50 protein-coding genes and 2 pseudogenes are annotated in these 53,156 nt (G+C 63.7%); 31 read left to right on the forward strand and 21 right to left on the reverse strand.

Translation table 11 applies throughout. The features are described 5' to 3' along the window. From ACNPAA_RS12255 to ACNPAA_RS12280, 6 genes are all read left to right on the forward strand, one after another. Positions 1-218, forward strand: a 218-nt coding sequence (locus tag ACNPAA_RS12255; RefSeq protein ID WP_417891795.1) for a hypothetical protein, incomplete at its 5' end; no start/stop codon positions are given. 92 nt (positions 219-310) lie between these two features. After that, positions 311-1,801: a carbohydrate porin gene (locus ACNPAA_RS12260; RefSeq protein WP_417891796.1), complete on the forward strand. Its 1,491-nt coding sequence runs from the start codon at positions 311-313 to the stop codon at positions 1,799-1,801. A gap of 111 nt (positions 1,802-1,912) precedes the next feature. Then, entirely contained in the window at positions 1,913-2,872 is a 960-nt protein-coding gene (locus ACNPAA_RS12265; protein ID WP_201871690.1) for an aminoimidazole riboside kinase, read from the forward strand. 83 nt (positions 2,873-2,955) lie between these two features. Then, entirely contained in the window at positions 2,956-4,320 is a 1,365-nt protein-coding gene (locus tag ACNPAA_RS12270; protein ID WP_041214803.1) for a sucrose-specific PTS transporter subunit IIBC, read from the forward strand. Continuing rightward, a complete protein-coding gene (locus ACNPAA_RS12275; RefSeq protein WP_109112193.1) occupies positions 4,320-5,735 on the forward strand; it encodes a glycoside hydrolase family 32 protein in 1,416 nt (471 codons plus the stop codon). The genes ACNPAA_RS12270 and ACNPAA_RS12275 overlap by 1 nt, the downstream gene beginning before the upstream one ends. 27 nt (positions 5,736-5,762) lie before the next feature. After that, the gene (locus ACNPAA_RS12280; protein ID WP_109112194.1) at positions 5,763-6,773 is read left to right on the forward strand and encodes a substrate-binding domain-containing protein; all 1,011 of its coding nucleotides are present in this window, start codon (positions 5,763-5,765) and stop codon (positions 6,771-6,773) included. Positions 6,774-6,851: 78 nt separating this feature from the next. On the opposite strand, the gene ACNPAA_RS12285 is transcribed toward ACNPAA_RS12280, so the two are convergent. From ACNPAA_RS12285 to ACNPAA_RS12300, 4 genes are all read right to left on the reverse strand, one after another. Then, entirely contained in the window at positions 6,852-7,580 is a 729-nt protein-coding gene (locus ACNPAA_RS12285; protein WP_041213246.1) for an MgtC/SapB family protein, read from the reverse strand. A gap of 182 nt (positions 7,581-7,762) precedes the next feature. Then, a complete protein-coding gene (locus ACNPAA_RS12290; protein WP_043154730.1) occupies positions 7,763-8,137 on the reverse strand; it encodes a hypothetical protein in 375 nt (124 codons plus the stop codon). 371 nt (positions 8,138-8,508) lie between these two features. After that, a complete protein-coding gene (locus tag ACNPAA_RS12295) occupies positions 8,509-9,819 on the reverse strand; it encodes an NAD(P)/FAD-dependent oxidoreductase (protein ID WP_260395633.1) in 1,311 nt (436 codons plus the stop codon). Positions 9,820-9,832: 13 nt separating this feature from the next. Next, positions 9,833-10,018: a YgaP family membrane protein gene (locus ACNPAA_RS12300; protein WP_041213243.1), complete on the reverse strand. Its 186-nt coding sequence runs from the start codon at positions 10,016-10,018 to the stop codon at positions 9,833-9,835. 87 nt (positions 10,019-10,105) lie between these two features. Here ACNPAA_RS12300 and ACNPAA_RS12305 point away from each other — a divergent pair, with 87 nt between their 5' ends. From ACNPAA_RS12305 to ACNPAA_RS12325, 5 genes are read left to right on the forward strand one after another with little or no spacing between them, the layout of a single operon-like run. After that, positions 10,106-10,420 (forward strand): ArsR/SmtB family transcription factor, encoded by a 315-nt coding sequence (locus tag ACNPAA_RS12305; RefSeq protein WP_042864166.1) that lies wholly within the window; start codon positions 10,106-10,108, stop codon positions 10,418-10,420. Next, entirely contained in the window at positions 10,417-10,830 is a 414-nt protein-coding gene (locus ACNPAA_RS12310) for a YeeE/YedE family protein (RefSeq protein ID WP_042881673.1), read from the forward strand. Before ACNPAA_RS12305 ends, ACNPAA_RS12310 begins: the two co-directional genes overlap by 4 nt. Before the next feature lie 13 nt (positions 10,831-10,843). Continuing rightward, positions 10,844-11,290 (forward strand): YeeE/YedE family protein, encoded by a 447-nt coding sequence (locus ACNPAA_RS12315; protein ID WP_161470469.1) that lies wholly within the window; start codon positions 10,844-10,846, stop codon positions 11,288-11,290. A 39-nt stretch (positions 11,291-11,329) separates the two neighbouring features. Beyond that, positions 11,330-12,349 (forward strand): efflux RND transporter periplasmic adaptor subunit, encoded by a 1,020-nt coding sequence (locus ACNPAA_RS12320; RefSeq protein ID WP_109112196.1) that lies wholly within the window; start codon positions 11,330-11,332, stop codon positions 12,347-12,349. After that, positions 12,342-15,524 (forward strand): efflux RND transporter permease subunit, encoded by a 3,183-nt coding sequence (locus ACNPAA_RS12325; RefSeq protein WP_113978204.1) that lies wholly within the window; start codon positions 12,342-12,344, stop codon positions 15,522-15,524. Before ACNPAA_RS12320 ends, ACNPAA_RS12325 begins: the two co-directional genes overlap by 8 nt. A 33-nt stretch (positions 15,525-15,557) precedes the next feature. Here the strand turns inward: ACNPAA_RS12325 and ACNPAA_RS12330 are convergent, their stop codons facing one another. Beyond that, entirely contained in the window at positions 15,558-18,002 is a 2,445-nt protein-coding gene (locus ACNPAA_RS12330) for a diguanylate cyclase domain-containing protein (RefSeq protein ID WP_417891797.1), read from the reverse strand. Positions 18,003-18,413: 411 nt separating this feature from the next. Here ACNPAA_RS12330 and ACNPAA_RS12335 point away from each other — a divergent pair, with 411 nt between their 5' ends. After that, complete coding sequence (locus ACNPAA_RS12335) at positions 18,414-19,427, forward strand: lipoate--protein ligase (RefSeq protein ID WP_417891798.1); 1,014 nt, start codon at positions 18,414-18,416, stop codon at positions 19,425-19,427. 176 nt (positions 19,428-19,603) lie between these two features. Further along, positions 19,604-21,298, forward strand: coding sequence for a pyridoxal phosphate-dependent decarboxylase family protein (locus ACNPAA_RS12340; RefSeq protein WP_052815047.1), 1,695 nt, complete (start codon positions 19,604-19,606; stop codon positions 21,296-21,298). Positions 21,299-21,375: 77 nt separating this feature from the next. Here the strand turns inward: ACNPAA_RS12340 and ACNPAA_RS12345 are convergent, their stop codons facing one another. The 7 genes and pseudogenes from ACNPAA_RS12345 to ACNPAA_RS12375 all read right to left on the reverse strand — a co-directional run bounded on the left by ACNPAA_RS12345 (position 21,376) and on the right by ACNPAA_RS12375 (position 31,223). Continuing rightward, a complete protein-coding gene (locus ACNPAA_RS12345) occupies positions 21,376-21,747 on the reverse strand; it encodes a copper-binding protein (RefSeq protein ID WP_043759198.1) in 372 nt (123 codons plus the stop codon). 31 nt (positions 21,748-21,778) lie between these two features. Beyond that, positions 21,779-24,928 carry an efflux RND transporter permease subunit gene (locus ACNPAA_RS12350; RefSeq protein WP_052815048.1) on the reverse strand — a complete coding sequence of 1,050 codons (3,150 nt, stop codon included), beginning with the start codon at positions 24,926-24,928 and terminating at the stop codon, positions 21,779-21,781. A 73-nt stretch (positions 24,929-25,001) separates the two neighbouring features. Continuing rightward, the gene (locus ACNPAA_RS12355) at positions 25,002-26,519 is read right to left on the reverse strand and encodes an efflux RND transporter periplasmic adaptor subunit (RefSeq protein ID WP_052815049.1); all 1,518 of its coding nucleotides are present in this window, start codon (positions 26,517-26,519) and stop codon (positions 25,002-25,004) included. A gap of 290 nt (positions 26,520-26,809) precedes the next feature. Then, positions 26,810-27,310, reverse strand: a complete 501-nt coding sequence (locus ACNPAA_RS12360; RefSeq protein ID WP_109422019.1) for a hypothetical protein — start codon at positions 27,308-27,310, stop codon at positions 26,810-26,812. A gap of 185 nt (positions 27,311-27,495) precedes the next feature. After that, positions 27,496-28,302, reverse strand: coding sequence for an exodeoxyribonuclease III (xthA, locus tag ACNPAA_RS12365; RefSeq protein ID WP_109422020.1), 807 nt, complete (start codon positions 28,300-28,302; stop codon positions 27,496-27,498). 252 nt (positions 28,303-28,554) lie between these two features. Beyond that, a complete protein-coding gene (locus tag ACNPAA_RS12370; RefSeq protein WP_109422021.1) occupies positions 28,555-29,517 on the reverse strand; it encodes an ion channel in 963 nt (320 codons plus the stop codon). Between the two features lie 60 nt (positions 29,518-29,577). Then, positions 29,578-31,223: pseudogene (locus ACNPAA_RS12375) on the reverse strand (tetratricopeptide repeat protein). 270 nt (positions 31,224-31,493) lie between these two features. On the opposite strand from ACNPAA_RS12375, the gene ACNPAA_RS12380 reads away from it, so the two are divergent. Further along, complete coding sequence (locus ACNPAA_RS12380) at positions 31,494-31,919, forward strand: Hsp20/alpha crystallin family protein (RefSeq protein WP_109422022.1); 426 nt, start codon at positions 31,494-31,496, stop codon at positions 31,917-31,919. 41 nt (positions 31,920-31,960) lie between these two features. Here ACNPAA_RS12380 and ACNPAA_RS12385 read toward each other — a convergent pair whose 3' ends face one another. After that, entirely contained in the window at positions 31,961-33,004 is a 1,044-nt protein-coding gene (locus ACNPAA_RS12385) for an FAD:protein FMN transferase (protein ID WP_109422023.1), read from the reverse strand. Positions 33,005-33,303: 299 nt separating this feature from the next. On the opposite strand from ACNPAA_RS12385, the gene azu reads away from it, so the two are divergent. Both azu and ACNPAA_RS12395 read left to right on the forward strand, forming a co-directional pair. Beyond that, the gene (azu, locus tag ACNPAA_RS12390; protein WP_043155526.1) at positions 33,304-33,744 is read left to right on the forward strand and encodes an azurin; all 441 of its coding nucleotides are present in this window, start codon (positions 33,304-33,306) and stop codon (positions 33,742-33,744) included. 181 nt (positions 33,745-33,925) lie between these two features. Then, on the forward strand, positions 33,926-34,129 hold the full coding sequence (locus ACNPAA_RS12395) for a hypothetical protein (protein ID WP_109422024.1): 204 nt from the start codon (positions 33,926-33,928) through the stop codon (positions 34,127-34,129). Here the strand turns inward: ACNPAA_RS12395 and ACNPAA_RS12400 are convergent. After that, complete coding sequence (locus tag ACNPAA_RS12400) at positions 34,126-34,695, reverse strand: HutD family protein (protein ID WP_029314060.1); 570 nt, start codon at positions 34,693-34,695, stop codon at positions 34,126-34,128. The genes ACNPAA_RS12395 and ACNPAA_RS12400 overlap by 4 nt on opposite strands. A gap of 129 nt (positions 34,696-34,824) precedes the next feature. Next, complete coding sequence (locus ACNPAA_RS12405) at positions 34,825-35,247, reverse strand: MarR family winged helix-turn-helix transcriptional regulator (protein ID WP_113978018.1); 423 nt, start codon at positions 35,245-35,247, stop codon at positions 34,825-34,827. Between the two features lie 81 nt (positions 35,248-35,328). On the opposite strand from ACNPAA_RS12405, the gene ACNPAA_RS12410 reads away from it, so the two are divergent. The 3 genes from ACNPAA_RS12410 to ACNPAA_RS12420 all read left to right on the forward strand — a co-directional run bounded on the left by ACNPAA_RS12410 (position 35,329) and on the right by ACNPAA_RS12420 (position 37,156). After that, complete coding sequence (locus ACNPAA_RS12410) at positions 35,329-35,628, forward strand: DUF3861 domain-containing protein (protein ID WP_042014216.1); 300 nt, start codon at positions 35,329-35,331, stop codon at positions 35,626-35,628. A gap of 131 nt (positions 35,629-35,759) precedes the next feature. Continuing rightward, positions 35,760-36,731 (forward strand): nucleoside hydrolase, encoded by a 972-nt coding sequence (locus ACNPAA_RS12415; RefSeq protein ID WP_113978020.1) that lies wholly within the window; start codon positions 35,760-35,762, stop codon positions 36,729-36,731. Positions 36,732-36,826: 95 nt separating this feature from the next. Continuing rightward, the gene (locus ACNPAA_RS12420) at positions 36,827-37,156 is read left to right on the forward strand and encodes a DUF3634 family protein (RefSeq protein ID WP_039039207.1); all 330 of its coding nucleotides are present in this window, start codon (positions 36,827-36,829) and stop codon (positions 37,154-37,156) included. 90 nt (positions 37,157-37,246) lie between these two features. Here ACNPAA_RS12420 and ACNPAA_RS12425 read toward each other — a convergent pair whose 3' ends face one another. Continuing rightward, positions 37,247-38,155, reverse strand: coding sequence for a LysR family transcriptional regulator (locus ACNPAA_RS12425; RefSeq protein WP_113978021.1), 909 nt, complete (start codon positions 38,153-38,155; stop codon positions 37,247-37,249). A gap of 119 nt (positions 38,156-38,274) precedes the next feature. Between ACNPAA_RS12425 and ACNPAA_RS12430 the strand changes: the two genes are divergently transcribed. From ACNPAA_RS12430 to ACNPAA_RS12465, 8 genes are all read left to right on the forward strand, one after another. Continuing rightward, positions 38,275-38,718, forward strand: coding sequence for a carboxymuconolactone decarboxylase family protein (locus tag ACNPAA_RS12430; protein WP_109422028.1), 444 nt, complete (start codon positions 38,275-38,277; stop codon positions 38,716-38,718). Positions 38,719-39,225: 507 nt separating this feature from the next. Further along, positions 39,226-40,314, forward strand: a complete 1,089-nt coding sequence (gene cyoA, locus ACNPAA_RS12435) for a cytochrome o ubiquinol oxidase subunit II (protein WP_080767819.1) — start codon at positions 39,226-39,228, stop codon at positions 40,312-40,314. A gap of 3 nt (positions 40,315-40,317) precedes the next feature. Further along, positions 40,318-42,294 carry a cytochrome o ubiquinol oxidase subunit I gene (gene cyoB, locus ACNPAA_RS12440; RefSeq protein WP_041211612.1) on the forward strand — a complete coding sequence of 659 codons (1,977 nt, stop codon included), beginning with the start codon at positions 40,318-40,320 and terminating at the stop codon, positions 42,292-42,294. Continuing rightward, positions 42,215-42,910, forward strand: a complete 696-nt coding sequence (locus ACNPAA_RS12445) for a cytochrome o ubiquinol oxidase subunit III (protein ID WP_080560441.1) — start codon at positions 42,215-42,217, stop codon at positions 42,908-42,910. Before cyoB ends, ACNPAA_RS12445 begins: the two co-directional genes overlap by 80 nt. Next, the gene (locus ACNPAA_RS12450) at positions 42,911-43,240 is read left to right on the forward strand and encodes a cytochrome o ubiquinol oxidase subunit IV (protein ID WP_010673684.1); all 330 of its coding nucleotides are present in this window, start codon (positions 42,911-42,913) and stop codon (positions 43,238-43,240) included. It abuts the gene before it with no gap. Positions 43,241-43,248: 8 nt separating this feature from the next. Further along, positions 43,249-44,142, forward strand: coding sequence for a heme o synthase (cyoE, locus tag ACNPAA_RS12455; RefSeq protein WP_010673685.1), 894 nt, complete (start codon positions 43,249-43,251; stop codon positions 44,140-44,142). A 164-nt stretch (positions 44,143-44,306) separates the two neighbouring features. Then, positions 44,307-45,668 carry an MFS transporter gene (locus tag ACNPAA_RS12460; RefSeq protein WP_113978023.1) on the forward strand — a complete coding sequence of 454 codons (1,362 nt, stop codon included), beginning with the start codon at positions 44,307-44,309 and terminating at the stop codon, positions 45,666-45,668. An 83-nt stretch (positions 45,669-45,751) separates the two neighbouring features. Beyond that, complete coding sequence (locus ACNPAA_RS12465) at positions 45,752-46,120, forward strand: DUF1428 domain-containing protein (RefSeq protein ID WP_010673687.1); 369 nt, start codon at positions 45,752-45,754, stop codon at positions 46,118-46,120. A gap of 192 nt (positions 46,121-46,312) precedes the next feature. Here the strand turns inward: ACNPAA_RS12465 and ACNPAA_RS12470 are convergent, their stop codons facing one another. Continuing rightward, positions 46,313-47,416 (reverse strand): YdcF family protein, encoded by a 1,104-nt coding sequence (locus ACNPAA_RS12470; RefSeq protein WP_161653033.1) that lies wholly within the window; start codon positions 47,414-47,416, stop codon positions 46,313-46,315. 149 nt (positions 47,417-47,565) lie between these two features. Continuing rightward, positions 47,566-48,459 carry a LysR family transcriptional regulator gene (locus tag ACNPAA_RS12475; protein WP_161653013.1) on the reverse strand — a complete coding sequence of 298 codons (894 nt, stop codon included), beginning with the start codon at positions 48,457-48,459 and terminating at the stop codon, positions 47,566-47,568. A gap of 100 nt (positions 48,460-48,559) precedes the next feature. Here ACNPAA_RS12475 and ACNPAA_RS12480 point away from each other — a divergent pair, with 100 nt between their 5' ends. Together ACNPAA_RS12480 and ACNPAA_RS12485 are read left to right on the forward strand one after the other, a co-directional pair. Then, positions 48,560-49,048, forward strand: coding sequence for a DMT family transporter (locus ACNPAA_RS12480; protein WP_104454450.1), 489 nt, complete (start codon positions 48,560-48,562; stop codon positions 49,046-49,048). Between the two features lie 10 nt (positions 49,049-49,058). Then, positions 49,059-49,493, forward strand: coding sequence for a DMT family transporter (locus tag ACNPAA_RS12485; protein ID WP_045524056.1), 435 nt, complete (start codon positions 49,059-49,061; stop codon positions 49,491-49,493). 272 nt (positions 49,494-49,765) lie between these two features. On the opposite strand, the gene ACNPAA_RS12490 is transcribed toward ACNPAA_RS12485, so the two are convergent. The 3 genes from ACNPAA_RS12490 to ACNPAA_RS12500 all read right to left on the reverse strand — a co-directional run bounded on the left by ACNPAA_RS12490 (position 49,766) and on the right by ACNPAA_RS12500 (position 51,697). Beyond that, the gene (locus ACNPAA_RS12490; protein WP_005302916.1) at positions 49,766-50,008 is read right to left on the reverse strand and encodes a DUF3297 family protein; all 243 of its coding nucleotides are present in this window, start codon (positions 50,006-50,008) and stop codon (positions 49,766-49,768) included. 98 nt (positions 50,009-50,106) lie between these two features. Next, positions 50,107-51,420, reverse strand: a complete 1,314-nt coding sequence (locus ACNPAA_RS12495; protein ID WP_279988182.1) for a HipA domain-containing protein — start codon at positions 51,418-51,420, stop codon at positions 50,107-50,109. Then, positions 51,404-51,697, reverse strand: a complete 294-nt coding sequence (locus ACNPAA_RS12500) for a helix-turn-helix domain-containing protein (RefSeq protein ID WP_041213413.1) — start codon at positions 51,695-51,697, stop codon at positions 51,404-51,406. The genes ACNPAA_RS12495 and ACNPAA_RS12500 overlap by 17 nt, the downstream gene beginning before the upstream one ends. Before the next feature lie 280 nt (positions 51,698-51,977). On the opposite strand from ACNPAA_RS12500, the gene ACNPAA_RS12505 reads away from it, so the two are divergent. Further along, complete coding sequence (locus ACNPAA_RS12505) at positions 51,978-52,520, forward strand: metal-dependent hydrolase (protein ID WP_274449801.1); 543 nt, start codon at positions 51,978-51,980, stop codon at positions 52,518-52,520. A gap of 68 nt (positions 52,521-52,588) precedes the next feature. Then, positions 52,589-53,156: pseudogene (locus tag ACNPAA_RS12510) on the forward strand (IS5-like element IS5B family transposase); the annotation flags it as partial.

A 53,156-nucleotide genomic window follows, 5' to 3' on the forward strand; every position in this document is an offset into this window, starting at 1 on the left:
ATGCGTTTCCTGGCGTTGGTTTCTGCCTTGGCGAGGGCCAAGAAATCGATTGGATCGGACATACTGAGTACAGTGAAACCAGAATAGAGCAATTAGATCACATCTTTAATCTGATTGGTATTATTGAGTGGATCCCGATGAGGGATCCTCCTCACAACTTCCACCAATTCCCCCTGTACAAATGTTATCCCGCTCACACTCCTGCTGAAACGGTTTAGCTGGCATATTGAGTCAGCTAAAGCGGTTTAGCTATCCTCAGCTCGTCAACAACAACAGAGCCCGGACGGGCGACAGAAGACAGGTGAGGACGATGACGATGTTCAAGAGCAAGTTGGCGCTGGCCGTGGCGCTGGGATTGGGAATGAGCAGCCCGCTGTGGGCGGCGGATGGCGGTATCGAAGCCAGGCTGGCGGCGCTGGAGGCGCGGGTGCAGGCAGCCGAGGCGCGCGCCACCGCTGCCGAAGCGCGGGCCGACGAGGCCCAGAGCAAGGCGAGCGAAGCCCGCGAGACGGCCGTGGTGGCCAAGGCTCAGAGCGAGAAGGTGGACAAGCAGACCGCCGGGGCCCAGGGCTTCGAGTTCCACGGCTATGCCCGCTCGGGCCTGCTGGTGAACGGCAACGGCAACGGTGGCCGCGGCGGCCCCTACATCACCCCGGCCGGCTCGGTGGGCGGCGCCGTGGGTCGCCTTGGCAACGAGGATGACACCTACATGGAGGCCAACCTGCTGAAGACCCAGACCTTCGACGATGGCAGCTGGGCCCGCTACAAGCTGATGCTGGCGGACGGGGTGGAGACCAGCAACGACTGGACCGCCAGCGATTCCAACCTCAATACCCGCCAGGTGTTTGCCGAAATCGGCGATCTGGCGAGCTTCAGCGGTCCTTTCCAGCACTCGGTGCTCTGGGCGGGCAAGCGCTTTGACCGGGACAACTTCGACATCCACTGGCTCGACTCGGACGTGGTCTTCCTGGCCGGTACCGGCGGCGGCGTCTACGACGTGCAGCTGGCCGACAGCTGGAAGGCGAACTTCTCCCTCTACGGGCGCGACTACGGCGACATCAGCGCGAGCGGTCTCTCCGACATCGAGAGCTACATCCTCACCATGAACAACCGCGTTGGCAACTGGCAGTGGATGCTGAACGGCCTCTCCGCCAAGGACAACGAGGCGCGCATCAATGACGGCGGCGCGGGCAGCGAAGCGGCGAACAAGGGGGCCCACACCCTGCTGGCCTACCACGCCGACAGCTTCTTTGGCATCAACCCCGGTTTCTCCAAGGCGGCGGTGCTGTATGGCCATGGTCTGGGTGCCGAGCTCAAGGGGCTGGGCTCCGACAGCGAGCTGCTGCCGGATGCCGATGCGGTGCGGGTCGCCGTGTTTGGCGCCACCGATCTTGCGCCCCGCTGGCGTATGGCCCCGGCCCTGCTGGCCGAGCACAGCCAGGATCGTTACGTGAAGGGGGACGAGTACCGCTGGGTGACCCTCAATGGCCGCCTGGCCCAGGTACTGAGCCAGAACGTCGAGCTGGTCTACGAGGCGACCTGGCAGTACATGGACCTCGATCCCAAGGGCTACAAGGGTCGCCAGGCGGTGAGCGGCGATTTCACCAAGCTCACCTTCGCGCCGACCTTCAAGGCGCAGACCGCCGGCTTCTTCGAGCGGCCCGAGCTTCGGGTGTTCGCCACCTGGATGGACTGGTCCTCCGAGCTCGACAACTACGCCAGCTCCGATGCCATGGGCCAGAGCAACTTCACCGCCGGGGGCGAGTGGAACTTTGGCGTGCAGATGGAAACCTGGTTCTAGTTCGTTATCCCGATCACAAAAATGGCAGGCGGCCCCGGGATCTGTTGGTTAGCTAAAACGGTTTAGCTGATAATGCGGACCCAGAACCCGGGGCTGACCCCGGCAAATCCTGTGCAGCAGTGGAGTAGCAACAAGGTGACGAATCGTGTGTGGGTAATGGGGGATGCGGTAGTGGACTTGATCCCGGAAGGGGAGCAGTACTACCTCAAGTGTCCGGGTGGCGCACCGGCCAACGTGGCGGTGGGCGTTGCCCGGCTCGGCGGGGAATCGGCCTTCATTGGCCGGGTCGGCGCGGATCCCTTCGGCCGCTTCATGGGGGAGACCCTGGCCAGGGAGGGGGTCGACATTCGCCACCTGATCCAGGATCCGGCCCATCGCACCAGCACGGTGCTGGTGGATCTCGATGAGGCGGGGGAGCGCAGCTTCACCTTCATGGTGCGCCCGAGCGCCGATCAGTTCCTGAGCCCCGCCGATCTGCCGGTCTTCCAGGCCGGGCAGTGGCTGCTGACCTGCTCCATTGCGCTCGCCAACGAGCCGGTGCGCAGCAGTTGTCTGCAAGCCATGGCGACCATCCGTGCCGTCGGGGGGCGGGTCTGCTTCGACCCCAACCTGAGGCCAGAGGTGTGGGGCAACCCTGCCGAGATGCTGCCCGTGGTGCGCGAGGCCATGGCCCTCGCAGACGTGGTCAAGCTCTCGGTGGAGGAGCTGCAACTGCTGAGCGGTCTGGACGATCTGGCGGCGGGGCTTGCCACTCTTTCAGGCCCGGCCCTGGTGCTGGTGACCCGGGGGGCGGCCGGTGTGGTGGCCCGTCTGGGTGGCGAGTTGCTGGAGTGGGTGGGGCCCAAAGTGACGCCACTCGATACCACGGGGGCGGGGGACGCCTTCGTTGCCGGGCTGCTGGCGGCCTTGGCCGAACGGACCTCGCTGCCGACGCTGGCCGAGCTGCCCGCCATTCTGGCCGAGGCCCACGGCTGTGGGGCGCTCGCCACCACCGCCAAGGGGGCGATGACGGCACTGCCCACCCGCACCCGGCTGGATGAATTTTTGCGATCAGGCGCAGACGGCTGTTGATCTGCGGCTAGAAGCCCGGCTCGACAGCCCCTACTCTCATGTGACAAGGGCCCGCCAGCGTGGCGGGTCATAAGAGGAAGAATATGAATATCAGTGCGATAGCCCAGGATCTGGTGCCCCTGCTCGGGGGCAAGGAGAACATCGTCAGCGCCGCCCACTGCGCCACCCGGCTGCGGCTGGTGCTGGCGGACGACAGCAAGGTGAACAAGGCCGCCATCGACAAGCTGGAGGGGGTCAAGGGGTGCTTCAGCAACGCCGGCCAGATCCAGGTCATTTTCGGCACCGGCCTGGTCAACAAGGTCTATGCGGAGTTCGTCACCCTGACCGGGACCGGCACCGCCAGCAAGGCGGAGCTGACCGACATGGCGACGGCCAAGCTCAACGTGGCCCAGCGTCTGGCGCGGACCCTCTCCAACATCTTCGTGCCCATCATTCCGGCCATCGTCGCCTCCGGTCTGCTGATGGGGCTGCTCGGCATGGTGCGCACCTACGGCTGGGTCAACGCCGACAGCGCCCTGTTCGTCATGCTCGACATGTTCAGCTCGGCAGCCTTCATCATCCTGCCGATCCTCATCGGTTTTACGGCGGCGCGCGAATTCGGCGGCAATCCGTACCTCGGGGCGACCCTTGGCGGCATCCTCACTCACCCGGCCCTGACCAACGCCTGGGGCGTGGCCGGGGGCTTCAAGACCATGGACTTCTTCGGCCTGGATGTCGCCATGATCGGCTACCAGGGCACTGTCTTCCCGGTGCTCCTGGCGGTCTGGTTCATGTCCCACCTGGAGAAGCAGCTGCGCAAGCGCATCCCTGACGCCCTGGATCTCATCCTCACCCCGTTTTTGACCGTTATCATCACCGGCTTCGTGGCGCTGCTTTTCATCGGCCCCGCCGGGCGGGTGCTGGGGGATGGCATCTCGTTCGGTCTGAGCGCCCTCTATGAGCAGGCAGGCTGGCTGGCGGGTCTGGTGTTTGGCGGCACCTATTCCCTTATCGTCATCACCGGCATCCACCACAGCTTCCACGCCATCGAGGCGGGGCTGCTGGCCAACCCTGCCATCGGCGTCAACTTCCTGCTGCCCATCTGGGCCATGGCCAACGTGGCCCAGGGCGGGGCTTGCCTCGCGGTCTACTTCAAGACCCGGGACGTGAAGATCAAGGCCATCACGGTGCCGGCGGCCATGTCCTGCCTGCTCGGCATCACCGAGGCGGCGATCTTCGGGGTCAACCTGCGCTACATCAAGCCCTTCCTGGCCGGCCTGTTCGGCGGGGCCTGCGGCGGCGCCTACGTGGTGGCGGCCAAGGTCGGCATGACGGCGGTGGGCCTGACCGGCATCCCGGGCATGGCCATCGTCCAGCCCATGAGCCTCATCCACTACGTCATCGGTCTGGTGATCGCCTTTGGCGCCGCTTTCGCCGCCTCCTACCTGCTCAAGTACAAGGTGGAGTGATGAAGGAAAGCCATCTCCTGAACCAGGTTGTCCGGTCCCTGCTGGCCGGACAGCTCAAGGCGGCGGCCGATCCCCATCGGCCCCGCTGGCATCTGGCAGCCCCGGTGGGGCTGCTCAACGATCCCAACGGCTTTATCGAGCACGACGGGCGCTACCATCTTTTCTACCAGTGGAACCCGCTCGGTTGCGAGCACCGCAACAAGGGCTGGGGGCATGTCACCTCCACCGATCTGCTGCACTGGCAGCACGAGCCGGTGGCGCTGCTGCCCACCGAGGCCTATGAGAGCCACGGCTGCTATTCGGGCTCGGCGGTGAGCGATGAGCAGGGGCGTCTGACCCTTATCTACACCGGCAACGTCAAATACCCGGACGGCAGCCGCACCGCCTACCAGTGTCTGGCCCGCGCCGACGGTGCGGGGGGCTTTGCCAAGCTGGGCCCTGTGCTGGATCTACCCGCAGGCTACAGCGGCCATGTGCGCGACCCCAAGGTGTGGCACGACGGTCGGCAGTGGCTGATGGTGCTGGGGGCCCGCACCCTGGACGATCGGGGTGAGGTGCTGCTCTATCGCGGTGACACCCTGGATGCCTGGACGCTGGTGGGCCCCATCGCTGGCAGCGGGCGCGGCGGTCTCGGGGAGTTTGGCTACATGTGGGAGTGTCCGGATCTCTTCCCCCTGGGAGATCGCCATGTGCTGATCAGCTGCCCCCAGGGGATTGCCCCGCAGGGAGAGGATTATCGCAACCTCTACCAGTGCGGCTGGCTGGCGGGTGACTTCGACGGGACGCATTTCGCCCACGGGTCCTTCCACGAGCTGGACCGGGGATTCGAGTTCTATGCCCCCCAGACTACCCAGGATAGCCAGGGGCGGCGCCTGCTGTTCGGCTGGCTGGGCTTGCCGGAGGAGAACGAGATGAGCCAGCCCACTCTCGAGCACGGCTGGATCCACCAGATGAGCTGCCCGCGGGAGCTGTTCTGGCAGGATGAGTGGCTCTGCCAGCGGCCGGTGGCAGAGCTGGGCGCCCTGAAAGGGGAGCAGACCCGCTTCGAGGGGGCGCCGGACGAGCTGCCTGCCCTGGCCATCGACTCGGCCTGGCTCGATCTGGCGCTGTGCGGTGAAGGGCGCATCGGGTTCGGGGCCGTGGTCGAGCTGGTGTGGCAGCCGGGGCGTCTTGTCCTGCGTCGCCAGAACTGGCAGAGCGGGGAGTGGGAGGAGCGAAGCGCCCCCTGGCTTGGGGGCAAGATCACCGTCTTGTGTGACCGCTCCAGCCTGGAGTGCTTCGTCGATGGCGGGCGCCAGAGCTTGTCGACCCGTTACTTCCCCGGCGAAAACCCAGTACTTTCCGCACGTTGCGGTGATGATGGCAGCAAAATTTGTCTCGATCACTGGCCGCTGGCGACCTGCCTAGTACAATAGCCCGGTCTCAGTGTGCCGGGAGGTCAGGTGGAGAAGAAGAAACGGATCACGATTGCCCAGATAGCCACGCTCGCGGGGGTCTCCAAGGCCACCGCCAGTCTGGTGCTCAACGGCAAGAGTGCGGAATACCGCATCGCCGACGATACCCGCAAGCGGATCCAGGCGGTGGCGGACGAGTGCCACTATCAGCCGAGCATCCACGCCCGCTCCCTGCGGGAGGTGCGCAGCTACACCTGGGGGCTGGTCATCCCCGACCTCACCAACTTCGGCTTCGCCAGCATCGCCCGTGCCCTGGAGGCCCGCTGTCGGGAGGCGGGGATCCAGCTGCTCATCGCCTGCTCCGAGGATGACCCCACCCTGGAGCAGCGGGTGGTGGACAACCTCATCAGCCGCCAGGTGGATGGCCTCATCGTCGCCTCCAGCGGCCACAGTGACGATATCTATGCCCGCATCCACGACCGCTTGCCGGTGGTGCAGCTCGACCGCCACATCGGTGAGTCGCGCCTGCCCATGGTGATCTCGGACGCCTGCAAGGCTACCGCCGAGCTGGTGCAGGATATGGCCGAGGATTGCGGGGAGGAGATCTACTACTTCGGCGGTCTGCTGGATCTCTCCCCCAGCCGCCACCGGCTGGCGGGTTACGAGCTCGGATTGCACCGGGCCGGGCTGGAGGCCACTTCAGACCGGGTCCGCCACCGTGACTACCAGCCGAGCTCGGGTTATCAGCTGATGTCTGAGCTGGTGGACGAACTCGGGGCACCGCCGAAGGGGCTTTTTACCGCCTCTTTCACCCTGCTGGAGGGGGTGCTGCGCTACCTCAACGAGGCGGGACTGATGGAGACCGGCATGCGCCTGTGTACCTTCGACGATCACGATCTGCTCGACTGCATCCCCATGCGCATCGATTCCGTGGCCCAGGATTGCCCGGCCCTGGCCCGGGCCGCCTCCGAGATGATGCAGCAACTCATCGCGGGCAATCCCCCAGCCCAGACCGCCCAGGTCATCAACCCCAGGGTGCGCTGGCGCAGCCGCCGCTAGGCACACGGCTTCCCTTTCCTGTGAAAAAGCCCCGCCGGATCCGGCGGGGCTTTTTGTGCTGCGCCTGGTATGAGGGCGTCAATCGGTGATGCTGGCCCGCCAGAAGATCTGCTTGATGTGAGGGTGCTCCCCGAGCGTGTTCATCAGGGCATCGAGCTTGGTGCCATCGATGGCGGTGGCGAGCAGCGCCGCCGAGATCTCGAGATCCTGATCGCCGAAGGGGGTGATGTCGAGTTCGCTCAGGGGGTAGTGGGCCTGCTCCAGCATCTGCTCGAGCCAGGGCAGCACCTCCTTCTGGTGAGCGCGGCCGATGAGAGCGGTCACGTGATAGGTCACTTCGGTGTCCATGTTGTCCACCGGGTCACGGTTTATCTGGTTGACCAGGGGGCGCAGCAGGGTGTTGGCGGCCAGCACGAAGAGGGCGCCGAGGATGGCCTCCAGGGCGAACCCGGCGCCGCAGGCGGCCCCGACAGCGGCCACGCCCCACAGGGTGGCCGCTGTGTTGATGCCCCGGATGTTGCCGGATTCCCGCATGATGACACCAGCGCCGAGAAAACCGATGCCGGAGACGATGTAGGCCACCACGTGGACGACCCCGTAACTGCCGCCATGCAGGTCATAGATGCGCTGGGCCAGGTTGACGAACAGGGCCGCCCCCACGGCGACCAGCACGTTGGTGCGAAGACCGGCGGTGCGCTGGCGGTACTGGCGCTCGAGGCCGACCAGGCTGCCCAGCACGAAGGCGAGCAGCAGGCTGGCCAGGGTGTCGAGCAGGGCGAGAAAATCGAGTTGTTGCCACATTCTCATGAAGAGTCTCCTCCTGGGGATGCCGACCAGCCTGCTCCCCCGGGTTGTGTGAGAGACGGGGGGCAAGGTCGACATCGTGGTGAATGCAAGGGCGCGACCCGCCTCCTGACGGGGCGGGATGGCGCAGAACAGGGTAAAGGCCCTTCACGGTTGCCCGGGAAGGACCTCGCCTCATTCGAGGGTCAATGCCTGGTGGCGTCGTCCCCGGCGCGGGGGCGCAGTTCCCAGCGTACCGGGTGGACAGCCCCGACCTGGTGGATGAACTGCACCAGATAGCGGCGCTGGGGCGGCGTGCAGTAGAGGCTCAGCACCAGCACGCGGCCTTCACCGCGCCCGGGCTTCATGGACTGCAGGGGACTGAGTCCGGCCGGTTGCAGGGTGTGGCTCACCGCCGCCAGCACCTGCTCCATGTCGGCTCTGTCTTCGCAGCGGATGTGCAGCCGATAGAGGTGCTGACGCCGTCTGCCACGTTGCCAGAGTGGTCGCAGGCCCCGCCCCAGTCTGCTCAGCAGGGAAGGGGATTTGTCAGCGACAGGGTTGTTTGAAATCAAGCGCATAGCAGCCTCCTTTTGGGAAGCAGAAACTATGCAGGCAAGGTGTCGGGGGATGAGTCCGCGTCACCTGACGTCAAGTGTGAAAAGCGGGGAAAAGAGGGATCCACTTCTCGCAGGGTGGCGAGTCGCGGCAGAGAAAAACCTGCGGCTAGCTCGCGACCAGGGTGCCGACGACGAGGGTCGGCGTGCGTCTGTCACTTGATGAGTTGCCCACCGATGGTCTCCGCTAGTGATAAAGAGGCGACATGGTAGCCGATACGGCGGCCTGGGTAAACCCCGAGCCCTTGATAGCAACATATTGAAACATAATAAAAAAGAGATGAAAGCGCCGGTGAAGGGAGCCCTCTTCCCTTCACCGGCGGGCCCTTGGGGGGTTACCGGGTCTTGTCGATGCCCAGGTATTTGAGCATCAGTTTTTCATAGATGGGTTCGGTGTCGCCCACCTGCATCTTGTGCAGGAAATACTTCTCGAACGCTATCTTGGCCAGGTGGACCCACTTCCCTTTCTTGAACCAGGCGACGTTGCGCGGCGGGATCTGCGGCATGGCCACGAAGGCGGCCCCTGTGTCCCCCATGTCCGCCAGACAGATGGCATTCCACACCGCCCGGGTGACCGGGGGCTGGCCGTCCAGCTCCGCCTTGATGTTGTGGCTCAGGGTGCGCACCATGGCCTCGATCATGTAGCCGGTCTTGGGCACCCCGGTCGGTACCGGCGTCTTGTGCTGGGGCGGGATGGCGATGCAGACCCCGGCGGCGTAAATCTGCGGGAAGACAGGGTTGCGCTGGTGTTCGTCGACGATGACGAACCCGCGGGGATTGACCAGCCCCTCGAGGCCCCGCAGGGGGCTGATGCCGGCGAAGGCGGGCAGCATCATGGCATGCTTGTAGGGGAGGCTGTGGGTGCGCTTGACGTTGCCATCTTCATCCAGCTCCTCCACCGTCATCACCCCATCCCTGGCCGCCACGGTGCGGGCATTGCAGATCCATTGCATGTCGCGCATGCGCAGCTCGCTCTCCAGCATGCCCTTGGAATCCCCCACGCCGTTGAGGCCGAGGTGACCGATGTAGGGTTCGCTGGTGACGAAGGTCATGGGCACGTCCTTTCTCACCTTCTTGTCGCGCAGGTGGCGATCGAGGATGAAGGCGTATTCGTAGGCCGGGCAGAAGCAGGAGGCGCCGGGCATGGCACCGACGATCACCGGACCCGGTTCGTCGAGCAGCCCGTTGACACTGTGTAGGCACTCCTCTGCGTGGGAGAGGGTGCAGACGCTGGCGGTGCCGCCCGCCGTCGGGCCTGCTCCCTGCACCTCTTCAAAGGCGAGTGCGGGGCCGGTGCAGAGCACCAGAAAGTCGTAGTGCAGGTGCTGGCCATCGGAGAGGCGGATCTGCTGTTCGAGGGGTTGCAACCCGGTCAGGGCGGCGTGGATGAAGCGGATCCCCTTCTTCTTCACATGAGGCTCTATGGGGAGGGAGATATCTTTGCGCTCTCGCCACCGGACCGCAATCCACGGGTTCGAAGGGTTGAATTCAAAGTCGGGTTTGTCGTTCACCAGGATGACGTCGTGCTGCTTGCCGAGTTCGGCCTTGAGCTCGTAGGCGGCCGACATGCCCCCCAACCCTGCCCCGATGATGATGATGGTTGCAATAATGAGCCTCCGCTCTATTACACGGCTCCTGTGAGCCAATATGTCCGCCTGCCTATTTGAGCCCCATTCGCCTGAGCACGGCGGCGGCGGGACAGACCCCGGTGAACGCGCTCTGGATCAGGTTGACCCCGACAAAGACGCTCAACCAGACAAAGCCCGGGTGGACCCAGGCCGTTAGCAGCAGCGACAGCAGCAACATGCCACCCGCGACCACTCTGACTCCGTTATCGACGGTCATTTCTCGTCTCCTTTTTTGTTTAGTGATTGCTAATTTAGGGATGTTTTATACAATAGAACAAATATCAGCAATTGCTAATTTAATCTTATGAGCCACTTCGACGAGATGAACCGACATGCGACAGCCGCCGCCGGCCTGCTCAAGGCGCTGGCTCATCCCGAACGCCTGATGGTGCTCTGCCAGCTGGTGGAAGGGGAGAAGGGGGTCGGGGAGCTGCTGGCCCACAGCCAGCTCGGGCAGTCGGCCTTCTCCCAGCAACTGTCGGTGTTGAAGCGCTACGGCCTTATCCGTTCGCGCAAAGTCTCCCAGCAGATCTACTACTCCCTGGTGAGCGAGGCGGCAGCCGATGTGCTGGCGGCGCTGCAAACCCATTTTTGTCACTCAGATGAGGAAATTCGATGATGGAAAGCCAATGGCTGCTCTCGTTGGGGGGCGGCATGCTGGCGGGGCTCTCGGCCCTGATCCTGATGTTGTTCAACGGCCGGGTGGCCGGGATCAGCGGCATTCTGGCCGGTGCAATGCAGTACAAAACCCCCTGGCGGGTGCTGTTTCTGCTGGGATTGGGACTGGGGGCCTGGCTGGCGCTGACCCTGGGTTGGGCCACCATGCCCGCCTTTGATGCCTTGCCCGGCTGGCCCGTGGTGCTGCTGGCCGGCCTGCTGGTGGGCATCGGCACCCGTCTTGGCAATGGCTGCACCAGCGGTCACGGCATCTGCGGTATGGGGAGGCTGTCGACGCGCTCCGTGGTGGCGACGCTCACCTTTATGGGGATGGGCGTGGCGACCGTGTTCTTTACTCACCACATGTTTTGACGGGTTGATTGCCATGAAATTGCTGACAAGTGTGTTTGCGGGTCTGTTGTTCGGGCTGGGAATGGCCCTCTCCGGGATGATGGATCCGGCGCGGGTCACCGGGTTTCTCGATCTGGCCGGTGCCTGGGATCCCAGCCTGGCCTTCGTGATGGGGGGGGCCCTGGCTGTCTTCATGCCGGGCTACTTCCTGCTGGTGAAACCCCGTCGTCTGAGCCTGCTGGGGGAGCCCATGGCCCGGGTTCCCGCTCCCGTGCTGGATCGCCGCCTGATTGGCGGGGCCGCACTGTTCGGGATCGGTTGGGGCCTGGTGGGCATCTGTCCTGGGCCTGCTCTGAGTCTCATTTCCAGCGGGCAGCCCATGATAATGTTGTTCATCGGGGCCATGGCGGCCGGGGTCCTGCTGGTGGACAAGGTCTGGAACAGGGTGCTGGAGAAGGCTCGCCAGCACCGTACTGCCTGAGTTTTCAAGGTGCCAATGAGCCAGGGAAGGAGAATCATGATGAACACAATCCGGTTGCTGGTGACCACCCTGCTGGTCATGACATCCACCCTGGTGGCGGCCGAGGAGGCCAAGGGGTCGCTGACGCTGACCCCGCAGCGCGTCACCGACTGGCTCACCCTGAGCGGTACCGTGAGCGCCATTCATCAGGGGACGGTCGCGGCCCAGACCAGTGGCCGCGTCTCCCGCATGCTGGTGGATGTGAATGACGAGGTACAGGCCGGGCAGCCCCTGCTCGAGATAAGCGGCAAGGAGCAGTCTGCCGCCGTGACCGGCGCCGAGGCGCGAGTGGCCAGGGCCCAGGCCCAGCAGGTGGAGGCCGAGCGCCAGCTCACCCGTTATCAGGCCCTCATCGCCAAGGGGGTGATCACCCGGGCCCAGCTCGACAACGCCCAGGCAACGGATCGGGCCGCCCGCGCCGAGGTCAATGCCGCCGAGGCCGCCCTCATCCAGGCCCGGGAAGCCTACGGCTATACCCGTATCCTCGCCCCCTACGCCGGGGTGGTGACCAGGCGGCTGGTGGAGCTGGGGGAGACGGTGGCCCCCGGTACGCCGCTGCTATCCGGTTTCTCCCTTGGCGAGCTGAGGGTGGAGCTGGAGCTGCCCCAGTCCGCACTGGCTCTCGCCGGCCAGCCGTCGGATGTGCAGGTGCTGCTGCCCGGTGGCAAGGCCGTGACTCCCGTCAAGCTGACCCGCTTCAACTACGCCGACAGCCAGAGCCACAGTTTCCGGCTGCGCCTCGATCTGCCGCCGAACACGACAGGGGTGCTGCCCGGCATGTGGCTCAAGGTGCAGCTCGAACAGGGTGAGCGTCAGGTGTTGCAAGTGCCGGAGCCCGCCCTGCTGCGGCAGGGGGAGTTCAACGGCGTCTACCTCAAAGAGGGGGAGGGCTGGGCCCTGACCCCGGTGCGGGTCGGCCACTGCGAGGCTGGGCTGTGCGAGGTCCTGGCGGGTCTCAAGGGCGGTGACACCCTGGCCCCCGATGCCTGGAGCCGTCAACAGGAGGTGCCCCATGAGTAGCGAGCTGAACGGCAACCATGGCCGCCTTGGGCCCGCGGGTCGGCTGGCGGCCCTGTTTCAGGGCTCGGCCATCACCCCGCTGCTGGCGCTGGTGGGGCTCTTGCTCGGCCTCTTTGCCGTGCTGGTGACCCCCAAGGAGGAGGAGCCCCAGATCGATGTCACCTTCGCCGACGTCTACATTCCCTTCCCGGGGGCCAGCCCGGCAGAGGTGGAATCCCTCGTCACCACCCCTGCCGAGCAGGTGGTCTCCCAGATAGAGGGGATAGATACCCTCTACTCCTTCTCCCAACCCGATGGTGCCCTGCTGGTGGTGGTGTTCAAGGTGGGGGTGAGCCGGGAGCAGGCCATCGTGGATCTCAACAACCAGCTCGACTCCAACCGCGACTGGTTGCCACAGGGGATCGGAGTCGGTCAGCCACTGGTAAAACCCCGGGGGATCGATGATGTTCCCATCGTCAGTCTGACCTTATGGAGCAAAGATTGGAGCAAAGAGGGGAGCAAGCAGCTAGGGGCCCCCGATCTGACCCGGGTCGCCCATGAGCTGGAGACCGAACTCAAGCGCATTCCCGGTACCCGCGATATCTACACGCTGGGCAGCCAGAGCGCCGTGTTGCGGGTGATGCCGGACCCGGCGGCCCTCAGCGCCCATGGCATCAGCTGGGGCGAACTGAGCCAGCGTCTCTCTGCCGCCAACCGGGTGGGCAGCGAGCAGGCCGTGGTGCAGGATAACCGGGAAATCAAGGTGCAGGTGGGGCAGTTCCTGCAAAGCGAGCAGGAGGCCCGCGAACTGGTGGTGGGCCTGCATAACGGCAAGCCGGTCTATCTCGGTGAGGTGGCCCGGGTGTCCCTTGGGGAGGAGACCCCGGTGCAGCGCAGCTGGATGGGGCAGGGGCAAGCCAGCTACCCGGCGGTGACCCTGGCCATCGGCAAGCAGCCCGGCCAGAACGCGGTCGAGGTGGCCAAGCGGGTGGAGGCACGGGTGGAGAGCCTCAGGAACCGGCTCATCCCGGCTGGCGTCGAGGTGACGGTGACCCGTGACTACGGCGTCACCGCCGAGACCAAATCCAACACCCTCATCGGCAAGCTCATCTTTGCCACCACGGCGGTGGTATTGCTGGTGCTGGTGAGCATGGGGTGGCGCGAGGCGCTGGTGGTGGGCATCGCCATCGTCATCACCCTGGCGCTGACCCTGTTCGCCTCCTGGGCATGGGGCTTTACCCTCAACCGGGTGTCCCTCTTTGCACTTATCTTCTCCATCGGCATCCTGGTGGATGACGCCATCGTCGTGGTGGAGAACATCCACCGCCATCGCGGCCTGGGCAAGGGGTCGCTCAAGGATCTCATTCCGGGGGCGGTGGACGAGGTGGGGGGGCCGACCATACTGGCGACCCTGACCGTCATCGCGGCCCTGCTGCCCATGGCCTTCGTCAGCGGCCTGATGGGCCCCTACATGAGCCCCATCCCCATCAATGCCAGTATGGGGATGCTCATCTCCCTGCTGGTGGCCTTTATCTTCTCCCCTTGGCTGGCGAGCCATTTGCTCAAGGGGGAGGCGCACGGTGCCCACGGCGAGGCCAAGGCTGGGCTCTTTCACCGACTGATGACCCCCTTCCTGATGGGGGCGGGTGCCAGGAGAGCGAGACATAAGCTTTGGCTGGCCATTCTGCTGCTGGTGGCGGGGGCGGCCGCCATGCCCGTGGTGCAGTGGGTGGTGCTCAAGATGCTCCCCTTCGACAACAAGTCGGAATTCCAGCTGGTGCTCGACATGCCGGAGGGGGCGACCCTGGAGCAGACCGAGCGCACCCTGCTGGCGGTGGGTCGGGAGCTTGCCAGGGTGCCCGAGGTGAAGGATTACCAGATCTACGCCGGCACCGCCGCCCCCATCAACTTCAACGGGCTGGTGCGCCACTACTTCATCCGCAGCGGCGCCAACGTGGGTGATATTCAGGTCAATCTGGTGGACAAGCATGAACGGGATCGCAGCAGTCACGAGATTGCCCGGTCGGTGCGTGCGCCCTTGCAGGCCATCGCCAGTGCGGCAGGGGGCAACCTCAAGGTGGTGGAGGTGCCCCCGGGACCGCCTGTCTGGTCGCCCATTGTCGCGGAAGTGTATGGCCCGACGCAGGCCGCCCGTGAAGCCGCTGCCCGCGCCGTACAGGCCCGCTTTGTGGCCACGGCGGATCTGGTGGACGTGGACATCTATCTGACCGACCCCCAGCCCAAGTGGCGGCTGGGGGTGGATCGCGCCCAGGCGGCCCTGCTCGGGGTCGATCTCGGGGATCTGGTGGCGACCCTCAACGGGGGCGTGGGCTATCAGGATGTGAGCTGGCTGCAAGGGCAAGGCGCCAAGTATCCGGTGCCGATCCGCATCGAGCTCGCCCCCGGTGACAAGCGGGATCTGACCGGCATCCTGGCTCTCAAGGTGCGCAGCCAGAGCGGCCAGCTGGTGCGGGTCTCCGAGCTGGTGAGCCGTCGTGACGAGGTCGCCCCCAGTTACCTCATGCACAAGAACATGCAGCCCATGGTGATGGTGGTGGCTGACATGGGCGGCCATGCCGACAGCCCGCTCTACGGCATGTTTGCCGCCGGTGCCGACATCTCGCTGCCACAGTATTACGTGCATCAGCCCGACAAGCTGGGGGAGGTGGCCCTCTTGTGGGACGGGGAGTGGAAGATAACCTACGAGACCTTCCGTGACATGGGGCTGGCCTACGGGGTGGGGATGATCCTCATCTACCTGCTGGTGGTGGCCCAGTTCCGCTCCTATCTGGTGCCGCTCATCATCATGGCCCCCATTCCGCTCACCCTCATCGGGGTGATGCCGGGTCACGCCCTGCTGGGGGCCCAGTTCACCGCCACCTCGATGATCGGGATGATTGCGCTGGCCGGGATCATCGTGCGCAACAGCATCCTGCTGGTGGATTTCATCGAGCAGCAGCGGGCGAGTGGCATGGCGTTCGAGCAGGCGGTGATCGAGGCGGCGCAGGTGCGAGCCAAACCCATCATGCTGACGGCGCTGGCGGCCATGATAGGGGCGCTTTTCATCCTGGATGACCCCATCTTCAATGGCCTCGCCATCAGCCTTATCTTCGGGATCCTGGTTTCCACCCTGCTCACCCTGGTGGTGATCCCGCTGCTCTACTACAGCCTGCTCGTTCGCCGAAGTCAGAGGTAAACACAGGGGGCACGTGCCCCCTGTTTTCGGGTATCACACCGCCTCGCGGGCATCGCAGGTTTTCATCAGGGGGAAATAACGGCGATCCGCCTGGCTCATGTGACCCACGACCAGCTCCTGAATGATGAAGTTGAGCAGGGCGTCGTTGCCAAGGGTGCCCGCCTGTGCGGCCGCCATCAGCTGACCGGCTTTTTTCAGCAGATGCTGGTGCTCCTGGCGATGGGCCGCCAGCTCCTCATAGCCATATTGCGCGAGGACCTGCTCTTCGAAGAGGAAGTGCTGGCGCGCCATCTCGAATATCTGCGCCATGTCTGCCAGCAAGGCATCCGGATGGATGCCTGGATCCTGCATGTGCTCGAGCAAGCGGTTGGCTAGCAGGTAGAGCTGGCGGTGGTCCGCATCGATGCGGGGGTGGCCGCATGCGTGGGCGGGCTGCCATTGCAGGGTGCCGGGGAGGGGCTCCTGCCCGGAGGAAAACAGGCAGACCCTGCCCCGGCCATGGTGCTTGGCCTGATACATGGCCTGATCGGCGTGGTGCATCAGGGTCTTGGGGTCGGTGCCGTGATCCGGATAGAGGGCGACCCCTATGCTGCCGGAGATGCGCAGCGCCTGCTGTTCAAGCTGGAAGGGGTGATGCAGGCAGTGGTGCAGCTTGTCGGCGACCGCGAGGCCTGAGGCATCCGTATCGGGCAGCATGATCACGAACTCGTCCCCCCCAAGGCGTGCCACCAGATCTTCTTCCCTGACGCACTCCCCCATGCGCTCGGCCACCAGCTTGAGCAGCAGGTCGCCAGTTTCGTGGCCGAAGGTGTCATTGATGGGCTTGAAGTGGTCGAGATCGATGAAGACCAGGGCCAGGGGCTGCTGGGGAGCCTGCTCCAGGGTCTCCTTGAGCCGCTGTTGCAGCAGGCGGCGGTTGGCCAGGCCGGTGAGGGGGTCATAGAAGGCGAGGCGGCGCATCATCTCCTCCCGGGCCGAACGTTCGGTGACATCCCGGGTCACCCCCAAAATGGCGTCCGGTCTTGTGCTGGCGCTGCCATGCAAGGTAGTGACCGTCTCGATGGCCACCAGATGACCCTGCTTGTGGCGCAGCTGGGAGTGGATGACGCACCGGGTCTGCCCATGATCCCCCCGTTGCCAGGCCTCGAGGGAGGCGGTGATGCCGTCGCGAAGCTGTTTCCAGGACTCATCGGGGAGCAGCTGGCGCAGGGAGAGGGCAAAGAGTTCGGCGGGCTCATAGCCGCTCAGGGACGCGATGGCGGGGCTGATGTAACGAAAACGCAGACTGTCGGTGTCCATGGTCCAGATCACGTCGCCGCTGTTCTCCGCCACGAAACGGTAGTGCTGCTCGCGCTGGGCCAGTTCCCGGGTGAGCCGCTGTCGGTCACTGGCCTCTTCCCGCAGACGCAGATAGAGGTGCAGGAAGACGCCGAGCAGGGCCAGCAGGGAGAAGGAGATCAGCATGGCGATGGCCACGCTCCTGTCGAGCAGTTGGCGCTGCTGGCGAAGGCTCGCCTGGGTACTGTTGTAGAGGAAGGGGGTGAGGTTGGGCACCGCCTTGATCATCCCGGCCTCCTGGTAGGTGCGGGCGATCTGCTGCCAGCGATCCTGCTGCATGTAGCCGGGCTCGATGATGTCGGGCTGCATCAGGGCCCGGGTTTCACGGGCCTCGAAGGCGAGCGCCTCGCGCCCGGCCCCGCTGGGGTAGTGCTCCAGGATCAGGTTGATCATCTCCTCGGGATGATCCATGGCATAGCGCCACCCCTTGAGGCTGGCCTGCAAGAAGCGCTGGACCCGTTCCTGCTGGTTGATGACCTCACTCTCCGAGGTGAAGAGGTTGTCTCCGTAGAAGTCGTACCCGATGTCGCGGGGACTGAACACCCGGTAGGGAATGCCCTGTTGCTGCAGGGTGAAGGGCTCGGTTGTGCTGTAGGCGCTGATGGCGTCCGCCTGGCCCCTCAGCAGTGCCTGTACCCCCCGCTCGTAGGGCAGGGTATCCCACTGCCGGCTGCGGGTGTAGCGATGCAGGTAGGTGAGCAGCTCGTTGGAGCCGGGTTCGAGCATCAGCCGCTTGTTGGCCAGATCGCCCGGGGTCTGGATATCCGGCCGCTCCAGGGTGATGAGCATCAGGGGGGAGTGCTGCAACATGGCGGCGAGCACCACCACAGGGCGGCCTGCTGCCCGGGCCAGCAGCAGATCGCTGCCGCGGATGCCAAACTGGGCACGACCCGTGGTGACTTCATTGATGACGTCGGTGCCCGGCCCCGCCTCCCGCAGGGTGACCTGCAGGCCGACCTCCTGGTAGAACCCCTTGGCGATGGCGGCGTAGTAACCGGCAAACTGGAACTGGTGCTGCCAGGGAAGTTGCAGGATGACGCGCTCATCCGCCCTGAGGGGAGCCGTGGTCAGGGTGGCAATCATCACCCAGAAGGGCAGAAGCCAGCGTACAGGCTGGCGAGATGCATCGGACTCCGTCATACCGCTGTTCTCTCGGGAGGTGCTCTTCTGGCTAGAGTCAAACAATTTCCTGTTATTCGCAAGGGGAGCAAGCCCCAATAAGATGGGGCGCGGGAGGCATTAAAAGTCATTTTTGTGTCATTCATCACGTCAATGGGCGTCACGGCTCATTTTGAAACCTTGTTGACTCGTCACCGGCCCGGTAAAAAGGGCATTAGGTGTCATTCCAGGAGGGATGGCTGCCGCCTCTCTTCTCACCTGTTAATGATAAACTGCGTGTTTTCGGCAATTCCCTCTTATCTTCTCCTGTCGTATCAGAAGTTGATGCTCTTGTCCGTATCGGGTGTCGACCTGTGGCGGTCGGGGGACGCCTTCCTTCGTTCAGGGTGGTATGGTAGTCATCCGTTTCCTGTTTCCCGAGAAGGTCCTGTCATGTCTTCCTTGCGCCTGCTACTCTCCGACTCCCACGATCCCCTGTTCAACCTCGCGGTGGAGGAGTGCATCTTTCGCCAGATGGACCCGGCCCAGCGGGTGCTGTTCCTGTGGCGCAACGACAATACGGTGGTGATAGGCCGGCCCCAGAACCCCTGGAAGGAGTGCAACACCCGCCGCATGGAAGAGGACGGGGTGACCCTGGCCCGGCGCAGCAGCGGGGGCGGCGCCGTGTTCCACGACCTTGGCAACAGCTGTTTCACTTTCATGGCGGGCAAGCCCGGCTATGACAAGAGCGTCTCCACCACCATCGTCATCGATGCCCTCGCCAGACTCGGCGTGAGCGCTTTTGCCTCCGGGCGCAACGACCTGCTGGTGGCGACCCCGGACGGGGATCGCAAGGTGTCGGGTTCGGCCTACCGGGAGAACCATGATCGCGGCTTTCACCACGGTACCCTGCTGCTGGATGCTGATCTCGGCCGCCTTGCCCACTACCTCAATCCCGACCCCAAGAAGCTGGCGGCCAAGGGCATCAGTTCGGTGAGAAGCCGGGTGGCGAACCTTGGCGAGCTGCTGCCTGGTCTGGATCATGAGCAGGTGGTACAGGCCCTGTGCGACGCCTTCTTTGCCCATTACGGTGAGGTGGTGCCGCCCGAGCATATCTCCCCCGAGCGGATGCCCGACCTGCCCGGCTTTGCCGAGACTTTTGCCCGCCAACGCAGCTGGGAGTGGAACTTCGGCCATGCTCCCGCCTTCAGCCACCTGCTGGAGGAGCGCTTCCCCTGGGGCGGGGTCGAGCTTCATTTCGACGTGGAGAAGGGGGTGATAGGACGGGCACAGATCTTCAGTGACACCCTGGACCCTGCGCCCCTGGATGACCTGGCCGCACGCCTGCCCGGGGTGGCCTATCGTCCCGACGCCATCGACGAGTTGCTGCGTCAGTGGCGGGCGACGTTTTCGGCCAACTCCGAGCTGGAAGGGTTTTCGGCATGGCTGCTGACCGCCCTGCGCTGACCTTGCCCATGACCAGGATCACAAGATGAACAGGGGAAAAGAGGGGAGAGGGGGCGCGGCGCCCATCAGGGCGCCAACATGACAAAAAGTAGGGCAGACCATTAGTTATTGTCTCTGTTAATAGAGGTGTCACTGGAGTATAAAAACCGCACCTCAGCAGTATCAATGGTATAAAAATGAATCACTTGGTCTATCTGAAAGATGAGGGCGTCAACGCCGTCTCCCCCGAATTCGCCCGCCGTTTTGCCACCGTCAAAGCCCACTTTTTCTCACGCAACCCCGACCTCTGGCCGGTGTTTCGCGAGCCCGGCTTTGCCACCCTCAACGAGTTTCGCGCCCGTGGACTGGCGCCGGATGCGCGCCTCAATGCCTGGCCAGATGGCCGCGCCCGTCTCGCGGATCTCTGCGAGACCATGCCGGTGCCCGCGCAGATGCGTACCCCGGGGGAGCCCATGACGGAGCTGCTGTTTGCCGGCGCCCTGTCAAAGGATTGGGAGAACCCCTCCAGCGTCGAGAACGTCATCACCATGTCGGCGGATCCCGCCATCTACGGCGCCCAGATGGGCATTTTGGCCAACCCCAACCTGGTCTACTCCGAATACGCCGGGGTGGCCGAGGAGCTGGAGAAGAAGGTAGTGCGCCAGATAGCACTGCTGGCGGGTTACGACCCGGCCCGCGCCACCGGCATCTTCACCCAGGGGGGGACCTTCTGTAACCTCTACGGCTACCTGCTCGGCATTCGCAAGAGCCTGCCGGAAGCCAAGCACAAGGGGCTCGGCCACTATCAGGACTACCGCATCATCAACTCCCAGGGCGGCCACTACTCCAACATCACCAACCTCTCCCTGCTCGGGGTGGACATCGAGAACAAGACCATCCGCATCCAGGTCGGGGAGAACAACGACATCGATCTCGCGGATCTCGAGCGCACCCTGACCGCCTGTTTTGCCTTGAAGCACGTGGTGCCTACCATCATGCTCACCATGGGTACCACCGACACCTTCGGGGTGGATCAGGTCAAACCCGTGGTGGACCTGCGGGATCGCCTGTGCGAGCGCTTCGAGGTGGCGGTCAAGCCCCACATCCACGTGGACGCCGCCATCGGCTGGTCGATGATCTTCTTCCTGGGTTACGACTTTGCCGCCAACCCCCTGGCCATCAACGCCGCGACCCTGGCCGGCATCGAGCGCAACGTGGCGCGCTTTGCCGAGCTCAAATACGCCGATTCGTTCACCGTCGACTTCCAGAAGTGGGGCTATGTGCCCTACACCTCCAGCCTGGTGATGATCAAGGAGCAGAACGACCTCAAGGCGATGGAGAACGATCCGGAGAACTTCTCCTACTTCGAGCGCGACATCCAGGGCCACACCCACCTGCAGTCCACCATCGAGTGCTCCCGCGGGGCGAGCGGCCTGTTCGGTGCCTACGCGGCCCTCAACTACCTGGGGGTCGAGGGGTATCGCACCGTGCTGGCCCACTGCCTGCAAAACGCCAACTACTTCCGCTTCCGTCTGAGCCAGCTCGGCAACGTCAAGCTGGTGGCCCAGGAGAACCAGGGGCCGAGCGTGGGCTTCAAGATCTACAACCCCGAGTGGGTGCAGGATCCGGAGGCCGAGTTCGCCTTCGAGCTGGCCCGCAGTCCCGACCCCGCCTACAAGGCGCGGCTGGCACGCAACACCGAATACCACCGCAGCCTCTTCACCGGGCGCGGCAAGGTGGGGCTCTACACCAACTGGGTGGAGGCGGTGGCCCGCTCCGATTACGACGCGCGCGGCCGTTACTCCTACATCGCCGGGGAAAAGGCGGTATTCATGAACCCGGCTTGCAGCCGCGAGCAGATCGACGCCTTTATCGACCACATTCGCGGCTGAGGATCGGCCCGGCGCTGACAAGCAGACAACAAAACGGCGGGTTCAACCCGCCGTTTTTTTACTGCCCTTGTGAGTGGTTACTGCTTCTGCAGCTTCGTCACCGTGAGCTTTCCAGCCGGACTTTCGGCGTGGAAGCTCACCGCATCCCCGACCTTGAACCCTTCCATCAGGGCGGGATCGGCCACCTGGAAGACCATGGTCATGGGGGGCATCTTGAGGTTCGCGATGGCCTCGTGCTTGATGCCTACCTTGCCGTTTTGCGTGTCGATACGGCTGATGACCCCCTTGGTCATCACCTTCTCCTCCATGCCATCCATGCCCTCCATCTGGCCCATCTCCCCCATCTGGCTCATGTCGTGCCCTTCGTGGTTCATCATCTCCTCGGCCTGCAGGCCGGTGTGGGTGGCGAGGCCCAATAGCAGGGTCAGCGTCAGCGTCTTGTAGTTCATGATGGTTTCCTTGTTTGTGTTGTCCGGTTGATCAGGGTGCAGTCGGGGTATCCGTCTGCGACGTCGTGTGTTCAAGGGTTTTCAGGGTGCGGCTGCGCCACAGGTAGTAGGCGGCGGGCAGCACCAGCAGGGTCAGCACCAGCGCCGTCACCATGCCGCCGATCATGGGGGCGGCGATTCGCTGCATCACCTCCGAGCCGGTGCCATGGCTCCACATGATGGGCAGAAGGCCGGCGATGATGGTGACCACCGTCATCATCTTGGGGCGCAGGCGCAGGGCGGCGCCGTGAATGACCGCCTGGTGCAGGCCGGCCTTGTCCGGTTTGCCGCTGGCCACCAGATCGTCCCAGGCGTGGTTGAGGTAGACCAGCATCAGCACCCCCGTCTCCACGGCCACCCCGGCCAGGGCGATGAAGCCGACGCCGACGCCCACCGAGAGGTTGAAGTCGAGCAGCCAGACGGCCCAGATCCCCCCGACCACCGCCAGCGGCAGGGTGGTGAGGATGAGCAGCACCTCCTGGAAGCGGTGAAACGCGAGATAGAGCAGCAGCACGATAATGGCGAGGGTCAGGGGCACCACGTAGGTGAGGCGCTCCATGGCCCGCTCCATGTATTCGTACTGACCTGACCAGGTGAGGGCGTAACCCGGTGGCAGCACCAGCTGCTTGTCCACCTCGGCCTTGGCCTCTGCCACAAAGGAGCCGATGTCGCGGCCACGGATGTCCACGTAGACCCAGCCGTTGAGGCGTGCGTTTTCGCTGCGCAGCATGGGCGCCTCGTCGCTGATGTAGACCCGGGCCACGTCCGCCAGGGCGATCCGCTCACCCTTGGGGGTGACCAGGGGCAGCAGTTCGAGGCTGGCCACCGAATCGCGATAGCTCTGGGGATAGCGCAGGTTGATGGGGTAACGTTCGCGCCCCTCAATGGTCTGCCCCACGTCCATGCCGCCCACCGCGGTGGCGAGCACCGCCTGCACGTCGGCGATGTTGAGGCCGTAGCGGGCCGCCTTGAGCCGATCGATATCCACCTTGACGTAGCGACCGCCCGCCACCCGCTCGGCGTAGACGGAGGCAGCGCCTTCCACCTTGCCGACAATTTGCTCGAGTTGCTGGCCAATCTGCTGGACCACCTTGAGGTCGGGGCCGGCGATCTTGATCCCCACCGGGGTCTTGATGCCGGTGGCCAGCATGTCGATACGGGTCTTGATGGGGGGCACCCAGGCGTTGGTGAGGCCGGGGAAGCGGATGAGGGAGTCGAGCTCTTCTTTCAGCTTCTCCGGGGTCATGCCGGGACGCCACTGATCGCGGGGCTTGAGCTGGATGCTGGTCTCCATCATCACCAGATCCGCCGGGTCGGTGGCCGAGTCGGCGCGCCCCGCCTTGCCGAACACGTTCTGTACCTCGGGCACGGTGCGGATGAGTTTGTCGGTCTGCTGCAAAATCTCCCGCGCCTTGCCCACCGAGATGTTGGTCGCCGTGGTGGGCATGTACATGATGTCCCCCTCATCGAGCGGCGGTATGAACTCGGAGCCCAGGTGCTGGAGCGGCCAGAAACCCGCGACCGTGACCACCAGGGCGGCGGCGAGGGTGGTCTTGGGGCGGGCCAGCACGGCATTGAGCAGGGGCACATAGGCCTGGCTCAAGCCACGGTTGAGGGGGTTGGCCTGCTCGGGCAATACCTTGCCGCGGATAAAATAGCCCATGATGACCGGCACCAGCGTGATGGCGAGCGCGGCGGCGGCGGCCATGGCGTAGGTCTTGGTGTAGGCCAGCGGGTGGAACATCCGTCCCTCCTGCGCCTCCAGGGCAAACACCGGCAGGAAGCTCATGGTGATGATGAGCAGGGAGAAGAAAATCGCCGGCCCCACCTCGATGCTCGCCTCCGTGATGATCCGCCAGCGGTTCTTGTCGGTGAGCGCCTCCCGCTCCATGTGCTTGTGGACGTTCTCTATCATCACGATGGCGCCGTCCACCATGGCGCCGATGGCGATGGCGATGCCCCCCAGCGACATGATGTTGGCGTTGATCCCCTGCAGGTGCATCACGATAAAGGCGGTCAAAATCGCGATAGGGAGGGTGATGACCACCACCAGCGACGAGCGCAGGTGGAACAGGAAGGCGAGACACACCAGCACCACCACGGCGAACTCCTCCACCAGCTTGGCGGAGAGGTTGTCGATGGCGCGCTGGATAAGGTCGGATCGATCGTACACGGTGACGATCTCCACCCCGTCGGGCAGGCTGGATTTGAGCTCGGCCAGCCGTGCCTTGACCCCGTCGATGGTGTGCTGGGCATTCTCGCCAAAACGCATGACGATGATGCCGCCCACCACTTCCCCTTCGCCGTTGAGCTCGGCGATACCGCGCCGGCTCTGGGGACCGGTCACCACGTCGGCCACGTCACCCAGCAGCAGGGGGGCGCCCCGCACATTGGTGCCGAGCGGGATCTGCTTCAGATCCTCGACGCTCTTGAGGTAGCCATTCGAACGAACCATGTACTCCGCTTCCGCCATCTCGATGACGGAGGCGCCGGTCTCCTGGTTGCCCTGCTTGATGGCGGTCTCGATGAGGGAGAGCGGAATGCCGTAGGCCCGCAGCTTGTCCGGATCGACCCGCACCTGGTACTGGCGCACCATGCCGCCCACAGTGGCGACTTCGGATACGCCGTTCACCGTCTGCAGCTCGTATTTCAGAAACCAGTTCTGCAGTGACGTGAGCTCGCTGAGATCGTGCTTGCCGCTCTTGTCCACCAGGGCGTACTGGTAGACCCAGCCCACCCCGGTGGCGTCCGGCCCGAGCTGGGGCTGGGCCCCGGCGGGCAGATTGGGGGCCACCTGGCTCAGATACTCCAGCACCCGGGCGCGGGCCCAGTAGAGGTCGGTGTCGTCGTCAAACAGCACATAGACGAAGGAGTCGCCGAAGAAGGAGTAGCCGCGCACCGTGGTGGCCCCCGGCACCGCCAGCATGGCGGTGGTGAGGGGGTAGGTCACCTGATCCTCCACCACCTGGGGCGCCTGGCCCGGGTAGGAGGTCTTGATGATCACCTGGACGTCGGAGAGATCCGGCAGGGCGTCCACCGGGGTCTGCTTGACCGACCAGAGGCCCCAGGCGGTGAGCATGACGGTCAGCAGCAGCACCAGGAAGCGGTTGCCGACGGACCAGCGAATGATGGCAGGGATCATGACTGGGCTCCTCTCATTCGGTGGGCTGGCAGCCGATTGGGTTTGTGCTCAATGCAGCGAAGCATGGCCGGGATCATGATTTATCCCCCATCTGGTGCTGGCTGTGATCCATGCCTTCCATGCCTGGCATCTCGCCCTTGGCCTCTTTCATCGGCTCGTCTGCTGCCGGTTTGTCTTCCACATGGATCTGGATGATGCGGTACTCGTCCCCCTCCTGCTCCACCTGCAGATGCAGGGTCTGATCCGGTTTCAGCTGGCTGATGTCCACGCCGTCGGCCACGGTGAAGTCCATCTCCATGGCGGGCCACTGCCACTCGGGAATGGGCTGGTGAGAGATGCCGAGGGTACGCCCGGCGAGATCGATGTTCTGCACCTGGCCCTGGGTCCACACCTGCATGGGACGCACCGCCGTCATGCGCTGGAAGTCCGAATCGATGGCCGATTCTGAGTCGAGTAGGAACTGGGCCGAGCTGACGATGCTGTCACCGGCTTCGACCCCCTCCTGGATGGCGACCTTGTCACCAAACTGGGGGCCCAGGGTGACGGCCACCGACTTGAAGTTGCCATCCCCCAGTGCCAGCACCAGCCGGTCCTGGCTGCCGGTGCGGATCACCGCTTCGCTCGGCACCACCAGGCGGGGTTCCCCCTTGCCGGTGCCGATGCTCACCTTGGCGAACATGTTGGGTTTCAGGAACTCGTCCGGGTTGTCGAAGCGCAGGCGGACCCGCAGGGTGCGGGTACTGGCATCGAGCGTCGGGTAGAGGTAGTCCACCCGACCCTGCCAGCGGCGGCCCGGGGCATAGTCCAGGGTCATGGTGACCGGATCGCCGACCTTGATCTGGGCGGCCTGGCGCTCGAACACCTCGGCGCTCACCCACACCTGCTTGAGGGTACTGATGTTGAAGAGGGGGGCGGCGGGCTCCACATACTGGCCTTCACGCACCTTGAGCTCGGAGACATAGCCGCTGCTCGGGGCATAGATGCGCACCGTCTCCTGCACCTTGCGGGTGCGCTTGAGGGCCGCTATCTGATCCGCCGGTACCTGCAGGGACTTGAGCTTGCCTTCGGCGGCGCGCAGCAGCAGCGGGTTGGTGGTATTGAGCGCCAGCAGGTACTCGTGCTGGGCGTTCACCAGATCCGGGGCGTAGAGATCGTAGATGAAGCTGCCCCTGGCCACCTGCTGCCCCTCGTTCTTGATGGCGAGGTTGCGGATCCAGCCCGCCATCCGGGAGTTGATGGCTTCGAGGCGCTCCTCGTCATATCCCACATAGCCCACCGTCTCGATCTGCTGGTGGACGGGCAGTTTTTCCACCTTGGCCAGCCGCACCCCCAGGTTCTGCTGGATCTCGGGGCTGATGGTAACGGTGCCCGGCGAGCCGCCCTGTTTCTCTTCATAGACGGGGATGAAGTCCATCCCCATGTTGTCCTTGGCGGGGGCATCGCGCTTGTCGCGGGGATCCATGGGATTGACCCAGTAGAGGGGGGCCTTCTCCTTGGCGGTAGTAGCGCCGCCCATCTTGGTGGCGGCCCAGTAACCGCCGCCAGCCCCGAGGACGAGCATCAGAGTCGACAGGATCAGGGTCTTGTTCATCGCAGGCCTCCGGCACGAGTCGAACGGGAGGCGCGGGCGCCGGCAACGGCGAAAATCTTGGCTGATGACATGGTTACATCTTCTCTTCTATCAGGCCGCCTGACCGGGTTCCTGCATGAGCGTCGTGTCCAGGGGCGGGGCAGAGGCGTTATTCACGCACCTGCGTCACGCAACACTCGAATCACAGCGAACGGGTTGGGCGGCAAACGGAGCACTGCCGACGAGTCGGCCGGTGCACGGCACTTGTTGCAATGGCGAACCATCGCCCGGGCTAACGGGAGAAGCGGTTTCTAATGGCGCAGCACGGACAACATCAGATGCCGTCTGGGCCAGGAAGGGGGATGGGTACCACGCAGGCGCAGGAAGGGATCCCGCAACCAGTTGTCCAGCAGGGGGCCGATACTCCACGAAGAGGGGAGCAACAGCAGGGGCAGCAACAGCAGTGACAGCAGCATGCCGAGCAGGGGGGGCGCACTGGCGGCGCCGGATAAGCCGGGCTGCATCTGACACTCATCCCCCGGCAGGGTCCCCGCATTCAGTGTGCCCGAATGGCAGGAGAGGGAGGCGGTGTCGATCTGGTCAGGGGTCATGGCGGCGTGCCGTACCGGCCCGCTCTGGTGCAGCCCATGAGACAGGGAGGGCTGTGGCGGGGTCAGGATGGGACCGGATGCGTCGCCCGGAAAGGCGGTGGCCACCCCATGCCAGCCGATGCACAGGGTGAGATTGCAGACGAGCACCAGCGCCAGCAATAGCCGGGCGATGAGCGCTGTAGGCAATCTCGATGACAACATGGTGCAGGTTCCCTGTGACGTATGGGATGAATGTAAACCTTACCTATAGGAGAAGGTCAAGGTTCGCCCTGTACCATCTGCCAAAGAGTTGATATGGATTAAGAAATGCCGGATTGGCTGACGAAGAGGCCCCCGCGTGGCGGGGGCTCAGGGTCAGGAGTGACAGGGCAGCCCGACGGCCGGGATCAGGCGAAGCAGGTCCAGATGGGGGCGTGATCGGAGGGCTTGTCGATGCCGCGCAGCTCATAGTCGATGCCGGTCTCGGTCACCTTGTCCTTGAGGGCGTCGGAGGCCATGATGAGGTCGATGCGCAGACCCCGGTTCTCGTCAAAGCCCCTGGAGCGGTAGTCGAACCAGGAGAAGCGCTCGCACTCGGTGGGGTTGGCGGCGCGGAAGGTGTCGGTCAGGCCGAACCCCTTGAGCCGTTCCATCCACTCCCGCTCGATGGGCAGGAAGGAGCACTTGCCATCCCGCAGCCAGCGCTTGCGATTCGCCTCGCCGATGCCGATGTCGAGATCCGTGGGGGAGATGTTCATATCCCCGATCAGCGCTATCTGATCGTCTGGGCTGTGGTGGGTCTCGAGGTAGTGCTGCAGGTCTTCATAGAACTTCTGCTTGGCCGGGAACTTGGTCTCGTGATCCAGGCTCTCCCCTTGCGGGAAATAGCCGTTCATCACTGTGATGATGGAGCCATCTTCCCGCTTAAAGTCGGCCATGATCATGCGGCGCTGGGCGTCTTCCTCATCGGTGGGAAAGCCTTTTTGCACCTTGAGCGGCTTCTGCTTGCTCATGATGGCCACCCCGTAGTGACCCTTCTGGCCGTGGAATTCCACGTGATAGCCCATGGCCTCCACGTCCGCCACCGGGAAGGCCTCGTCGTGGACCTTGATCTCCTGCAGGCCGATCACATCCGGCTGGTGCTTGTCGATAAGGGCTTGCAACTGATGAAGACGGGCGCGCAGGCCATTGATATTGAAAGAGATGATCTTCATGTTCGGGGTGCTCATGTCGTTTTTGTTCGTCGCTTATTGGACTAGGAATCCGCGATGGATGCAAGTTCGGGGGCTGTGACTGGCGCAGCGGCTCGGTAATCTGTTCACGATCTGTCGCGAGAGTCTGTCAGCAAGGTGACGCGCAGCAGAGGAGCCTGAGTGCATATGTATACATGGAAGCGCCTGGCGACACATAAGCGAGCAGCACATGAGCCTTGGAAGCGGCTTCCCAGCAAGATCGTGGACAGGTTTCTAGCGGGTCATCTTCTTGACAAACACCACCACGAACAGTGCAAGCGTGAAGCTGCCGGTAAAGGCTTCGAAGGCGGCGAAGATCCGCGACAACCCCACCGGGGTGAAGTCCCCATACCCCAGCGTGGTGAAGGTCACCACGCTGTAGTAGAGGCACTCCATCAGGAAGATGGCGTTCTGCTCCAGAGGAGCGTCCGGGCGATAGATGAGGTGGGTGCCCGCGAAGTTGAGGCCGCAGAAGAAGTAAAAAATGCTGCAGATGACGATGAGCAGCAGGGAGAAGAGCACCACCCGCATGGGGGCCTCGCCGTAACCGCAGAAGAGATCCACTATCCAGGAGGCGAAGCGGCGGTAGGACCAGAACGGCATCTGCAGGCGGCGCATGGTGAGCTCCTGCTGGATGTAGCGACCGGACATGGTGAAGATGCCCTGGGCCTCCGAGGCCTTGCGCAGATCTCGGTAGGCCTCCTCCGCCTCCTTGAACCAGACGCGGGCCTGCGCCGGGTCCCGCTCGCGGCGCCCCTTTCTGTCCTGCATCAGTCGCTTGCCCGTCTCCAGGTTGTCGAGGCGGGTGTTCTTCCAGCGGATGCCGAGCAGGTTGACGTCGTCGAGGGTGGCGCAGTGGAGGTTCGCTTCGCTCAGATCGGCCTTCATCAGGCTGCCGCCCTTGATGCGAATGCCGTAGAGATGGGCACCTCGCAGGTTGGCGCGATAGAGGTTGCACTGCTCCAGCAAGAATCCCTCCGGACCCTGCCTGTTCACCAGGTTGAGATCCGCCAGCTCGGCGCGGGCCAGTTGCAGGCCGTGGCACAGGCCTCCCTGGCGCACATAGCGCTCCAGCGCCTCGGCGGTATCAGGGGTGTTGTGGGCCGCAGCGGGGTCGTGCCAGCGGCAGAGATCATGATCCCCTGCCTCTTCGGTGCAGTGGCGGCCATCGGCCACCAGGTATCGGCACATTGCCATGGTGTTGCCCCTCCCTTCCCTGAGTCAGTATCAGCATAGGTGAGGGGAGGAGGGGGGATATCAGCTGTGCTGATGATATTCCTGGCGCAGCTTGCGAAAACGTTCCTGCTGGGCGGGGTTGAGGGGGATGCCCTCCAGCACCTCCAGGGTCTCCTTGCACTCGGCGCCAAACTCCGGGCTCTTGCGGTTCTTCTGCATGAGTTGCAGCAGCACCTGGATCTTGTTGAGGGCGGCGCCGGTATTGGCGGGCGCCCGCGCAGGGCCTCGCGAAAGTGGCCTAGGGCCTGCTCCAGCTCCCCGGCCTGATAGGCCTTGATGCCCAGATCGTTGAGCTGCTGATAGCGCTGGCGCCGCTCCTGCACCGTCTTGTCATCCCGGGTCACCTGGATGCAGGTGGTGAGCAGCCGATCCTCATCCTCCGCCAGCAGGGGTTGCAGGCTCTCGGCGTACTCGAACTCCCCGAGCTGATAGAGGGCGAGTATGGTCTCGCCAAGGAGAGCCGGAGGCATGGTGGCGGGCTCGTCCAGCCAGTTCTGGTTGGCGCGATAGAGCATCTTCTTGCCCTTGAGCAGCTCCCCCAGAGCGATGCGCACCCGGGCCTGGCAGATCTGCTCGAACACCGGGTAGTTGAACTCCGACATCATCAGGGAGTCGCGGATGCGCGACAGGGCGGAGTTCACCTGCTTTTGCAGGTTGGCGATGTGGTAGCCGTCGTTGCTGTTGAGGGCGTACAAGGTGAGGGTCTGGATATAGGCCCCGAGATAATGCGGCGTGCGGTGGATCGAGTTGCGCGACAAGTCGATGAGGGCGAGCAGCACGTCCTTGGCCTGGGCGTAGTCGTGCCGTTGCAGGCACACCTCCGCCAGACGGCGGGAGAGCTGCACCGACTGGGGAGAGATGTCCACCGCCCGGCGCAGCTCCTGCTGGGCCTGCTCGTCATTGCCCAGCGCCAGCAGGGACTCCGCGAGCCAGAGGTAAGCCTCCACCATCAGGGGGGTGTGTTTCAGGGTGGCTTGCAGGTGGCTCACCGCCTCCTCGTGCAGACCCAGGGTATGGCACGCCTTGCCCAGGGTGAGGCGAGCCCAGCTGTTCTCCTGCCCCGCCAGCAGCTGGCGCATCAGGCTGCGGGCCTCCTTGGCCTGGCCCAGCTTGAGCTGGGTGTCGGCCTGCAGGCAGCGGCAGAAGTTGGCAAAGCGGGGCACCGCGTCCGCCTGTTTGGCACAGGCCTCCACCAGGGCGGGCAGATCGTCCCGGGTGAGGGCGCTGAAGACGCTCTCCAGTGCCTGGCGACGGGCGAGGGCGCGTTTGAGGCGAAACGAGAACTGCTCCTGGGAGAAGGGCTTCATCAGGTATTCGTCGGGCTCGGCTTCCAGCGCGCTCAGCACCATGGCGCGGGAGCCGTCGCTGCTGACCATGATCACCACGCTTTGGGGCGGAATGAGTTGCTGATCCCGCAGGCTTTCCAGCAACTGGCGGCCGTTCTCGCCCGCCCCCAGCTCATAGTCGAGCAGATAGATGTCGAAGCTCTCTTTCTGGCAGCGGCGGCGCGCCTCGTCGGCGGAGTTGGTGTAGGTGATGCGGTTGATACCGATGTTGATCAGCATCGCCTTCATCATCATCTGGAAGGAACGCTGTTCGTTGACCAGCAGGATGCGCTTGGGCTTGGGCTGGGGTTTCTTCTCGGGTACGGAGTCCGGTGTCTGCATCTGTCTGGCATCAAGGCGCTACGGGCTGGTGGGAGAAGTGTGCCACCAAAGTCCGCAGGCAGGCAATTGCACATGGGGAGGCCCCCCGGTTTTTCCCGCAGACCTTGGGTGAAAAAAAGGGTGTCTTGCCTTTGATCCTGGTCAAGGGAAAGCGAGTTGGCACTGGCAGGCGCTGTCCCGGTTTTTAGACTTGAAGAGCGTCAGCATGCGGGAGGCGGCAGGGGGCAGGGTGCCCGTCTGCTCCCTTGCCCGCTCACAAGGAGGGATCAGATGAGTTTGCTACCGAGTCGCACCAGCCTGTTTGATGACCTGTTCCACGACATGGCCTCCGGCTTCTACATCCGCCCCCTGCACGGGGACCCGTTGCCCGGCCAGATCAAGCTGGATCTGCGGGAGAGCGGGGATGACTACCTGCTGCAGGCGGAATTGCCCGGGGTGGCGAAGGAGGACATCCACGTGGACGTGCACGGCAAGCTGGTGACCCTGAAGGCAGAGATCCGCCAGTTTGACAGCCAGAACAAGGATGAACGGGCCCTGCGCAGCGAGCGCTACTATGGCAGCGTGTCGCGCAGCGTCGAGCTGCCGGTAGAGGTGTCGCCAGAGCAGGTAAGCGCCCGCTTTGACAACGGCATCCTCACCCTGCGCCTGCCCAAGCAGGCGGCCAGCCCCGTGCCCCACCGCATCCCCATCGAATAGGCGGTCAGTGAACGAGGCCCCGCACTGCGGGGCCTCGTCATTCAGGGCTGCTTGCGCACCAGATAGGGAGCAAACTCGGGGGTGTGTCTGGCGGCAAAGCCCGTGGCGGTCTTCTCGATGAGATAGACCGCCAGCTTGTGCTCCCTGGCAAAGGCCATCGCCCGCTCGGGGCCCATCACCATGAGGGCGGTGTCGAGGGCATCGGCCTCCAGGGCCGTGGGGGTGATGACGGTGGCGGAGACCAGCTTGTGGGTCACGGGCTCGCCGGTGGCAGGATCGATGATGTGGGAGTAGCGCTTGCCGTCGAGCTCGTAATAGTTGCGATAGCTGCCGGCGGTGCTCACCGCCATGCCGCTCGGGGTCACCACGTCCTCGATGGCGCCCGGTCTGTCCGAGGGCTCGACGATGGCCACTCGCCAGGGATTGCCCTTGTCGTTGTGCCCCTTGCTGCGCACCGCCCCGGCCACTTCGATGAGGTAGTTGTGGACCCCTTTTTGCTCCAGCAGCCCGGCTATCTCGTCGGAGGCCGCCCCCTCGCCCAGGGTGGAGAGATCCAGATAGAGGTCTGGGATGGCCTTGCCGAGCAGGAAGTGATCCCCCTCGGGGGTCAGGGTGAGCTTGTCGATGCCGACCCGCTCCCGCGCCTTGGCGATCTGCTCTGCGCCGGGCCGCCTGACCGGGCGCTTGTCCGGCCCGAATCCCCACAGATTGACCAGGGGCCCCACGGTGACATCGAGAACCCCCCGGGTGAGGTGCCCGGCGTCAATGCCCTGTTGCACAATCTTCGCCATGGTGGCCGGGATGACCTGGGGGTGCTGCCCCGTTCCCTGATTGAAGCGGGAGATGAGGGAGCCCGGATCATAGGTGGAGATCTCCTTGTTCAGGCGTGCCAGCAGCGCCTCCACCTCCTGTTGCAATGCCCCCTGTCCGCCGGGGAAGGGGTCGCTCAGGGTCACCGCATAATAGGTGCCCATGGTGTTGCCCTGGATGCGGGTCTGGGTCGGGGCCGGCTGGCAGGCGCCAAGCAGCAGGATCAGGGAGAGCAGCAGGGTGCGCGCCAGCGCAGGCGCAAAGGGGAACTTCATCTCTCATTCTCGCGGGAGTCATCGACGGGGGAGCAGCTTAGCCAACGGCTGTGGTGTTGGCGAGTGGCCGTGGGCGGGATGGCCGCAAATAATTAAGCCGGAGGGGAATTTGATCAACCCGCTTTGGGCCCGGGGTCGGGAGAAAAGAAGTGACCGGGCCCGCAGGCTGGCCCAAAAGCGGTCGTCCTTCGGTGACATTTGAATACAATGAAGATCGATCCTGACAGCATCTTTGCGGGTCGCACCCACGGGGGCGAGATGCCTGTGCTGTCATCCTTCGTCAATCAAAGGAGAACGTGATGAAAAAGGTGTTAACCCTGCTGCTTCTTGGCTCCCTTGCCACCCCGGTCCTGGCCGACGAGTGCGCACTGGTGATCGAAGGCAATGACGCCATGCAGTTCAACCAGACGGCGATGAGCGTGCCGGCCACCTGCAAGGAGGTGACGGTGACCCTCAATCACACGGGCAAGCTGCCGGTGGCCAACATGGGCCACAACTGGGTGCTGGCCAACACCGCCGACTATCAGGCTATCGCCACCGCCGGCATGAGCGCCGGGGTCGATCACGACTACCTGCCCAAGGATGACCCCAGGATCCTGGCCCACACCAAGTTGGTGGGGGGCGGCGAGAGCACCAGCGTCACCTTCAAGACCGACGGCCTGGCGGGCAAGGATCTCACCTTCTTCTGCTCCTTCCCGGGCCACTTCGCCCTGATGAAGGGCAGCTTCAAGGTGGGGTAGTGCCAAGGACAGTGTCGCCGCCAGTACAAGCAAAAGCCGGGAGTGTCCCGGCTTTTTTGTCTTCGCTTGCGCTGCGTCGCGGTGCTTTCATGATCTGGTCTGGGGTGGCAAGGAGATGACCGGCGTAGAATAGGCCGCAAATGGGCCAGTGGCCCGCCTACGCCCCTTCGGAAAAGAGAGAATGAACGCAGTGAAATGGATGCTTGGCTGTTGCCTTATGCTGTTGTGTGCCATGGCGCTGGCCGCCGAGCCCCCGGTGAAGAAGAGCCGGAGCGGCATCTGTCACCCCAAGGGCAGCACCTACTACAGCCGCACCAGGCACTATACCCCCTATGACACCATGCAGGCCTGCCTCGACAGCGGGGGCCGTGCCCCCCGGCGTTAAACGGCGGCTTGCTTGGGCTGCAGGGTAAAGAAGGCGAGGGTGGTCTTCTTGCCGCACTCGAAGCGGATGCTCTCCTCCCCCTGCACCACCAGGGTCTCGCCCGGTGCGACCTGCTGTCCCTGCACGGTGAGCTGGCCCTCCAGCAGGTGGCAGAGGTAGCACTTGTCCGCCTCCAGGGTGAGGCTGAGGGGGAAGGGCAGGTTCAGCACCCGCACGTTGGCACTGATGCGCGCCGGGTGGTAGATGAGCCCGAGATCCGTCACCTCTTTTTTCAGCAGCTCGCAACGGGTCTCGTCATCCCCGCTGAAGTGGGCCGCCTCGAAGGTGGCGTAGGGGTGGCCGTTGAGCACGAAACCGGCACCGCTGACGGGCAGCAGGATGCGCTGGTAGCCGGGAAAGCGGGAGAAACTCCCCGCTTCCTTGATGGGGGCCGAGCTCAGCCGGTAGTCAAAGTCGAGCTTGTCCAGGGTCGAACCAGGGGGGGAGATCAGGATCTGGGCCGTGGTGCCCTGCCTGTTCTTCCAGGGCATTTTCAACTGGTCGGACTCTTTAATCAGGGTGATCACGATGGCGCCTCGGCGGGAAGGGGAGAGTGGGGCCAGTGATACCATCTCCGGGAGTGGCTCACAAGGCGCCGCCAGCGCAGGCCGCGCTGGTTGACCACAAATCAGGCAGCGGACCCCCTGACGCTGACCCTAATCGGTCGACTCAAGCCCTTTTTCTATCTTGTCCAGCAGTTGCTGCAACTGCGCTATCTCCGCCGGCGTCAGCAGAGAACACAGCCGTTCGTCGAGCCGTGCGGCCTGCTGCTCCCCCTGGTTGACCCGCTCGCAGGCCAGCGGGGTCAAGGCCAGACAGATGCTGCGTCTGTCAGTGGGATGGGGCCGCTTCTCGATGAGCCCCTGTTTCTCCATCTCCTGCAGCAGGCGCGTCACCTGCGCCTTGTCGCGGCCCGACCGCTGCGCGATGAGCTGCGGCGTGGCGGGATCCAGCGCATGGATCAGTTGCAGCACCTTGTAATGGAGTGGGCTAAGGGCGATCTGCTGTGCCCGGAAATGCTGCGTCATGGCGATTTTGTACTGATCGAGGATCCGGAAGAGGTGGTTTGATAACTTCATGGTTGATAAAGTCAACTTAAAAGGGTTTAATTGATTTTATCAACCATATGGGCAAAAGCCCAGCCCGAGAGGAGATGAAAGATGCCACACACTTATCGTGTACAGGTCCAGGCGCTGGACCGCGAGGTGCCCCCGTTGCAGTTCGACTGCCAGAATCACGACGACATCTTTGCCATCCTGGCGCTCAGCAAGGGGAAGCTGGCCATGTCGGAGCAGGAACATCAGGCGTTTATCGTCGGGTTGAAGCTGTTTGGCGAAGTCATGATGCAGCATCGCAAAGAGGAGTTGTTCAAGGGGTTTCTCCCCCATTTCAAGCAATTCATGGGGCAACTGAAACGCACCGCCAGGGGAGAGGAGGCCGTGGTCGCCCCTTCCGAGTGACCCTGCCCTGACTCAAAGGGCGAGTGGTCCCGCCAGCATGCCTGATGCAAAGGAAACCCCGAGGTTGTGATCCCGGTGCTGTCAAAGCGGCGACGGCCCGCTACACTGGCAGCTCGTTTCACGGAGGACCCATGACCCACAAGATCATTCTGGATACCGATCCCGGCATCGACGATGCCATGGCCATTCTGTTTGCCGAGGCGCACCCCGCCATTGACCTGCTCGCCATCACCACGGTGTTTGGCAATGCCACCATCGAAAACGGCACCCGCAACGCCCTCTGGCTCAAGCAAAAATATGGCATGAAGGCGGACGTGGCCCGGGGCGCCGCCGCGCCGCTGCTGCGCGAGCCCGTGGGGCCGACGACAGTGGTGCACGGCCCGAGTGGCTTTGGCGACGTCCAGGCGGGGGAGGTGACCCTCAGCCCGGATCCCCGCCCGGCCTGGCAATACATCGTCGAGACGGTGAAGGCCCATCCCGGCGAGATCACCCTGGTGACCATCGGGCCCCTCACCAACCTGGCGCTGGCGCTCGAGGCGGCCCCCGAGGTAGCCGCCCTGGTGAAAGAAGTGGTCGTGATGGGCGGCGCCTTTGGCGTCAACGGCCATCGCGGCAACGTGACCCCCTATGCCGAGGCCAATATCCACGACGATCCCGATGCGGCGGACCGGGTCTTCACCGCCCCCTGGCCCCTGGTGATCATCGGGCTCGACGTCACCCAGCAGAGCATCTTCACCGCCGACTATCTGGATGCCCTGCGGGATGATGCGGGGGAGCCGGGCCGCTTCCTGTGGGATGTCAGCCGCTTCTACCTGCGCTTCTATTCCGAGCGCATTGGCATGGCGGGGTGCCATGTGCACGATCCCTCCGCCATCGCCTATGTGATCGATCCTGCGCTGTTCACCCTGCGCAAGGGGCCGGTGCGGGTCATCACCGAGGGGCCCGCCATCGGCCATACCCTGCAGAAGTTTGACGACACCCGCCATCCCCATGACGAGTGGGCCGACTGCCCGGCCCAGCAGGTCGGGGTCGCGGTGCGGGATCAGGCCTTGCTCGCCCTCTATCGGGATACCCTGGTGGCCTGGGGCAAGGGGCGCCGATAAGGCCCGGCAGTGAGTGAAAGCGTGATGGCGGCCGGGTCATGGTGAGGCGCCCCCGGTTATACTGGCGAACATCGGGTTGACGGGAGGAAGACGCAATGGCCTGGTTGTCTCTGTTGGTGGCGATAGCCCTGATCGGGTGGTTGATGACGCTGGGGCGCGGCGCCCTGTTCGAGGTCCGGCTCGCGCCGGGCAAGGTGGTGGTGAAGCGTGGCTCGGTGCCGCCGCGCTTTGTGACCCAGGCGACCCAGATCCTGCACCATGAGCCGGTGCGCGGACGCATCCTGGGCCTGCGGGACGGCAACGGGGTGAGGCTGGTCTTCTCCCGCTCCATCCCCGAGCCCGTGGCCCAGCGCCTGCGCAACATCTTCCCCTACGGGGATTACCGGGGGCTCTCTCCGAGCCCTGACGGGCGAAAATCACGCTGAGCGGTCGCCGTGGCGACCCTCATTTCCAGACGCCGGGCCCTGTGCCCGGCGTCTGCGTTTTCAGCGCTTCGCCAGGAGGCCCTGTTGCGGTCAGCGCGGCCCTTGCAGGGGCCTGATCGCCTCGACCAGAAAGTCGATGAAGGCGCGGGTCTGGGGTTTGAGGAAGCGGCCGCCACGAAACACCGCGTGGATCTCGTCCTGGCGATCCTCGCAGGGGGAGGCGAGCCACTCTGGCAGCAGCGGCAGCAGGGTGCCCTCATCGATGCTTTGCTGCACCATCCAGCTCGACAGCAGCAGCACGCCGCACCCCGCGAGGGCGGCGCAGAGCAGGGGCGTGCCCCCGACCGAGGCGAGGTTGCCCTGCACCGCCACCTTCTCGCGCTCCGTGCCCTGCTGGAAGTACCAGTGCTGGCGTTGGCGCCCATGGCCGCGAATGAGGCAGTTGTGGTGGGCCAGCTCGGCGGGATGGGCGGGTTCGCCATGGCGGGCCAGATAGGCGGGGGAGGCGACCAGCAGCGAGCGGTTGGTGAGCAGATGGCGAGTGTGCAAGCTGCTGTCGGCGGGCTTGCCGATGCGCACCGCCACGTCCACGTTCTCGGCATCGAGATCCACCATGCGGTTGTCCAGCGCAACCTCCAGGCGCACCCCGGGGTAGCGGGTGAGGAAGTCGGGCAGGCGGGGAGAGAGCCAGGACGCGCCGAAGCTCTCGAACACCGAGACCCGCAGCGGCCCCTCTGGCGCCACCGAGAGGGGTTGCAGGGATTGCACCAGCTGATCCGCCTCCTCCAGCAGGGGCAGGGAGCGGGCGAGAAAATAGGCGCCCTGCTCGGTCAGCACCAGTTGGCGGGTGCTGCGCTTGAAGAGCGGGATCCCGAGCTGCTGCTCCAGGGCGTCGATGGCACGGGTCACGGAGGAGGGGGCCTGGTTGAGGGCGCGGGCGGCACGGGAGAAACTGCCCGATTCCACCACCTGGGCCAGGATGCGGATGCGATCCAGCATGGATTCACCTTTGCGATAAACGCAAAACTGTTGCAGGTTATGACGATATTCTAATCAAAAATGAAAAAGTGAACAATCAGCTCACCGCCCCATCCGGGGTCCATCACAGGAGTCTTGCCATGTCACACCGTATCCAGCTCGCCAACCAGGTGCCCGCCGCCGTCTCGGCCATGATGGGCCTCGAGTCCTACCTCGGGGGCACCGACATTCCCCTGTCGCTCAAGGAGCTCATCAAGTTGCGCGCCTCCATGATCAACGGCTGCGCCTACTGCATCGAGATGCACGCCGACGTGGCGATGAAGCACGGGGAGAGCGCCCAGCGTCTGCTGGCGCTGGCCGCCTGGCAGGAGTCGCCGCTGTTCGACGCCCGGGAGCGGGCGGTGCTGGCCCTGACCGACGAGGTGACCCTGATCGCCGACAAGGGGCTCACGGCGCAGACCTATGAGGCGGCGCTGGCCCAACTGGGGGAAACCCTGCTGGCCCAGTGTCTGATGCAGGTGGTCACCATCAACGCCTGGAACCGGATCGCCGTGGCGACCCGGATGGAACACGATCACTCCTGACACCGGACCTCGAGGGAGGGAGAGAAAACGATTGTCAACGGGCCCGCACAAGGGCCCGTTTTGTTACGAAGTGTGCCTTCTGGCGCCAGGGGTTGCGACCGTTGTCGGGGGGCGGGAAGTTAATCATACATTCGTTTGATTAATTATTTTTTTAATCTTCCCCGAAAAATACCCATCCAGATCAAGGTGTGGAGAAATGACCTGTGAGTCGAAAAGGGGCTGTATGGCTCTTTTTTGATCGCAATGGCGGGTTAAAAACAGACCAGATGGATCTTTTTGGTTAATTGGTGGTCACTTTTGGTGGCGCGAGAGATTAACGGAAGATGAATTGCCGCGGTGTAACTTGAATAAATTGGTCATTGTCAAGGGATTAACATCTGATACCGCTTTCCATCACCTTTTGAACATTTTTGGGATTAATTTTTCATGTTGTTCACATGCCGGTCTGATGCAATAAAATGCTGCATTTTTTTATACCAATAAGCCTTCAAAAGATGAGGACATTGCATGAGACTCTTTGATGTGAAGAGGGGCTTGGGCGCTTTGCTGCTGCTCGCGACCGCCAGCTTGCTGAGTGGCTGCGACATGGCACTGATGAGCCCCAAGGGGCAGGTCGGTATGGAGCAGAAGTCACTGATACTCACCGCACTCGGCTTGATGCTGATCGTGGTGGTGCCCGTGATTGTCATGGCGGTGGCGTTCGCCTACAAATACCGGGCGTCCAACACCAGTGCCACCTATGCGCCGGACTGGGCCCACTCCAACAAGATTGAGGCAGTCGTCTGGACTGTACCCGTCATCATCATCGTCATCCTGGCGGTGATCACCTGGAAAACTTCCCACTCCCTCGACCCTTACAAGCCGCTGGAATCGGACGTCAAACCGGTTCAGGTGGATGTCATTTCCCTGGACTGGAAGTGGTTGTTCGTCTATCCGGAGCTGGGCATTGCGTCGGTCAACGAGCTGGCCTTCCCGGTCAACACCCCGGTCAACTTCCGGGTGACCTCCGACACCGTGATGAACTCCTTCTTCATCCCGCAACTGGGCGGCCAGATCTACGCCATGGCGGGCATGCAGACCAAGCTGCACCTGATCGCCAACGAAGCGGGCGAGTACAAGGGCATCTCCGGCGGTTACAGCGGTGCCGGTTTCTCCGGCATGAAGTTCAAGGCCATCGCGACCCAGGATCAAGCCGGTTTCGACGCCTGGGTAGCCAAGGTGAAGGCCTCTTCCAAGGCCCTGAGCACCATGGATGAGTTCAATGCCCTGGCCAAGAAGAGCGAAAACCACCCGGTGGAGTACTTCGCCAGCGCCGATCCCAAGCTGTTCGTCAACATCATCAACAAGTTCATGGGCGGCATGTCCCATGGTGGTCACGCCACCCCGGCTGCGGGCTCCGCGGATCACGAGGGCATGAACCACGAGGCCATGAACCATGACGCCGCCCCGAAAGCGGGTGCCATGGACCATGAAGGGATGAACCATGAGGCCTCGCAAGAGGACGCCATGGAGAACCAGGCCATGAACCATGACGCCCATGCCGGACACATGGCCATGTCGGCCGACAAGAGTGTGAAAGCAGGATCCGAGGAATAATCGATGTTTGGAAAATTGACACTCGAGGCTATTCCGTACCATGAACCCATCATCATGGTCACGATAGCCGGTATCATTCTGGGGGGCCTGGCCATCGCCGGTCTCATCACTTACTACGGCAAGTGGCAATATCTGTGGAAAGAGTGGCTGACCTCGGTCGACCACAAACGCCTCGGTATCATGTATCTCATTCTGGGCATGGTCATGCTGCTGCGTGGCTTTGCCGACGCCGTGCTGATGCGTGGCCAGCAGGTCATCGCCTCCGGGGGTGGCGAAGGCTACCTGAACGCCCATCACTACGACCAGATTTTCACCGCCCACGGCGTCATCATGATCTTCTTCGTGGCCATGCCGCTGGTGATCGGTCTGATGAACATCGTGGTGCCGCTGCAAATCGGTGCCCGTGACGTGGCCTTCCCCTTCCTGAACAACCTGAGCTTCTGGTTCACCGCCGCGGCCGTGGTGCTGATCAACGTCTCCCTCGGGGTCGGTGAATTCGCCCAGACCGGCTGGCTGGCCTATCCGCCCTTGTCGGGGCTGGAGTTCAGTCCCGGGGTCGGGGTCGATTACTGGATATGGAGTCTGCAGATTTCGGGTCTGGGGACCCTGCTGACCGGCGTGAACTTCTTCGCCACCATCATCCGCATGCGTGCCCCTGGCATGACCATGATGCGCCTGCCGGTCTTCACCTGGACCGCCCTGTGTGCCAACATCCTGATCATCGCCTCCTTCCCGATCCTGACCGTCACCATCGCCCTGCTCACCGCAGACCGCTACCTGGGTACCCATTTCTTTACCAATGACATGGGTGGCAACATGATGATGTACATCAACCTGATCTGGGCCTGGGGTCACCCCGAGGTGTACATCCTGGTGCTGCCGGTGTTCGGGATCTTCTCCGAAGTGGTGGCGACCTTCTGTAAGAAGAAGCTGTTCGGTTACACCTCCCTGGTGTGGGCAACCGTGGCGATCACCGTGCTGTCGTTCATCGTCTGGCTGCACCACTTCTTCACCATGGGGTCCGGCGCCAACGTGAATGCCTTCTTCGGCATCACCACCATGATCATCTCCATCCCGACCGGGGTGAAGATCTTCAACTGGCTGTTCACCATGTACCGCGGTCGCATCGAGTTCACCTCGCCCATGCTGTGGACCGTCGGCTTCATCATCACCTTCACCGTGGGTGGCATGACCGGGGTACTGCTCTCCGTGCCGGCCGCCAACTTCGTGCTGCACAACAGCCTGTTCCTCATCGCCCACTTCCACAACGTCATCATCGGCGGCGTGGTGTTCGGCTGCTTCGCCGGTATCACCTACTGGTTCCCGAAAGCGTTCGGCTTCAAGCTGGATGACGTCTGGGGCAAGCGTGCCTTCTGGTGCTGGATCACCGGCTTCTTCGTGGCCTTCATGCCGCTCTACGTGCTGGGCTTCATGGGCATGACCCGTCGTGTCAGCCAGAACATCGATCCCGAGTTCCACGGCTGGCTGGTGGTCGCCGCCTGCGGCGCCGGTCTGATTGCCCTGGGCGTGCTGTGCCAGGTCATCCAGATCGTGGTCAGCATCCGCGACCGCGAGAAGAACCGCGACCTGACCGGCGATCCCTGGGGTGGCCGTACCCTGGAGTGGGCGACGTCCTCTCCGCCGCCGTTCTACAACTTCGCCATCGAGCCGAAGGTCACCGGTCTGGACGCCTTCTGGGAAGCCAAGGCTGACGGCAGCGCTTACAAGAAGCCTGCCCAGTATGCCCCCATCCACATGCCGAAGAACTCCGGTGCCGGTGTCATCATCGCCGCCTTCAGCGTGGTGTTCGGCTTTGCCATGATCTGGCACATCTGGTGGATGGCCATCGCCGGCTTCATCGGCATGATCGCCACCTGGATCATCCACAGCTTCAACGACGATGTGGACTACTACGTACAGGTTGACGAGATCGAGCGCATCGAAGGTCAGCATTTCGACAACATCAACAAGGTGGCTTAATTCCATGGCGACTGACGTACTACATCACTCTCACGGTGCCCATGAGGATGGGCACCACGATGCCGGTGCCACCAAGGTATTCGGTTTCTGGATCTACCTGATGAGTGACTGCATCCTGTTCGCGACCCTGTTCGCGACCTATGCGGTCCTGGTCAACGGCACTGCCGGTGGCCCCACCGGCAAGGACATCTTCGAACTGCCGTTCGTGTTCGCCGAAACCATGCTGCTGCTGCTGAGCTCCATCACCTTCGGGTTCGGCATGCTGGCCATGAACAAGAACAAGGTCGCGGCGGTCAACACCTGGCTGTTCGTCACCTTCCTGCTGGGTGCCGGCTTCATCGCGATGGAAATCTACGAGTTCCATCACCTGATCGTGCACGAGGCGGGCCCGGATCGCAGCGGCTTCCTCTCTGCCTTCTTCACCCTGGTGGGGACCCATGGTATCCACGTGACCAGCGGCCTGGTCTGGATCATCGTGATGATGGTGTCGATCACCAAGAAGGGGCTGACCGAGCGCAACCGCACTCGCCTGATGTGCCTGAGCCTGTTCTGGCACTTCCTCGACGTGGTATGGATCTGCGTCTTCACCGTGGTCTATCTGATGGGGGTCATGTAAATGAGTCATTCCGTTGACAATCACGGCGCCAGCCACGGCAGCGTCAAGTCCTACATGATCGGCTTCGTGCTGTCACTCATCCTGACCGCCGTGCCGTTCTGGATGGTGATGGACGGCTCCGCCTCCCACGCCGTGGTGCTCGGCACCGTGGTGGCCATGGCGGTGGTGCAGATCTTCGTACACCTGGTCTACTTCCTGCACATGAACACCTCCTCCGAGGAGCGCTGGAACCTGGTGGCACTGGTCTTTACCGTGCTCATCATCGCCATCGTGGTCGTGGGTTCCCTGTGGATCATGTACAACCTCAACATCAACATGATGGTTCACTGAGCGGGTTGATGATGATGAAGCAATACCTGCAAGTGACCAAGCCGGGCATCATCTTCGGCAACCTCATCTCGGTTATCGGGGGATTCCTGCTGGCCTCGAAGGGGAGCCTGGATGTGCCCCTGTTCATCCTGACCATGGTGGGGGTGTCACTGGTGGTGGCCTCCGGTTGCGTGTTCAACAACTACATCGACCGGGACATCGACTGCATCATGGAGCGCACCAAGAACCGCGCCCTGGTGCGGGGGCTCATCGCCCCCGGTGTCTCCCTCTGGTATGCGACGGCGCTGGGCGTTGCGGGCATTGCACTGCTCTACTTTGCGGCCAATCCGTTGGCCGCCTTGCTGGCGGTGCTGGGCTTCCTGGTTTATGTGGGGGTCTACAGCCTCTACATGAAGCGCCACTCGGTCTATGGCACCCTGGTCGGCAGCCTCTCCGGCGCCGCGCCGCCGGTCATCGGCTACTGCGCGGTGAGCGGGCAGTTCGACTCGGGGGCCCTGATCCTGCTGGCGATCTTCAGCCTGTGGCAGATGCCGCACTCCTATGCGATCGCCATCTTCCGCTTCAAGGACTACCAGGCTGCCAACATCCCGGTGCTGCCGGTGGTGAAGGGGATCCCGGTGGCCAAGCTCCACATCACCCTCTACATCCTGGCGTTCATGGTGCCGACCCTGATGCTGTTCCTCGGCGGCTACGCCGGGTACAAGTATCTGGTGGTGGCCACCGCGGTGAGCGTCTGGTGGCTGGGGATGGCGCTGTCGGGCTACAAGGCGGCGGTGGACGACTCCCTCTGGGCGCGCAAGCTGTTCATGTTCTCCATCGTCACCATTACTTGCCTGAGCGTGATGATGTCGGTGGACTTCCAGCCGGACGCAGCGCCGGTACTGGTGAGCATGCTGCCCTGATAGTGTGAACTGCACCCCTGAAATGCATGAAATCCAGAGCCGGGAATCTTCCCGGCTCTGCTATTATGGGCGCCGCCCTGCGAGGGGCATCGCCGATTTTTCGGGGCGGCCGGGCGCCTGTCACCCCTTTCTTTCTCTCTTCTTTTTGACTCATCGAGGCCCTCATGAATGATTTCACCATGACGAGGGGCGAGCGACGCGCGACCTGGGCGCTCGGCTCCGTCTTCTCGCTGCGCATGCTCGGCATGTTTATGGTGCTGCCGGTGCTGACCACCTACGGCATGTCCCTGGCGGGCGCCTCCGAGGCGCTCATCGGGCTTGCCATCGGCATCTACGGCATGACCCAGGCCCTGTTCCAGATCCCCTTCGGCCTGCTCTCCGACAAGGTGGGGCGCAAGCCCCTCATCGTTGGCGGCCTGCTGATGTTTGCCCTTGGCAGCGTCATCGCCGCCCTGAGCGACGCCATCTGGGGGGTCATCGTCGGGCGCGCCCTGCAAGGGAGCGGCGCCATCTCCGCCGCCGTCATGGCGCTCCTGTCGGATCTCACCCGGGAGCAGAATCGCACCAAGGCGATGGCCTTCATCGGGGTGAGCTTTGGCATCACCTTCGCCATCGCCATGGTGACCGGCCCCCTCATCACCCATGCCCTGGGCTTGTCCGGCCTCTTCTGGCTCATCGCCCTGCTGGCCCTGGCCGCCATCGCCATGGTGCTCTGGGTGGTGCCGACCCCGGCGGCCCACCTGCAAAATCGCGAGTCCGCCATGGTGCGAGGCAGCTTTCGTACCGTGCTCACCAACCCTCGCCTGCTCAAACTCAACCTCGGCATCCTCTGCGTCCACACCCTGCTGATGTCGAGCTTCGTGGCCCTGCCGCCCCTGCTGGAGCGTGCCGGGCTGCCCCGTGACAGCCAGTGGCAGGCCTATCTGGTGACCATGATGATCGCCTTCGTGAGCGTGGTGCCCTTCATCATCTATGCCGAGAAGCACCGCCAGATGAAGCGGGTCTTCATCGGGTGCGTGGTGGTGATGCTGGCCGCCGAGCTGGTGCTCTGGCAGAGCGGCCAGCAGCTGTGGGGTCTGCTCGCCGGGTTGCAGCTCTTCTTCATCGGCTTCAACGTGATGGAGGCACTGCTGCCGTCTCTCATCAGCAAGGAGTCCCCGCCGGGCTACAAGGGCACCGCCATGGGGGTCTACTCTACCAGTCAGTTCCTCGGGGTCGCCATCGGCGGCAGTCTCGGCGGCCTGCTCTACAGCCTGGGGGGCGGCCCCCTGGTGTTTGGCGGTTGCGCCGCCCTGGCCCTCGCCTGGCTCGGGGTGAGCCTCACCATGGCCGAGCCCCCCTATGTGAGCAGCCTGCGCATCGTGCTGCCGGAAGGGGTCGAGGCCACCCCGGCCCTGGAGCAGCGGATCCGCGCCAGCGAGGGGGTAAGCGACGTGCTGCTGGTGCGCGAGGAGCACTCCCTCTACGTGAAGGTGGACAGCAAGCGCCTGACCCGCAGCGATCTGGAGCGGCTGGTCTCGTTGTGATGGCTGGCTGCGCGGGGCGGCGCAGAGCGCGGGCTGATGGGCGGCTGCTATGCTGAGATCCTCACTCACTGGAGGAACCTCTGATGTCATACGTGGACGGATTCGTGCTCGCCGTGCCGACGGCCAACAAGCAGGCCCTGATCGATCATGCGGGGCAGTTTGACCCCATCTTCCTCGAATACGGCGCCACCCGGGTGCTGGAGTGCTGGGGGGACGATGTGCCCCACGGCAAGCAGACCGACTTTTACCGGGCGGTGGCGGCCAGGGAGGATGAAACCGTGGTCTTCTCCTGGGTGGAGTGGCCGAGCAAGGCGGTGCGGGACGACGCCATGGGCAAGATGATGCAGGACCCCAGGATGGACCCCGCCAATCCCCTGCACCAGACCATGCCGTTTGATGGTGCCCGCATGATTTTCGGAGGCTTCACCACCGTGCTGGAGCTCAAGGGCTGATACCCCGCCAGCGCCAAAAGCCCGCCTGGTCTTGGAGGGCTTCACCATTGTGGCTGGAGCTCAAGGGCTGAGACCGGCCATCGGGTCACCCAGGTGGCCGGAGCGCAAGGGCCGATAGCAACACCCAGGCCCGTCAGATGATGAAAAAGCCCGCCAGCCGGCGGGCTTTTTGCTGGGCGCCATGCCGGGGGATCAGCGCTCCACCAGCGGGGCCGAGCGGTAGCTCCACAGGCCATAGGTACGCAGGGCGTCCCGGTAGATGCCAAGCAGCTCCTCCGGGCTTGCCTTGGCCAGAGCGGAGAGGGGCTTGTCCGGGTAGGCGACGCTGTCGATGCGGATGTTCGCCGGGCCGCTCTGCCAACAGGCGATTTCCAGCAGGGTCTGGCCCCGGCGCACATGGCTCGCCGAGCTCACCAGGGTAGCGAACTCAATCTCATGGCGGGCGAGGGCATAGCCGCTGTAGAGGGCGTTCTCCACCGTGCTGGTGGCGTAGTTCTCCTCGATGATACGGGAGCGGTCGATGCCCTTTTTCGCCAGCCAGTCCGCCATCAGCTTGCCCTCGGTCTGGCGGTTCTGGGGCACGCCGCCGGTGAGGATGACGAGGGCCGTCGGATCGGCCTGGGCCAGGGCGCGGGTGGTCTCGAGGCGTCCCAGCAGAATGTCGTGCATGGAGCCATCGGGATTGAGGGCATAGCCCAGGGTGACGATGGCGCGGCGCCCCTTCTTCTCGCCCCGTCCCTGACGCTCCTTGAGGGGGGTGGCGACCACCCTGTCCACGGTGGCGAACAGTCGCTGCAAGTCGGCGGTGCGACCGGCATTGAGCTCGCCGACCCGCTTGAGGTAGCCATCGGATTTGGCCTGGTTGCCCTTGAAGCGCTGCCAGGTGGCCAGATAGGTGTTGATGTCCAGATCGTCCGGGGCGGCGGTGAGGGCCTGCTCGAACAGGGCGATGGCCCTGTCCACGTTGCCGTTGTAGATCTGGGCGTTGGCCGCCGAGATGAGCAGATCGGTGCGATAGGGCTCGAGCTGGTGGGCCTCCAGCAGCAGGGTGGTCACCTGCTCCATGTTGCTAGGCATCTTGGCGGTGAAGCCCGCATCGGAGACCCGGGCGGGGGAGTGGAAGATGCGGGCGGCGTCTGCCAGCAGCTGATCCACCACCTGGCGCTTGCTGATGAACTGCTCGTAATTCTGCTCCTTTTGCAGGGAGCGCACCGGGGCGGCCCAGGCATCGGATGAGACAACGAGCGGCAGCGTCAGCAGGCTGGTGAGGGTCAGGGCAATCGCGGTTTTCTTCATCATGGGGCTCCCTGTGGGGTGCGGGGCGCGATGCCGTGGCTCGTCCCCTGAATGCTTTTCCAATAAAAACAGATGTTTGGTTTGCTGCCTACTCTACTCCCTTCCCGATGAAAAAAACGTGAACCGTTCCGGTTATCCCGATGCCCCCCTCAGCGCAGCCCCAGACGCGCCTGCAGGAAGGCCAGCCAGGCCTCCACCTTGGCGGGCAGGTGGCGGCGCTTGGGATAGACGCACCAGATGCCGTGCTCGGGCAGGGCATGGTCTGGCAGGACGGGCACCAGCCGCCCGATGGCGAGATCCCGCGCCACGATGAAGTCCGGCATGTTGCCGATGCCAAGCCCCGCCAGCAGCGCGGTGTGGATGGCATCGCTGTTGTTGACCTCGAAATTGCCCCTGGGGGTGATGGCCACCTCTCCTTCGGGCCCGTGCAGCCGCCACTGGGTGCCGCCGCGAAACAGGGAGTAGAAGAGGCAGTTGTGGCGCTCGAGATCCGCCGGGATGCGGGGCGTGCCGGCCTGCGCCAGGTAGGCGGGGGCGGCGCACAGGGTGCTGAGACAGGGGGCGAGGCGGCGGGCGACCAGGCTCGAATCCTCCAGCTCGCCGATGCGCACCGCCACGTCGAACCCCTCGGCCACCAGATCCTGCCGGGCGTCGCTCATCTCCAGCTGCAACTGCACCTCGGGGTGAAGGGCGAGAAACTCGGGGACAAGGGGGGCGATGTGACGCCGGCCATAGACCATGGGCACCGTCACCCGCAGCAGGCCGCGGGGGGCCGATTGCAGGGCGCCGATGGCATCTTCCCCGTCGCTGGCCAGGCGCACTGCATGGCGCACCGTCTCGAAGTAGCGCTCCCCCGCCTCGGTGAGGGTGAGGGAACGGGTGGTGCGATAGAGGAGCTGGCAGCCGAGGGCCTGCTCGAGCTGGCTCACCTTCTTGCTCAGCACCGACTTGCTGAGACCGAGCTGACGGGCGGCGCCGGAGAAGGTGCCCGACTCCACCACGGCGACGAAGGCGGGGAGCAGGGCGAAGGCTTCCTGGTTCATGTTGTTCTCGATATGGAAACAATGTTGTTCCTGGAGGGTAGATTATCCCCAAATCAAAAACAATTTACCCTGCTCGTCAGTTCAACCAAGGAGCAACCCCATGATCCCCCCGCTTGTTGACCGCGGCCCCGGCCGCCCCGCCCTCGGCCAGACACTTGGCCAGACCCTGGGCGCCCTGGCCGCCTTCGCCGCCGGCCTGCTGCTGGCGCTGATGATCGCCCAGAACGGCGCCCTGTCCCGCGCCACCGACCCCTGGCTCGCGAGCTGGCTGGCCCACGGGGTCGGCAGCCTGGTGGCCGGGCTCCTGTGGTGGCTCTCCCCAAGGCCCCCGACGCCGGAGGCGGCCCCGCCATGGGCCTGGCTCGGCGGTCTGCCGGGGGCGCTCACCGTGGTGCTGGCGGCCCTGTGCCTCAACTCGCCCCTCGGCATGGCGGGCACCCTGGCCCTGCTGCTGCTCGGCCAGCTGCTGTTTGGTGCCCTGTGCGATGGCCTCGGCTGGCTCGGACTGGCTCGCCGCCGCCCCTCGGGAAAGGACGCGCTCGCCGCCCTGCTGGTGCTGGCCGGCGCCCTGCTTATCGTGCTGCATTAGGAGAGACACCATGACCTTATTGATCCTGCTGGGACTGCTGAACGGCGTGGCGGTGAGCCTGTCGCGCACCCTCAATGGCCGCCTCGCCAGCGCCCGGGGCGCCATGACGGCGTCCCTTGCCAACCACCTGCTCGGCTTCGGGCTGCTCGGCGCCCTGCTCATCCTCAAAGGGGCACCCTGGGAGCGGCTCGCCGGGCTCGATCCCTGGCTGCTGCTCGGCGGCGTGCTGGGGGCGCTGTTCGTCGCCATCAGCAGTTGGGCCATCGGCCGGATCGGCGCCCTGGCCTGCGCCCTGCTCATCGTCACGGGCCAGCTGGCGGGGGGCGCCCTGCTCGATGCCCTGGCCGGACGGCTGGCCGCGAGCGATCTGCTCGGCATCCTGCTGGTGCTGGCGGGGGCTGCGCTGCAACGCTGGCAGGGCGGCAAGTCGCGCTCCCGAGGGTGAGTGATGCGGTGATGGCCTGGGTAAACCGGCAGGGATGACAGGAGCGCCGCCCTGCCTGGATGCCAAAGGTGGCTCGCCAGCCGGATCAGGGCCCAGATGAAAAGGAAAAGGCGAAAGAAAGGGAGGGAAAGGAAGAAACAGGAAGGCAACAGAGAGCAATGAAAGATAGGCGCCTGTCACCCTGGGCCGCCCTCAACAGCAGAACACCGGCGCAAGGCCGGTGTTCTGAACAGCATGGCGGCGGGCCCGGCGGGGCGCGCGGTCAGGGCCGCTTAGGCGTAGAAAGCCTCGACGGTACCCTTGACGGTGATTAGCATGGGGTTGCCGTAGCGATCCTTGGCCTTGGGGGAGGGGATCTTCACCCAACCTTCGCTGATGCAGTACTCCTCGACATTGGTGCGCTCCTTGCCGTTCACGCGAATGCCGATCTCGTGCTGGAAGCACTCCGCCACATGGTGCGGGCTGCGCGGGTTGGCCGCCAGACGGTCGGGCAGTGCAGGTTTGTTGTCGCTCATTTTATAGACCTGAGAGTGATAAAAAGTGGGTCATTGTAGGCAATGCCCGCCATGGGCTCAAGGCTGGGTTGCGTCCCATGGGGGTGGACAAGGCCCGGTTACAGTTGCAGCTCCGGCAACAGCGTCGCCTGCGCCTGAAAATGGTGGCAACGGCGCTCAACGTCGTCTCGGTAGCGCGCCAGATAAGCCAGTTCGGCGGGATTGTCTGTCTCGACTAGGGCGATGGCGGCATCAAGCTGATGCAGTATGTCGCTGGCCATCTTGTGCAAGGTCTGCTGCAACAGGCGTTTGGGCAGCTCGCATGCTTCGGCCATCTCCAGCAACTGCCATGCGTTGATCGCCTCGGGAGCAAACTCGTCGCCTATGGCCATGGCCAAATGCTGGTTGAACTCGGGGTAAAGCCCCACATTGACCAGATCGTACCAGGGGGTGGGCGTCAGCCCTGCTTTTGATACGAAGAAGCTGTAGTTCTTGCCGTGGGCATCGTGGTTGTTGACGCAGAGGTTGAAGAGCAGCCATTGCAGCATGTCCAGTCTGGCCTGCGCCGGATTGACACAGAGGGCGCTGAGACTGAACAGCCGTGGCAGGCTCACCCCTTCCCGAATATGGGCCACGTCCCGCCCGTCACCGAAGTTGCGTTCATATTTTCGGGCGACGGGAAACCCTAGTCCCTGACAGGCATCGATCATGTGACGACGGCGCACCCTCACGCCATCCTCGTCAAGGCGCCGATCGAACCGTTCCACCAGCAAGCCTCGGTGGGACTTATCGCCTTGGCCGACCCTGTGCAGTTCGACCCGCGCCACCGGCATGCCCAGCAGTGCGGCCAGCCCCATGGTCACAAACTCATTGATCACCAGATGAGGATGGTGCTCGAACTTGAGGAGGTGGGTGGAACAGAGCTCGCCCTCGCCAAATCCCAGCGTCCCCTCGAGTCGCAGCAGGTTGAGCTTGGCCTGCACGCCCGCAACCGAGAGGCGGGGGCGACCACAGACTTCCAGCGGCCAGATCTCGGGCTGTTCGAGGCGCAGCAACAGCTCTTCCGGGGTGATGGGGCGAAAATGGGTGGGGACGTCGGGCTCTGCGGGCAGGGTAAAGGTGACCGCCCCGGAGACATCGCGGCCGATGCCGTGGATCAGGGCAAAGAGATTGCTGCGCGAAACGGAGAGCGCCTCAATCAGATGGTCCAGCCCGCGATTTTCAGGCAGCAAGTTGCCGAGATACGCCCGGATCTGGGCACTGCTGGCCGATCCATCCAGCGCCAGTGGGGGGGAGAGCGGGAATCCGCGCGCCTGCCACTCAGGTGTATAGCCGAGCTGAAACGCATCCTGGCTGGAGTCATACTCGAGATGGCCGATCAGCTGGTTACCCAGCCGAAGTTCCAGCCGATGGCGCTCAGAACCATTCATCATCACCGACCTCGGGTTGGCTGTTGCCGCTCGCTACCTGTGAGCCCACTTCCTGCACCAGTTGCAAGTGCAGCCCCAGCGCCTTCATCACCTGCAGCAGGGTCGAGAGGTAGACATCTCCCCCTTTTTCAATCTTGATCAGGGTCTTCTTGGAGATGCCGCACAGTGAGGCCGTCACCTCCTGCGTCATCCTGGCGGCCTTGCGTCTCTCGCGGATCGCCAGCCCCAGGGAGGCGGGATCCAGTTCTTTCGGGCCGGCTTGCAACGATGCGTCTGCCATCATGATCACGAAAAAAAGTGTAGGTTATTACACCTTAACTCATGGTAAGAGCAAACAGCAATTAAAAGTGTACGATGGTGCACTTTTTATGGTCCTGGTACTGGTTGCGAGATAAAAGTGTAGAGAGGTTCACTTTTTAGAACAGAAAGGTGGTTAATGATGGTCTTGGGGGTGACCGAGGGGCCGGGAGGATGTCGCTTGCAGAGCAGTATTGCACTTCATGTTCACTTCACCGAGCGGGGGTAGGGTAGGCACCAGTTTTCAGTTGGAGCTTCATTCTATGCCCACCATAGTCACCCACGCGGCCGTGCCCCTCTGCCTTGGGCTCGGGCTTGGCAGCCGGATTATTCCGCCGCGCCTGCTGCTGGTGGGGGTTGCCATCGCCATGCTGCCCGATGCCGACGTGCTCGCCTTCAAGCTGGGGGTCGCCTACGGCCATGTCTTTGGCCACCGCGGCTTTACCCACTCTCTGCTGTTCGCCTTTGCCCTGCCCACCCTGCCCACCCTGGCCATGCTGGGTCACCGCCAATTTCGGGCGAGCGCTGCCACCGTCTGGGCGTTTCTGCTGGTCTCTTTGCTCTCCCACAGCCTGCTCGATTCCCTCACCACCGGCGGCAAGGGGGTAGGTTGGTTCTGGCCATGGCGTGACGAGCGTTTCTTCGCCCCCTGGCAGATGATCCGGGTCGCCCCCTTCAAGCTGGAGGCCTATCTCACCGCCCGGGGTGAAGCGGTGATCCTCTCCGAGCTCTATTGGATCTGGCTGCCGGGGGTTGTATTGATGCTGGTATTGATGGGGGGGCGGGTGTGGGGCAGGGGGGGCTAGGGAAGGTGCGAACAAGTCCCTGATATGAGATCATGTTTGTCATCTGGAGCCATGGAGCAGGGTTCATCATGAGTCATCAACTTACCTTCGCCGACAGTGAATTCAGCAGTAAGCACCGTCAGACCAGAAAAGAGATTTTCTTGTCCCGCATGGAGCAGATCCTGCCATGGCAAAACATGGTGGAAGTCATCGAGCCGTTTTATCCCAAGGCTGGTAATGGCCGGCGACCTTATCCGCTGGAAACCATGCTACGCATTCACTGCATGCAGCATTGGTACAACCTGAGCGATGGCGCGATGGAAGATGCTCTGTACGAAATCGCCTCCATGCGTCTGTTTGCCCGGTTATCCCTGGATAGCGCCTTGCCGGACCGCACCACCATCATGAATTTCCGCCACCTGCTGGAGCAGCATCAACTGGCCCGCCAATTGTTCAAGACCATCAATCGCTGGCTGGCCGAAGCAGGCGTCATGATGACTCAAGGCACCTTGGTCGATGCCACCATCATTGAGGCACCCAGCTCGACCAAGAACAAAGAGCAGCAACGCGATCCGCAGATGCATCAGACCAAGAAAGGCAATCAGTGGCACTTTGGCATGAAGGCCCACATTGGTGTCGATGCCAAGAGTGGCCTGA

Origin of the sequence: Aeromonas sp. PS2Canimalfood6, assembly GCF_048276795.1 — a bacterium.
Classification (GTDB): domain Bacteria; phylum Pseudomonadota; class Gammaproteobacteria; order Enterobacterales; family Aeromonadaceae; genus Aeromonas; species Aeromonas caviae.

Excerpts from the sequence above, each read along its gene's own strand:
- cyoE (WP_010673685.1), top strand. The coding sequence starts at position 43,249 with ATGATGATGAAGCAATACCTGCAAGTGACCAAGCCGGGCATCATCTTC.
- cyoB (WP_041211612.1), top strand. The coding sequence starts at position 40,318 with ATGTTTGGAAAATTGACACTCGAGGCTATTCCGTACCATGAACCCATC.
- ACNPAA_RS12465 (WP_010673687.1), top strand. The coding sequence starts at position 45,752 with ATGTCATACGTGGACGGATTCGTGCTCGCCGTGCCGACGGCCAACAAG.
- xthA (WP_109422020.1), bottom strand. The coding sequence starts at position 28,302 with ATGAAGATCATCTCTTTCAATATCAATGGCCTGCGCGCCCGTCTTCAT.
- ACNPAA_RS12305 (WP_042864166.1), top strand. The coding sequence starts at position 10,106 with ATGAGCCACTTCGACGAGATGAACCGACATGCGACAGCCGCCGCCGGC.
- ACNPAA_RS12490 (WP_005302916.1), bottom strand. The coding sequence starts at position 50,008 with ATGAGCGACAACAAACCTGCACTGCCCGACCGTCTGGCGGCCAACCCG.
- ACNPAA_RS12500 (WP_041213413.1), bottom strand. The coding sequence starts at position 51,697 with ATGGCAGACGCATCGTTGCAAGCCGGCCCGAAAGAACTGGATCCCGCC.
- ACNPAA_RS12450 (WP_010673684.1), top strand. The coding sequence starts at position 42,911 with ATGAGTCATTCCGTTGACAATCACGGCGCCAGCCACGGCAGCGTCAAG.
- ACNPAA_RS12495 (WP_279988182.1), bottom strand. The coding sequence starts at position 51,420 with ATGATGAATGGTTCTGAGCGCCATCGGCTGGAACTTCGGCTGGGTAAC.
- ACNPAA_RS12340 (WP_052815047.1), top strand. The coding sequence starts at position 19,604 with ATGAATCACTTGGTCTATCTGAAAGATGAGGGCGTCAACGCCGTCTCC.
- ACNPAA_RS12290 (WP_043154730.1), bottom strand. The coding sequence starts at position 8,137 with ATGCGCTTGATTTCAAACAACCCTGTCGCTGACAAATCCCCTTCCCTG.
- ACNPAA_RS12380 (WP_109422022.1), top strand. The coding sequence starts at position 31,494 with ATGAGTTTGCTACCGAGTCGCACCAGCCTGTTTGATGACCTGTTCCAC.
- ACNPAA_RS12370 (WP_109422021.1), bottom strand. The coding sequence starts at position 29,517 with ATGGCAATGTGCCGATACCTGGTGGCCGATGGCCGCCACTGCACCGAA.
- ACNPAA_RS12350 (WP_052815048.1), bottom strand. The coding sequence starts at position 24,928 with ATGATCCCTGCCATCATTCGCTGGTCCGTCGGCAACCGCTTCCTGGTG.
- ACNPAA_RS12430 (WP_109422028.1), top strand. The coding sequence starts at position 38,275 with ATGTCACACCGTATCCAGCTCGCCAACCAGGTGCCCGCCGCCGTCTCG.
- ACNPAA_RS12425 (WP_113978021.1), bottom strand. The coding sequence starts at position 38,155 with ATGCTGGATCGCATCCGCATCCTGGCCCAGGTGGTGGAATCGGGCAGT.
- ACNPAA_RS12325 (WP_113978204.1), top strand. The coding sequence starts at position 12,342 with ATGAGTAGCGAGCTGAACGGCAACCATGGCCGCCTTGGGCCCGCGGGT.
- ACNPAA_RS12410 (WP_042014216.1), top strand. The coding sequence starts at position 35,329 with ATGCCACACACTTATCGTGTACAGGTCCAGGCGCTGGACCGCGAGGTG.
- cyoA (WP_080767819.1), top strand. The coding sequence starts at position 39,226 with ATGAGACTCTTTGATGTGAAGAGGGGCTTGGGCGCTTTGCTGCTGCTC.
- ACNPAA_RS12320 (WP_109112196.1), top strand. The coding sequence starts at position 11,330 with ATGAACACAATCCGGTTGCTGGTGACCACCCTGCTGGTCATGACATCC.
- ACNPAA_RS12460 (WP_113978023.1), top strand. The coding sequence starts at position 44,307 with ATGAATGATTTCACCATGACGAGGGGCGAGCGACGCGCGACCTGGGCG.
- ACNPAA_RS12405 (WP_113978018.1), bottom strand. The coding sequence starts at position 35,247 with ATGAAGTTATCAAACCACCTCTTCCGGATCCTCGATCAGTACAAAATC.
- azu (WP_043155526.1), top strand. The coding sequence starts at position 33,304 with ATGAAAAAGGTGTTAACCCTGCTGCTTCTTGGCTCCCTTGCCACCCCG.
- ACNPAA_RS12480 (WP_104454450.1), top strand. The coding sequence starts at position 48,560 with ATGATCCCCCCGCTTGTTGACCGCGGCCCCGGCCGCCCCGCCCTCGGC.
- ACNPAA_RS12505 (WP_274449801.1), top strand. The coding sequence starts at position 51,978 with ATGCCCACCATAGTCACCCACGCGGCCGTGCCCCTCTGCCTTGGGCTC.
- ACNPAA_RS12355 (WP_052815049.1), bottom strand. The coding sequence starts at position 26,519 with ATGAACAAGACCCTGATCCTGTCGACTCTGATGCTCGTCCTCGGGGCT.
- ACNPAA_RS12485 (WP_045524056.1), top strand. The coding sequence starts at position 49,059 with ATGACCTTATTGATCCTGCTGGGACTGCTGAACGGCGTGGCGGTGAGC.
- ACNPAA_RS12415 (WP_113978020.1), top strand. The coding sequence starts at position 35,760 with ATGACCCACAAGATCATTCTGGATACCGATCCCGGCATCGACGATGCC.
- ACNPAA_RS12315 (WP_161470469.1), top strand. The coding sequence starts at position 10,844 with ATGAAATTGCTGACAAGTGTGTTTGCGGGTCTGTTGTTCGGGCTGGGA.
- ACNPAA_RS12300 (WP_041213243.1), bottom strand. The coding sequence starts at position 10,018 with ATGACCGTCGATAACGGAGTCAGAGTGGTCGCGGGTGGCATGTTGCTG.
- ACNPAA_RS12345 (WP_043759198.1), bottom strand. The coding sequence starts at position 21,747 with ATGAACTACAAGACGCTGACGCTGACCCTGCTATTGGGCCTCGCCACC.
- ACNPAA_RS12395 (WP_109422024.1), top strand. The coding sequence starts at position 33,926 with ATGAACGCAGTGAAATGGATGCTTGGCTGTTGCCTTATGCTGTTGTGT.
- ACNPAA_RS12420 (WP_039039207.1), top strand. The coding sequence starts at position 36,827 with ATGGCCTGGTTGTCTCTGTTGGTGGCGATAGCCCTGATCGGGTGGTTG.
- ACNPAA_RS12470 (WP_161653033.1), bottom strand. The coding sequence starts at position 47,416 with ATGAAGAAAACCGCGATTGCCCTGACCCTCACCAGCCTGCTGACGCTG.
- ACNPAA_RS12360 (WP_109422019.1), bottom strand. The coding sequence starts at position 27,310 with ATGTTGTCATCGAGATTGCCTACAGCGCTCATCGCCCGGCTATTGCTG.
- ACNPAA_RS12335 (WP_417891798.1), top strand. The coding sequence starts at position 18,414 with ATGTCTTCCTTGCGCCTGCTACTCTCCGACTCCCACGATCCCCTGTTC.
- ACNPAA_RS12260 (WP_417891796.1), top strand. The coding sequence starts at position 311 with ATGACGATGTTCAAGAGCAAGTTGGCGCTGGCCGTGGCGCTGGGATTG.
- ACNPAA_RS12310 (WP_042881673.1), top strand. The coding sequence starts at position 10,417 with ATGATGGAAAGCCAATGGCTGCTCTCGTTGGGGGGCGGCATGCTGGCG.
- ACNPAA_RS12445 (WP_080560441.1), top strand. The coding sequence starts at position 42,215 with ATGTGGACTACTACGTACAGGTTGACGAGATCGAGCGCATCGAAGGTC.
- ACNPAA_RS12270 (WP_041214803.1), top strand. The coding sequence starts at position 2,956 with ATGAATATCAGTGCGATAGCCCAGGATCTGGTGCCCCTGCTCGGGGGC.
- ACNPAA_RS12275 (WP_109112193.1), top strand. The coding sequence starts at position 4,320 with ATGAAGGAAAGCCATCTCCTGAACCAGGTTGTCCGGTCCCTGCTGGCC.
- ACNPAA_RS12285 (WP_041213246.1), bottom strand. The coding sequence starts at position 7,580 with ATGAGAATGTGGCAACAACTCGATTTTCTCGCCCTGCTCGACACCCTG.
- ACNPAA_RS12475 (WP_161653013.1), bottom strand. The coding sequence starts at position 48,459 with ATGAACCAGGAAGCCTTCGCCCTGCTCCCCGCCTTCGTCGCCGTGGTG.
- ACNPAA_RS12330 (WP_417891797.1), bottom strand. The coding sequence starts at position 18,002 with ATGACGGAGTCCGATGCATCTCGCCAGCCTGTACGCTGGCTTCTGCCC.
- ACNPAA_RS12385 (WP_109422023.1), bottom strand. The coding sequence starts at position 33,004 with ATGAAGTTCCCCTTTGCGCCTGCGCTGGCGCGCACCCTGCTGCTCTCC.